The 48583-nt window shown below is 48.3% G+C and carries 46 protein-coding genes and 5 pseudogenes (1 of these 51 only partly in view); 23 read left to right on the top strand and 28 right to left on the bottom strand.

Annotated features, from left to right (window positions below; genetic code table 11):
• A partial coding sequence (locus DWZ82_RS03340; RefSeq protein ID WP_199667365.1) for a helix-turn-helix domain-containing protein occupies nt 1–236 on the bottom strand: 236 nt, incomplete at its 3' end.
• 176 nt (nt 237–412) lie between these two features.
• Between DWZ82_RS03340 and DWZ82_RS03335 the strand changes: the two genes are divergently transcribed.
• The 4 genes and pseudogenes from DWZ82_RS03335 to DWZ82_RS03315 all read left to right on the top strand — a co-directional run bounded on the left by DWZ82_RS03335 (nt 413) and on the right by DWZ82_RS03315 (nt 3721).
• Nucleotides 413–673 carry a helix-turn-helix domain-containing protein gene (locus tag DWZ82_RS03335; protein WP_118478712.1) on the top strand — a complete coding sequence of 87 codons (261 nt, stop codon included), beginning with the start codon at nt 413–415 and terminating at the stop codon, nt 671–673.
• Between the two features lie 4 nt (nt 674–677).
• Nucleotides 678–1349 carry a DUF6291 domain-containing protein gene (locus DWZ82_RS03330; protein ID WP_118478710.1) on the top strand — a complete coding sequence of 224 codons (672 nt, stop codon included), beginning with the start codon at nt 678–680 and terminating at the stop codon, nt 1347–1349.
• Entirely contained in the window at nt 1342–2625 is a 1284-nt protein-coding gene (locus tag DWZ82_RS03325) for a DnaB-like helicase C-terminal domain-containing protein (RefSeq protein ID WP_118478708.1), read from the top strand. Before DWZ82_RS03330 ends, DWZ82_RS03325 begins: the two co-directional genes overlap by 8 nt.
• Before the next feature lie 655 nt (nt 2626–3280).
• Nucleotides 3281–3721 (top strand): annotated as a pseudogene (locus tag DWZ82_RS03315) (TnpV protein).
• Nucleotides 3722–3866: 145 nt separating this feature from the next.
• On the opposite strand, the gene DWZ82_RS03310 reads toward DWZ82_RS03315, so the two are convergent.
• The 8 genes and pseudogenes from DWZ82_RS03310 to DWZ82_RS03275 all read right to left on the bottom strand — a co-directional run bounded on the left by DWZ82_RS03310 (nt 3867) and on the right by DWZ82_RS03275 (nt 11456).
• On the bottom strand, nt 3867–4358 hold the full coding sequence (locus DWZ82_RS03310) for an S-layer homology domain-containing protein (protein WP_118478704.1): 492 nt from the start codon (nt 4356–4358) through the stop codon (nt 3867–3869).
• Complete coding sequence (locus DWZ82_RS15070; protein WP_158575066.1) at nt 4342–4500, bottom strand: hypothetical protein; 159 nt, start codon at nt 4498–4500, stop codon at nt 4342–4344. The genes DWZ82_RS03310 and DWZ82_RS15070 overlap by 17 nt, the downstream gene beginning before the upstream one ends.
• A complete protein-coding gene (locus DWZ82_RS03305) occupies nt 4490–5224 on the bottom strand; it encodes a hypothetical protein (protein ID WP_118478702.1) in 735 nt (244 codons plus the stop codon). The genes DWZ82_RS15070 and DWZ82_RS03305 overlap by 11 nt, the downstream gene beginning before the upstream one ends.
• Nucleotides 5225–5545: 321 nt before the next feature.
• A pseudogene (locus DWZ82_RS03295) lies at nt 5546–6510 on the bottom strand (IS5 family transposase).
• A 122-nt stretch (nt 6511–6632) separates the two neighbouring features.
• The gene (locus DWZ82_RS03290; protein ID WP_118478698.1) at nt 6633–8369 is read right to left on the bottom strand and encodes a recombinase family protein; all 1737 of its coding nucleotides are present in this window, start codon (nt 8367–8369) and stop codon (nt 6633–6635) included.
• A 365-nt stretch (nt 8370–8734) separates the two neighbouring features.
• The gene (locus DWZ82_RS03285) at nt 8735–10519 is read right to left on the bottom strand and encodes an AAA family ATPase (protein ID WP_118478696.1); all 1785 of its coding nucleotides are present in this window, start codon (nt 10517–10519) and stop codon (nt 8735–8737) included.
• 177 nt (nt 10520–10696) lie between these two features.
• Entirely contained in the window at nt 10697–10966 is a 270-nt protein-coding gene (locus tag DWZ82_RS15965; RefSeq protein ID WP_442861212.1) for an HNH endonuclease, read from the bottom strand.
• On the bottom strand, nt 10905–11456 hold the full coding sequence (locus DWZ82_RS03275) for a helix-turn-helix domain-containing protein (RefSeq protein WP_118478692.1): 552 nt from the start codon (nt 11454–11456) through the stop codon (nt 10905–10907). The genes DWZ82_RS15965 and DWZ82_RS03275 overlap by 62 nt, the downstream gene beginning before the upstream one ends.
• A gap of 110 nt (nt 11457–11566) precedes the next feature.
• Between DWZ82_RS03275 and DWZ82_RS03270 the strand changes: the two genes are divergently transcribed.
• The 10 genes and pseudogenes from DWZ82_RS03270 to DWZ82_RS03225 all read left to right on the top strand — a co-directional run bounded on the left by DWZ82_RS03270 (nt 11567) and on the right by DWZ82_RS03225 (nt 21169).
• On the top strand, nt 11567–11803 hold the full coding sequence (locus DWZ82_RS03270) for a helix-turn-helix domain-containing protein (protein ID WP_118478690.1): 237 nt from the start codon (nt 11567–11569) through the stop codon (nt 11801–11803).
• Nucleotides 11804–12251: 448 nt separating this feature from the next.
• Nucleotides 12252–12653 carry a type II toxin-antitoxin system PemK/MazF family toxin gene (locus DWZ82_RS03265; protein WP_243022870.1) on the top strand — a complete coding sequence of 134 codons (402 nt, stop codon included), beginning with the start codon at nt 12252–12254 and terminating at the stop codon, nt 12651–12653.
• Between the two features lie 5 nt (nt 12654–12658).
• On the top strand, nt 12659–12859 hold the full coding sequence (locus DWZ82_RS03260) for a helix-turn-helix domain-containing protein (RefSeq protein ID WP_118478688.1): 201 nt from the start codon (nt 12659–12661) through the stop codon (nt 12857–12859).
• 108 nt (nt 12860–12967) lie between these two features.
• Entirely contained in the window at nt 12968–13765 is a 798-nt protein-coding gene (locus tag DWZ82_RS03255) for a helix-turn-helix domain-containing protein (protein WP_118478686.1), read from the top strand.
• A gap of 9 nt (nt 13766–13774) precedes the next feature.
• Nucleotides 13775–15163, top strand: a complete 1389-nt coding sequence (locus tag DWZ82_RS03250) for a tyrosine-type recombinase/integrase (protein ID WP_118478684.1) — start codon at nt 13775–13777, stop codon at nt 15161–15163.
• Between the two features lie 931 nt (nt 15164–16094).
• Nucleotides 16095–16298, top strand: coding sequence for a hypothetical protein (locus tag DWZ82_RS15325; RefSeq protein WP_207663668.1), 204 nt, complete (start codon nt 16095–16097; stop codon nt 16296–16298).
• Nucleotides 16299–16312: 14 nt separating this feature from the next.
• Nucleotides 16313–16714, top strand: a pseudogene (locus tag DWZ82_RS03240) (MobQ family relaxase); the annotation flags it as partial.
• 128 nt (nt 16715–16842) lie between these two features.
• On the top strand, nt 16843–19986 hold the full coding sequence (locus DWZ82_RS03235) for a DUF3427 domain-containing protein (RefSeq protein ID WP_118478682.1): 3144 nt from the start codon (nt 16843–16845) through the stop codon (nt 19984–19986).
• A 12-nt stretch (nt 19987–19998) separates the two neighbouring features.
• Complete coding sequence (locus tag DWZ82_RS03230) at nt 19999–20400, top strand: (deoxy)nucleoside triphosphate pyrophosphohydrolase (protein ID WP_110437243.1); 402 nt, start codon at nt 19999–20001, stop codon at nt 20398–20400.
• A 109-nt stretch (nt 20401–20509) separates the two neighbouring features.
• Nucleotides 20510–21169 carry a 4'-phosphopantetheinyl transferase family protein gene (locus DWZ82_RS03225; RefSeq protein ID WP_118478680.1) on the top strand — a complete coding sequence of 220 codons (660 nt, stop codon included), beginning with the start codon at nt 20510–20512 and terminating at the stop codon, nt 21167–21169.
• A 333-nt stretch (nt 21170–21502) separates the two neighbouring features.
• Here the strand turns inward: DWZ82_RS03225 and DWZ82_RS03220 are convergent, their stop codons facing one another.
• Genes DWZ82_RS03220 through DWZ82_RS03210 form a run of 3 tightly spaced genes read right to left on the bottom strand, consistent with a single transcriptional unit; the run spans nt 21503 to nt 23055 of the window.
• Nucleotides 21503–21757 carry a TIGR03905 family TSCPD domain-containing protein gene (locus DWZ82_RS03220; protein WP_118478678.1) on the bottom strand — a complete coding sequence of 85 codons (255 nt, stop codon included), beginning with the start codon at nt 21755–21757 and terminating at the stop codon, nt 21503–21505.
• Between the two features lie 25 nt (nt 21758–21782).
• A complete protein-coding gene (locus DWZ82_RS03215; protein WP_117751308.1) occupies nt 21783–22487 on the bottom strand; it encodes an HAD family hydrolase in 705 nt (234 codons plus the stop codon).
• Between the two features lie 7 nt (nt 22488–22494).
• On the bottom strand, nt 22495–23055 hold the full coding sequence (locus DWZ82_RS03210) for a TIGR01440 family protein (RefSeq protein ID WP_117491574.1): 561 nt from the start codon (nt 23053–23055) through the stop codon (nt 22495–22497).
• Between the two features lie 192 nt (nt 23056–23247).
• Here DWZ82_RS03210 and DWZ82_RS03205 point away from each other — a divergent pair, with 192 nt between their 5' ends.
• The 3 genes and pseudogenes from DWZ82_RS03205 to DWZ82_RS03195 form a co-directional block, all read left to right on the top strand.
• Complete coding sequence (locus DWZ82_RS03205) at nt 23248–23427, top strand: spore coat associated protein CotJA (protein ID WP_118360178.1); 180 nt, start codon at nt 23248–23250, stop codon at nt 23425–23427.
• A complete protein-coding gene (locus DWZ82_RS03200; RefSeq protein WP_117491587.1) occupies nt 23424–23681 on the top strand; it encodes a spore coat protein CotJB in 258 nt (85 codons plus the stop codon). The genes DWZ82_RS03205 and DWZ82_RS03200 overlap by 4 nt, the downstream gene beginning before the upstream one ends.
• Nucleotides 23681–24088 (top strand): annotated as a pseudogene (locus tag DWZ82_RS03195) (manganese catalase family protein); the annotation flags it as partial. The gene DWZ82_RS03200 and the pseudogene DWZ82_RS03195, both read left to right, overlap by 1 nt.
• Nucleotides 24089–24198: 110 nt before the next feature.
• Here the strand turns inward: DWZ82_RS03195 and DWZ82_RS03190 are convergent.
• The 14 genes from DWZ82_RS03190 to DWZ82_RS03125 form a co-directional block, all read right to left on the bottom strand.
• Entirely contained in the window at nt 24199–25755 is a 1557-nt protein-coding gene (locus tag DWZ82_RS03190; RefSeq protein WP_118360179.1) for a recombinase family protein, read from the bottom strand.
• Between the two features lie 69 nt (nt 25756–25824).
• Complete coding sequence (locus tag DWZ82_RS15320) at nt 25825–25974, bottom strand: hypothetical protein (protein WP_188885711.1); 150 nt, start codon at nt 25972–25974, stop codon at nt 25825–25827.
• Between the two features lie 94 nt (nt 25975–26068).
• Nucleotides 26069–30883: an isopeptide-forming domain-containing fimbrial protein gene (locus tag DWZ82_RS03185; protein WP_118478676.1), complete on the bottom strand. Its 4815-nt coding sequence runs from the start codon at nt 30881–30883 to the stop codon at nt 26069–26071.
• Between the two features lie 4 nt (nt 30884–30887).
• The gene (locus DWZ82_RS03180; protein WP_243022869.1) at nt 30888–31766 is read right to left on the bottom strand and encodes a phosphoadenosine phosphosulfate reductase family protein; all 879 of its coding nucleotides are present in this window, start codon (nt 31764–31766) and stop codon (nt 30888–30890) included.
• Nucleotides 31759–31959, bottom strand: a complete 201-nt coding sequence (locus tag DWZ82_RS03175; RefSeq protein ID WP_118478674.1) for a hypothetical protein — start codon at nt 31957–31959, stop codon at nt 31759–31761. Before DWZ82_RS03175 ends, DWZ82_RS03180 begins: the two co-directional genes overlap by 8 nt.
• Before the next feature lie 442 nt (nt 31960–32401).
• Nucleotides 32402–32887, bottom strand: a complete 486-nt coding sequence (locus tag DWZ82_RS03165; protein WP_118478672.1) for a sigma-70 family RNA polymerase sigma factor — start codon at nt 32885–32887, stop codon at nt 32402–32404.
• A gap of 225 nt (nt 32888–33112) precedes the next feature.
• Complete coding sequence (locus tag DWZ82_RS03160; RefSeq protein WP_118478670.1) at nt 33113–34618, bottom strand: recombinase family protein; 1506 nt, start codon at nt 34616–34618, stop codon at nt 33113–33115.
• Nucleotides 34619–34703: 85 nt separating this feature from the next.
• On the bottom strand, nt 34704–34892 hold the full coding sequence (locus DWZ82_RS03155; protein WP_021886981.1) for a hypothetical protein: 189 nt from the start codon (nt 34890–34892) through the stop codon (nt 34704–34706).
• Nucleotides 34893–35523: 631 nt separating this feature from the next.
• On the bottom strand, nt 35524–35943 hold the full coding sequence (locus DWZ82_RS03150) for an RNA polymerase sigma factor (protein WP_118478668.1): 420 nt from the start codon (nt 35941–35943) through the stop codon (nt 35524–35526).
• Nucleotides 35944–36409: 466 nt separating this feature from the next.
• Nucleotides 36410–37087 carry an ABC transporter ATP-binding protein gene (locus DWZ82_RS03145; RefSeq protein WP_117488276.1) on the bottom strand — a complete coding sequence of 226 codons (678 nt, stop codon included), beginning with the start codon at nt 37085–37087 and terminating at the stop codon, nt 36410–36412.
• Between the two features lie 11 nt (nt 37088–37098).
• Nucleotides 37099–38598: a hypothetical protein gene (locus DWZ82_RS03140; RefSeq protein WP_118478666.1), complete on the bottom strand. Its 1500-nt coding sequence runs from the start codon at nt 38596–38598 to the stop codon at nt 37099–37101.
• Nucleotides 38599–38607: 9 nt separating this feature from the next.
• On the bottom strand, nt 38608–39369 hold the full coding sequence (locus tag DWZ82_RS03135) for a hypothetical protein (RefSeq protein ID WP_243022868.1): 762 nt from the start codon (nt 39367–39369) through the stop codon (nt 38608–38610).
• Between the two features lie 129 nt (nt 39370–39498).
• Nucleotides 39499–40821, bottom strand: a complete 1323-nt coding sequence (locus tag DWZ82_RS03130; RefSeq protein WP_243022867.1) for a sensor histidine kinase — start codon at nt 40819–40821, stop codon at nt 39499–39501.
• A gap of 2 nt (nt 40822–40823) precedes the next feature.
• Nucleotides 40824–41537: a LytR/AlgR family response regulator transcription factor gene (locus DWZ82_RS03125; RefSeq protein ID WP_118478662.1), complete on the bottom strand. Its 714-nt coding sequence runs from the start codon at nt 41535–41537 to the stop codon at nt 40824–40826.
• Between the two features lie 173 nt (nt 41538–41710).
• On the opposite strand from DWZ82_RS03125, the gene DWZ82_RS03120 reads away from it, so the two are divergent.
• Nucleotides 41711–41857, top strand: coding sequence for a hypothetical protein (locus DWZ82_RS03120; protein WP_442861215.1), 147 nt, complete (start codon nt 41711–41713; stop codon nt 41855–41857).
• Between the two features lie 46 nt (nt 41858–41903).
• On the opposite strand, the pseudogene DWZ82_RS15960 reads toward DWZ82_RS03120, so the two are convergent.
• A pseudogene (locus DWZ82_RS15960) lies at nt 41904–42002 on the bottom strand (hypothetical protein); the annotation flags it as partial.
• A 551-nt stretch (nt 42003–42553) separates the two neighbouring features.
• On the opposite strand from DWZ82_RS15960, the gene DWZ82_RS03110 reads away from it, so the two are divergent.
• From DWZ82_RS03110 to DWZ82_RS03095, 5 genes are all read left to right on the top strand, one after another.
• Nucleotides 42554–43240 carry a LytR/AlgR family response regulator transcription factor gene (locus DWZ82_RS03110; RefSeq protein WP_118478658.1) on the top strand — a complete coding sequence of 229 codons (687 nt, stop codon included), beginning with the start codon at nt 42554–42556 and terminating at the stop codon, nt 43238–43240.
• On the top strand, nt 43237–44502 hold the full coding sequence (locus DWZ82_RS03105; protein ID WP_118478656.1) for a sensor histidine kinase: 1266 nt from the start codon (nt 43237–43239) through the stop codon (nt 44500–44502). The genes DWZ82_RS03110 and DWZ82_RS03105 overlap by 4 nt, the downstream gene beginning before the upstream one ends.
• Nucleotides 44503–44700: 198 nt before the next feature.
• On the top strand, nt 44701–44973 hold the full coding sequence (locus DWZ82_RS14955) for a hypothetical protein (protein ID WP_147356901.1): 273 nt from the start codon (nt 44701–44703) through the stop codon (nt 44971–44973).
• Between the two features lie 82 nt (nt 44974–45055).
• Nucleotides 45056–46681: a hypothetical protein gene (locus tag DWZ82_RS03100; protein WP_147356900.1), complete on the top strand. Its 1626-nt coding sequence runs from the start codon at nt 45056–45058 to the stop codon at nt 46679–46681.
• Nucleotides 46682–47297: 616 nt separating this feature from the next.
• Nucleotides 47298–48446: a hypothetical protein gene (locus DWZ82_RS03095; RefSeq protein ID WP_118478652.1), complete on the top strand. Its 1149-nt coding sequence runs from the start codon at nt 47298–47300 to the stop codon at nt 48444–48446.
• A gap of 135 nt (nt 48447–48581) precedes the next feature.
• On the opposite strand, the gene DWZ82_RS03090 is transcribed toward DWZ82_RS03095, so the two are convergent.
• Nucleotides 48582–48583: a 2-nt sliver of a conjugal transfer protein gene (locus DWZ82_RS03090; protein WP_118478650.1), read on the bottom strand. Its footprint extends 904 nt past the window's final position; a 2-nt sliver of its 906-nt coding sequence is all that appears in the window; its start codon lies beyond the right edge, outside the window; only part of the stop codon is in view: it crosses the right edge, with 2 bases visible at nt 48582–48583.

Raw genomic sequence — 48583 nt, 5'->3', positions numbered from 1 at the left:
GTACCTTTAGCGTCCGATAATCCGATCAGATAGTCGGCAGAAACACCACATTTCTCGGCTATTTGTTTGAGGTGATCTGCCTTGGGTAAGCGCGTCCCTGCCAAATATCCGCCCATTGTAGCACGTGCAACACCAACTTTGCGTGCAAAACGATCAATGGTTAAGTCACCTTTTACCGCATTGAGCCTTTCCTGAAAAATGGGGAGCTCTTTCTTTTTATCTTCGTTTTTAGTCATTTCGTTACTCCTAACAATTATTTGTAATACGTTGAATAAACTATCATTTATGTGCTGTACTTTGCTTATATCTGCTGCTATAATGCTACTACAAGCTGCAAGTGATGTCAAATATTATTACGCAGTTCCATCCGTTTGTTCATAATTGTAGATAAATACAGAAAGAGGTAATACTAATGAAAACAGCAAGAATGCGCTACATTTCCCAGGCAGTATCCGAGATCCACCAGCTCGACCCAAACAGCCCCGTCAGCGCACGGCTGATCAAGCGCCTTGTCAATCAGGGAATCATCCCGTCCGTCCCCGTAGGCAACGGTAACCGCCGCCTCATCAACTTCGACGCATTGCTCGAGTATCTCGAGAACCCACAGCCCCCGGCAACAGACGTAAATAACAATACCGTTCACGGCATTCGTCGTATCGAAGAAAGGAAGTGATCATATGGCACGAGCATACATCCAGCTGTACTACTCTTACACGGAGCAGCTCCAACTGTTACCCCCTGAGCAGTGTGGCAAGCTCACTATCGCTCTGCTGAATTACGCACAGACCGGCGTCATTCCTGATTTCCCCGCAGATTCCGCAGTGTTTATGCTGTTCTCTTCCATCAGGAGTCAGATTGATCGTGACTACACCCACTACGAAGCGAAGTGTAAGAAGAATAGCGATAATGCTAATCAGCGTTGGCATGGTAACGAAGCAAACGCATCCGACAATATGCGAACGGATGCGAACTATGCCAAGGAGAAAGAGAACGAAAAGAACAATAAGAAGGAGAAGAATAAGGAGAACGAGACGGAACTCGAAAACGCTTTCTCCACATTCTGGGAGGCATACCCCAAGAAGGCCTGTCGGCCTCGTGCCCGTGAAGTGTTCGCCGAGCTGAACCCTGATGCAGACACCCTGACCGCAATACTGTCTGCCCTCGAATGGCAGAAGCATACCCCAGCGTTTTCGGAAGACGGGCTAAAGTATTGCCCTTCGCCAGCGAAGTACCTCCAGGACTGCCGCTGGTTGGATGAACCCCCTGTGCAGGCCTCTAACAACAATGCGGCACCGTTCTTTTCGCTGGAGTTCGATGCAAACGGAAACGAGGTAGCTATTGATGATTAAAAACCGTTTCACAATCGAGAAAATGGTTCTTGGAACCTGTATCGAAAACCCACGTGCCTGGAAGTTTCTTTTTCAACATTTGAGCGAGGAAAACTTCACCGATGTTAAAAACCGTGCAATTATCCATGCTGCACACGCTCTGATCGATGAAGGAAAATGCCCTGAGAGACACGCTTTTCTGGCACCCGCAGTAGGTGTTGATGACAAGTACCTCGACAAATTAGTCGTATTTGCTTGCGATCACACGCAATTTGTAGAATGCATAAACATGCTAAAAAACATCCCGGAAGGGCAGCTCCAGATTGACGAAAACATCCAGCAGCGAGCAGACCAAAACCCCATTCCCCAAAAAAGCAGTTCAGCTGTCACACCAGTCAACACCCCGAGCTCAACGGAACAGTGCCAGTTAATTGAGGGAGCCACAGCAATTGATGGCTTCTTCCAACAGCTGAAAGAGCAGCCCATCCCGCCCGTTGCGACCGGCATCACCGCTCTTGACAATCTTCTCGGAGGCGGCATGATTAACGGCGGCCTTTATATTCTGGCCGCTAACACCGGCTGTGGAAAGACTGCACTTGCTTTGCAAATTGCAGATGCCGTCGCAAACGAGGACAGAAGTGTTCTTTTTATCAGTCTTGAGATGGACGAATACCAACTGACAGCTCGCCGTCTCGCCCGAGCTGCAAAAGTCTCCGCAAACCACCTGATTATGCACGATCTCTCAGAGATGGAGTATGTACATATCAAGCAGCAGCTCCCAATGTTGAAGCAAAAACGCTTAGTCTTTAATCGCCCGGGTGCATTCACCGTCAGCGACATTCAGGCTCTGGCTGGCCAGGTCCAAAACCTCCGGTTGGTTATCATCGACTATCTCGGCCTTCTGCGGTCAGAACCGTACTGCGGGAATCGGTACGAGGCAACTACAGCTATTTCAAATGCCCTAAAGGCTCTCGCTCGATTACTCGGTGTACCCATCCTATGTTTGGCCCAGCTTAACCGCGCCAATGCACAGCGTCTGAACAAGCATCCGATCTTGGCCGACTTGCGCGACTCTGGCTCAATCGAACAGGATGCAGATGGTGTTCTGCTTTTGTATCGACCTGATATGTATGCTTCTTGCCCTATCCCTACCAATAAGAAAGTAGCAGCAAGAGTAGAATGCAACCTGGCCAAGCACCGTCACGGCGCAACGGGCAAGACAACGCTTGCGTTCAAACTCCCTACTGGTGAATTTTTCACCCCACAGACAAGAGAGAAATTACATGAGCCTAACTGAAATCAAGGCCAGCATCGATCCCGCATGTACTAAGAGTCCCCGCCTCGGGGACTCTCCTCTCTATCTTTATGCAGCCATGCTCACGAGAAAATTTTCACAGTCTTATGCCAGCCGTTGCAGCTATCGCAGTATTTCCCCACCTGCGCCTGCCAGCATTATCGTGGACAGCCCCTGCCGTAATGACATTGCCTTTCATCGTTTTCCTCTCACAGATGTCTTCGAGCCCATTTCATACTCTGGGGGGAACCGTGTCTATTTTTGTATCAACAAAGGAATCAGATGAAATATTTTTCAAAAATTCCACAATTTATACTTGACATTTTCGCCAAAATAAGGTATATTATATAGAACAATTGTTCGCCTCTAGCAAATGTAATTTCCCTGTCGCGAAGAGAAATTACGGTTGGCGAGTACATCCGCCTTTCCCCACACTCGTGGGGCGTGATCCTTTTTTTGAGGATCCTATTCTTTTCCCCACACTCGTGGGGCATGTTCCTTCCTTTGAGGATCCTATTCTTTTCCCCACACTCGTGGGGGTGATCCGAAAAAGGCCGTCATAACAATGAACAGCGCTAACAACGAAGCAATGCGAAATTAACGCACAAGGGCCGCAAAGACACGAAACCCTGCCGAGAAATATTCTCAGCAGGGTTTCGTGTTTTTCGTATATTTTGATAATCTCCGCTATCATAGAATCACGATACAAAGCGGAGGTTGTTACAATAAAAAATTCATAACAGATGAACGCACAGCACTTACTTACGAGCTGCTTGAAGATTATTATCTCGTCACCGGTGATGAAGAACCAGAGCTGGAACCAATCGGTATCTATGGTCTGCGCCATCGACGCTATCTTCGTCAGAATAAACGCTACTTGTATCAGTATCTGTTCAAGGCCGGCAAGTTGGACGCGCATTAGCGTGAGATTGACCATGCCGCCAACGAGATGTTCGCTCAGCTTACCAAACAGATGGCGGCAGCCGAGGGTATCACTGAAGCGCTCAAAGCAGCCGACCAGATGGAATGGGTACGCCGTATGAAAGGTATTCAGAACCGCGCCGGAGAAATCGTTGAATCCGAACTGATTTATAACTAAACAAAACCCAGAGTACAGGCCAAAACGGCAGTTTGTACTCTGGGTTCTATTTATTCGGAAATAGTGCGGTATCGGTCTAACAAGCAACGGATTTGATGGGGCATATCCAGCTTAACAGAGAAAAATCCCTATGACCCTTATTTTATCATTTGTCTGCGTACAATCTCCAAAGGAAAGTCACGATCTGCGCTCTGGTGCAGCTGCTGTCGGGGCTGAACGCAGTTGCCGTCGTACCGGTGGTCACACTTTCCTTGACCGCCCAGAGCACTGCATCGGCATAGTAGGCGTCAGCGGAAACATCCGCAAACGGTTTCGCGCTGTCTGCCGTCGAGGACTTCTGCGAGCGCCACAGGAAGGTGACGGCCTGCGCACGGGTGCAGATACCGTCCGGTGCAAAATGGCTTGCGTCCAACACCCTTGTCAGATGCCCGTCCTCATAGCAAGAGTCAGCAGGCACATCGACAAAAGCAGAGCTGCTCTTCACTTCGCCGAACGCAGCGGAAACAGAAACCTTGCCGCTCGGCATTACGAAAGCGTACTTGCCGTTGCCCTTGTCAGTGAGAACGATCTCCTTGCCGTCCTTGTCGGTGACGGTCAGCCTGCTCAGCTCATAGCCCTGATCAGGGGTAAGTAACATTCAGGGTGACGGTCGCGCCCTTGACAGCACTAGACTTGTCAGCGGTCAGCTTGCCGTTCATCGGAGCCGTTACGGATACCGGATAACTGCTGACGGACGAGCCGCCGGAGCTGTGATGACCGGAGGACGGCTTATCCTTCACAAGGATAATATAGGGGAGAGAAGCTGCTTGCAGTCACTCCTACCACGCCGTACGCTGCGTCTTTGACCGTGCTGTTTGCAACTTCGGTCGAGCCATTGCTGTCCAGCACATGCAGCACGCGAACGTCTTTGCCAGTGAGATTCCGACCGGTGGTCAGCGTGAATACGATCGGTATGTTCGTTTTCTTGATCGGTGCACTTTCCACCCTGCCGATTTCCAAATTGGAGGCATCCTTCGCAACGGTGTTCAGCGTAACGCTCGGTTCCCACTTCTGCGGCTGCTCACTGGAGTCGAATGCCTCGCCGATAAGAGTTTTCAGTTCATCTTCGGTCGGGGTGCTCTGAAGCACTGCGGAAACGGTCAGATTGGCGTCAATATCCGATGCGCCCTTGTTCAGCAGCGCGTGCAGTTCGTTTGCCTTGCCGATGTTATCGCTGACCGATGCGTCGTTTGTTACAACGTTCTTCAGCATGTCACGAATATCATTGCCCAGTGTGTCCTTACTTGTGGCAACAGCCACATGTGCGGCAACGCCCACATTGACGGCTACGGCTACATCGACCTTTACATCAACGTCAACATCCTGCTTGCCGGGGTTCTCCGTTTCGGACGGGTCTTTGCTCCAATTCTCGACCGCCGGCCACTGGGCGGTAAGGGTCATATTGCCGGTGACATTGAATTCCTGACCGGCGTAGTAGACCAGCGCAGGGTCAGAGTTTTCCACCTTTCAGCCAGTGAACACAAACCCAGCCTTTGTGGGCGCAGCAGGTGCATTTCGCTTGCCATAATCCACAGTGGAAGTTTGCGAATCCTCGCCGTTGACAATCGTCAAGGTGTAAGTAAGCTTTTCGAATTCGGCGGTTACGGTGTGATCTTGAGAATAATCACTGGTGTCAAAAGTGACTTTATTGATTACACCTTTGCTCTCGCCATCTACCTTGACATCTGTAAGGCAACACCGCGCAATGCCATAAAAAAAACGGAGAGCAACCAACCCGTAAACAGCTGGAAACTCTCCTGAATTTGCTCGAAAGGCAAAAACAAATCAAGCCGTCAGACCGGGTCTGTCAGCGAGGATCAGATTTGCCAATGTGAGCAGGATATTCACTTTTGCAGTTTGTTTTTGCACACCCCTGTATCGTGTCTTTCGGTATCGAAACTGGAGCTTCAAAACCGCAAAGACATGTTCGACTTTGGCACGAACCGAAGATTTCTCATGCTCGCGCCGCTTGATCTGTGCCTGAGAACGGGCAGAGTTATTTTTACTCTGACTAGGACAACGATTGATTTTGTAACGTATTTTCTTTCCGGCCGTATTTTTCTTTCTGGCTTCGGGACGCTTTTCTGCTCCAAGATATCCGCTGTCACCGTAGACTTGTTCTTCCTCACCGGTGAGAAGATCGGCAGTAACACAGACATCATGCACATTGGCAGCAGTCACCTGCACTGTGTGGACAAGTCCGCTTTCAGAATCCACACCGATGTGTGCTTTATACCAAAATGCCAGACATTTCCTTTTTTCGCAGAATGTGCTTCCGAATCACGCTCTTTTTTCTGATTCTTCGTTGAAGAGGGTGCCTCAATGAATGTAGAATCCACAATTGTTCCGCGTTTCAGAATCATGCCGCACTGCGTAAGAAGTTCCACGACCTGTGCAAACAATTCCTGTTGAATGCCGTTTTTCAGAAGAATATTCCGAAATCTGCCCAGCGTATCTCCATCCGGCACCTGATTACTGGACTCTACCCCGCAGAAATCCGAAAAATCCCGGCTGTCAATTACTTCGGCGACCGTTGCCATATCCGACAGGTTGTACAGATTCTGCACCAGATAGATTCGAAGCATCCGTTCTAGATCGTAGGGCTTATTTCCGCGCTCTCCTTTGTAATAGTACGTTCGGATCAGACTGATCCATTCTCCCCACGGTACGATTCGGTCGATCTCTGCTAAACATTCTCGTTTCTTTGTCCGCACCTGTGTCAGCTCATCGCTCAGGGCCGACAGCCTCATTTGTTTGTTCATGGCTCTATTATGGCACGTTTGCCACGGATTTGCATTATGCGGTAGTGCCTTAATTTTATGGCCTGCATCGGGTGTAATGATAATATCTGTGGAATACTGTAGATCTTCTTTCAGCGGTAATCACTTCTATATGTATTGATTTCGCTATCCTCTCCTGACGGACACATAAGTTGCCCTACGGGCGGCAAATCCGCCTCTCCATCCTCCGCAAAGAGGTAAACATAGGCATTTTTGCCGTCCCAGACCACCTTTTTGACGATGGTGCGCAGCAGGCGGCGTTTTTCCTCCAGCGTAGCAGAATCCACCGCGCTGGCAAAGAATTCGATCATTTCCTGATGGAAGGCGAACTCCTGATGCAGCATCCGGCTCTGCTCGGTGAGGGCTTCCAACTCGGAAAGTCTTGCCTGCTGAGTCTCGCTCTCCCGATGCAGTTCGTCGATCTGCTCCATGACGTACTTCGCAGAGGTGTCGCTGGCAACGGACAGGGATTCCACCAGCCGTTTGATGCGCTCTTCCGTCTCGGTGTGCTTTTCCCGGAGCAGCGCCAGCTCTGCATCGTAGCCCTCCTTGCTGCCGCTGATGACCTTCTTGGTCTGCGCCAGCAGCCGGGTAAGGGTCTCCCTGTCGGCGGAAAGCTTGCGGATCTCCTTGATGATTTTAGCGTCCAGCGTGTTGCCGTTGCAGTTTTTCATAGAGCAGACTGTACCGTGGCTGCGCTCCTTGGTGGAGCACATGTAGGTGTAGATCAGCTCGCCGTCCGCATTCTTGCGGTTGGTCAGCTTCGGGCGCATATAGTCGCCGCATTCGTCGCAGCGCAGAAGCCCGGACAGCAGCGCCGCGTTGCTGCGGGGTCTGCGGTAGCTCTTGGATTTGTTGACATCCAGCATGGCCTGCACCCGCCCCCAATCGCTGCCCGCGATGATGCCGGGATGCTTGCCCACCGCCACGATCCATTCCTCCATGGGACGGATCTGGTTTGCCTTGCCGGGGCGCTGGAGGGTGCGGTTGTATGCCATGACACCGTGCTCGTCGTCGAATTCTGCGCGCTCGGCAAACAGGTCAACATTGTTTTCTTTCAGATACTGATACGCCGTCCCATCGGCGATCATGTAGACCGGATTGGTCAGAATACCCCGGATAGCAAAGCGGGTGAACTGCTTGCCGCGCTTCGTGACGCAGCGATGCTCCAGCAGGTACTGATCGGTCTTGCTGAGAGAACCGGTTTCCATGAATACGGAGAAGATCGTCTTGACCAGCTGGATTTCCTCCGGGATGGGCTTGAGCTTGCAGGCTTTCTTTACCTTGCCGTCCACCGTCACGCTGGACAGGCTTTCTGAGGCGTAGCCCGTGGGCGTTGTGCCGCCCAGCCAGCGTCCTGTCTTGGACAGCTTGTACATGTTGTCCCGGATGCGCTCGGCGATGGTCTCCCGCTCCAGCTGAGAGAACACCGACGCAATATACATCATCGCCCGGCCCATGGGGGAGGACGTGTCGAACTGCTCGCGGATGGAGATGAAGTCGATGTGCCGGTCGCCCAAGTCCTCAATGAGCTTGGCAAAGTCGCCGATGTTGCGGCTGATACGGTCGAGGCGGTAGACCACGATGGCGGCAAAGGCGATTTTCTGCGAGTCCTTCATCATTTTCTTGAACTGCGGGCGCTCCAGATTGCCGCCGGAAAAGCCCTCGTCCTCGTAGACCAGCACGTTTTCCGCCGCATCCTCACCAAAGTGCATGGCGATGTACTGGCGGCACAGCTCGATCTGGTTCTCAATGCTCTCGCCCTTGCCGGTGAATTTGGACTTGCGGGAGTAGATGACGTATTGCTTCGGCGTATCTTTCGGTTTCATGGCGGCACCTCGCGTTATTCGTTAGGTTGGTAGATATATATATCGAATTGGAATCCATTTGAAAAGCTACCCAAGGGAAGAATCTGAAAATTTCTGCGGATAGACAGAGGTTTTCGCGCGCTGATCGTGCCAGTTCGGAGGGCATCACTCATGTGAATCGAGAAAATGATTGATGGAATGAGCGATGCGTGCTATTTAGAACATTATTGTTTTCGTCATCGACTGCATTCGTACAGTCGCGCCGCACGATTTTTGCGCTTCATTACTTGTCATACGTCAAGTTTGTTTTGCGTCACAGCTTGTCATATGACAAGCTGCATCATAAAAACCGCCGCCCCGAACGAAAAATCGGGACGGCGGTTTTGTTATGCAAGGCTTCGCAGATATTCTTCCACGTTCTGATACTGAATACCGTCTATCTCTTGGCTTCCCCCGCGATAGAGGACAAACTTCTCGGTGATCGGGCCGTAGCGGTGCTCGGTCTGGGCGCATTTTTGCTTATCGATCAAATGGCGATACTGCTGCGGGACAGCTTCTTCGCTGTGCTTGATCTCGAAAATCCGGCAGGAGCCTGCCTCCGGGTCAAACACCACCATGTCAAATTCGCCCACAGGGAATTGCAGGACAAACACCTGCTTCTTGGGATTTGCCAGCTTGGTTTCCAGCAGAACGATATCCTCCAGCATCCGTCCTTTGATCTCGGTCAGGATGCGCTGCTGCACGGCGGTGCGCTCCGCAAGAGACAGCGCGCTGAACGTCTCATCCAGCAGCAGACTGCGGATCAGCGCATCCGCCTGCGCATAGCGGAGACCCGGCTGCGCGATCACCGTGCGGCTGGATTTCGTGCTGACATCCGGCAGGTGCAGCACGTCGATCTCCCGCGTTAAGTCCAACAAGTCCAGATACTCCTTGATCTCCGCCGCGTGAACATCGTCCAGCGCCACGGTCTGCTCTGCCCTGTTGCGGATCTCCAGCAGCTTCCGCAGACTGTCGGTGACAAGCGCAAGGTCGATGCGGTCGAGGATGTCCGTCGGGTTCTTCCGATCCCGGCGCAGGTTGCTGGTGGAAATGCCGAGGTCGTGGGACTTCCAATCCTGCGCCAGCACCTCCAGCGTGAAGCGGTGGTTGATGTCCTCCACCACCCGGTTGATGGCGCTGGTCAGCTCATTCTTGTCGTACAAATCCCGCAAATGACGGAAATGCCCCTCATACTGATAGCAGCGCAGAGAGTGCTGGATGTTGCGGGCAATGGCGGTGTTCACGTATTCGTCGGTACTTTCCTTGCTGGCAAACGTGGAGGTCTCGTTGTAGTGAACACCGCCGAGACTCATGGTGCCGCCGTAGCGGATATACTCGTCGATGCCGTGGATGCCGAGGACGGATTCAAACTCTCGGTAAGGGATGAATGTGGTGTGTAGCAGGATGCAGCGGTCGTAAAGCTGCTCGTCCTCTGTAAAGAGGAAGCCCAGCGAGTCCGTGCCGGAGAGCACGATCTTCATGCCGCAGGCTGCAAACACGTCAGAAAACAGCGCCGCGCCCTCGATGAAATCCTCCATCAGCGTCACTTCATCGAGAAACACATAGCGGAAGCCTTGTGCTTCCAGTGCCTTGAGGTCACGGTTCACGTCTGCCAGCGAGTCTTTTGCGGTAATCTGAATGAACGCTGACTTGGCAAGCTCCGTGTCGCTCATCTCCGCAAAAATCTGCCGGATCATGGTGGTTTTACCCGTCCGGCGCAGGCCGTAGAGAATGAACACCTTGTCCTGCGGCTCGCCGCAGACAAAGTCGTGCAGCTGCCGGAAGCATTCGCGCCTGCGATAGCCGCGAACAGATGCCGCAAAGGAACGCAGCGCCTCGCCGGTGCGGACATTGGTAGTAAACGCAGAAGGGTTCGTAGATTTCGCCTTGGGCAGCTGCTTTTTCAGCGCTTTCAGCTCCTGTTCCAGCGCCTTCCGCCGCTCGATCTGAGCACGGAAATTCTCCAATTCGTCAGCAGGAATATACTTCTCCCGCCGCTTCTTGTTCTCTGTCCAACGGTGGTAAAAGTACTCCTTACCATTGACGGTTTTCTTCGTGACAGAGCCAGCAGGCAAAGCAGAAATCTGCTGTTCCAACTCCGCCACGCGGGTTTGCATCTCAGATAAGTCCATAGCGCACCTCCTGTGAGATACTATTCTATGTAGAATTATACCCCATTATACCCTTGAAATCAAGGGTATAATGGGGCGTGACTTAATTGACACCCCCCAAGAGGTTTTGTAAGCTCAATCAAAAGACCAGTTCTCAATATTAAAGATCATTCAGCGGATGCCATTTTTATTCCGATGTCATTTCATCAGGTGAAAATCAAGCTCAATTCTTAGTTCGGAATTTTCTGAGAATACAAAGCAGCCTCTGTTATAATCAAACTTCGGATTTAATTTATGTATCAGCCGATGATGGTTGGGGCAAAGAATGATTATATTTGAAGAATCGTTATTTTGTGAATCCGAAAAATAAGCAATATGATGCGCTTCGGAAATATCTGCATTAAATTCACGAAAAGCGTTCTCCCCACACAACTGGCAGCAGCCACCATAAAGCCGCTTTATAGTCATCCAGCAAATTCTCAAGCGGTACCTCAAACAGCTCCGCCAGCTTCTCCATATGCTCCTTCGGATAAAAGTCCCGCCCTGCCTCTTCGCAATGGATGTAGGTACTGCGGTCAATACCCGCATAGTCCGCCGCGTCACGCTGGCGAAGTCCTTTTTGATAACGATACCACCGCAGCTTGTCCGCAATTTCCGTGATCTCGGATGCGTCCGAAAACCGCAGATTGAACTTCTCGGCATCCAAAAACTTATGTGGAAGGACGACCGGAAACTTGAGAATTTGAAGCGGCGCAACTTTTAACGTACCTGCAACATTCGCAGCCAATACATAGCTACGGACTTTCAGGCGGCAGAACATAGACCATTTTGCCCCAAAAGGTTCATGGTTTTCCACCTCAACCGCCGTTTGTTCTGCTGCGATAGTATAGCATTTACCATCCATCCGCACAAATAGCAGGCGAAGCAGATCTTCAGTGTTCAATTTTATATCGACCATATTTTCTACCAGCAAAGTTGCGCCAAAAATTCACTTTTCTTACCGCAAAACTGAATTGTTTAACTGAAAGGCTAAAACAGCCTTAAAATAAACAATTAGGAGTTTAACAAATGGACTATTTCGCTCAAATTGAACTCGGGCTGCGCATCAAAATGTTGCGTACGGAAAAAGGGTTAACCCAGGAAAAGCTAGCCGAAGCTTTAGGAGTCAGTCTCGAACATATTGGAAAAATTGAACGTGGGAAGCGTACACCATCTCTTGATCTGGTTATTGCCATGTCCAAGTTCTTCCATACAAGCACAGATTATATTCTTCTTGCCAATTGTAGAACAACTGAACTCGGGTAATCCGTACTCCCTGTACCTGTCGTTCTTTCTGTGATACATATAAAATTATTATGTAAGGATCATTAATCCTTACATGTTCTTTGACAAGTCAATATCAGTCAATCAAGTTCAGCATGTGATATGGAGGAACATCAGCGACAAACGCCACGATTGCCATTGGCAGGAGCGAAAATCGGCTGTAAGTTTCGGTTTGCTACTGAAATATACCTATGAAATATTGCAAAATAATGATACTTCTGCACGCAGCTCCGCGAGGACCGCGGAGGGGTGAAATTCCCATGAGATCGGTTATCGCAGCCGACCGCTTGATTGACTCCCTACAGGCTTAATGCCTGCGATCCTGAGGGGGCGTCAGAGACAAATTCTCGGGAAACATAATCTTTAGCAATAGAAATTCACCGTGGGCGGGATCTTCTCCGCCCACGTTACATAATAGGAGTGGAAATCTATGATTAACAAAAATTGGAGTTTTCGCAGAGGTGACATTTACCTTGCTGACCTCGGCGAGCATCATGGTCATATTCAAGGAGGCACCCGTCCTGTTGTTGTCGTTCAGAACGACTACGGCAACAGATTTGCACCGACCCTGATCGTCGTTCCTCTTACGACTGAAATCAAAAAAACAGACATGCCAACACACTACGTCTTGCGGCATCAACGCGGTCTGGACAAGCCATGCATGGCCCTGTCCGAGCAGATTCACACCATCAGCAAGTCCCAAATCATCCGCTATTTAGGTCATGTCCGCGCTATTCATATGGCGTGCATCAATCTCTGCCTCCGCGAGAGCATAGGCCTGCCGCCACAGCACATCATCCGCATCATACCACCTAACGAGCAAAAGGAGTAATTTTTATGCAAAATATCGATAGTATCCCTATCAGCACCGACAAGCGTTGCTATACGGTCGCTGAGTTGCAGAAAATGCTGGGCATTAGCCGTGGAAGCGTCTATCAGCTGCTGAAAACCGGTCAGTTCCACTGGTTTAAAATCGGCACCGCAATCCGCATTTCCAAATTCAGCTTTGACGAATGGCTTAATGGCCAATCCTGCTGATGTCAAGGATGTCGCTCAACTGTTCGACATCCTAACAATGTCGCTATACATCAACTAAAATATAGCCAGGTCAAATGACCTGGCTACTATTTTCGAAGGAGAATCCCCATGACAAAAAAGAAAAAGACTACAATGTCCGTCCCGGAGATGCAGCGCCTGCTCGGCTTAGGTAAAACCGATGCGTACTGGCTTGTTAAAAAGCAATGCTTCGAGACCGCTATTATCAACGGCAAGATTCGAATCATAATAGACAGTTTCGAGCATTGGTATGCCCGACAAGTCAAGCACAAAAAGGTCCATGGGCCGCCGCCCGGCAAAGTACTCCGTGCAGAATCCTATTCCCCGCAAGAGCTTGCCGAAGAGCTAGGCATAGGCTTCAGTACCATATACGATATTATTCAACGTTACAACATTAAAACTTTTAAAGTTGATAGCTGGCTTCGCATTTCCAAGCGCGATTTTTTAGATTGGTATAAAACGCAAACCAGATACCGTACCCGAGCCGACCGAGCACGAGATGCTGCTCTTGAAGCAGAAACGCTGACGATGCCCGAAATAGCACAGATTTTAGGCATCCCTCGCAAGGCTGTTTACCACATCCTCCTTTATGGCCCGGATCGAGACAAATTCGACTTCGTTTTTATCGCCGGCCGTCGGCGCGTGACCAAAGAGAGTTTCGAGCGCTGGCATGCCGATCAGAACAGGTTTTGCACCGAAATCGACAAAACAAAGTCGGTTTTTTCGATGCAGGAAGCATCTGTCCTCCTGCACATTACATATAATGATGTCCGCCAAATGATTCAAAGCGGCGAACTCGCCGCGGAGAAATGCGGCGCAAAGTATTTGATTTCGCGAGATGAAATCCAGCGGATTTTGCTCCAACAGGAAAATAAACATGAAATTTGAGGTGAAATAATGGCATCAATCGTACATAGAAACGATCGTTTTCTCGTCGTGCATTACGAGTATGATGAAGTATCCGGAAAGCGCAAGCAAAAATGGGAAACGTATCGAACCCTGGCTGATGCAAAGCGCCGTAAGGCAGAGATCGAGCATCGTCAGGAGCTCGGCGTTATGAACGTTCCCACCTGCAAAACGGTGGCCGATCTGCTTAAAGAGTATGTCTCCCTTTACGGGACAACTACATGGTCGCTATCGGTCTATTCCTCAAACACGCGTTTGATACGGAATTACATTAATCCAGTCATCGGTAAGATGAATTTGTGCGAAATATCGCCACACATTCTCGAGAAATATTATCAGAAACTCCTGAAAACCCCCGCTGTTTCCCATGTCACCCAGAAGCGCGGGGCAAAGGCTTCCAGTTTTGTTCAGCCGGCGACAGTCCGCAAAATTCACAGTTTGCTGCGGAGCGCCTTCAATCAAGCTGTCAAGTGGGAGCTTATGGAGAAAAATCCAGCTCTCCATGCCACTGTTCCTAAGGCTGTACCCCAAAAACGTGAAGTCTGGGATGCTGAGACGATTTTTCTCGCACTCGATGTGTGCGACGACGACCGTCTTAAGCTGGCCATCAACCTCGCCTTCGCGTGCAGCATGCGAATCGGCGAAATTCTCGGTCTGACATGGGACTGCGTCGATTTTTCGCCGAAAAGCATCGCAGACGGAACAGCGTCTATCATGATTAAAAAAGAGCTCCAGCGTGTCGACAAGACGGCCATGAAGTCCCTCGAGCAAAAGGACGTCCTCTTTATCTTCCCTCAGGCCTCGAAGCGCAACACGAGCATGCTCGTTCTGAAAAAGCCCAAGACCGAATCCAGCGTCCGCAAGGTTTTCATTCCGGCGACCGTTGCCCATCAGCTTGAATCATGGAAGCGCGAGCAGGAACGCACCAAGGAAGCTCTCGGGGGTGAGTACACCGACTACAACTTGGTCTTGGCCCATGGTCTGGGCAGCCCGGTGGAGCAGTCACGGATTACTGCGATGTTCCAAGCATTAATTAAGAAAAACGACCTGCCAAAAGTTGTTTTCCACTCGCTTCGCCATTCCAGCATCACTTACAAATTGCAGCTGACTGGCGGTGACATCAAATCCGTCCAAGGTGACTCCGGTCACGCGCAAGCCCAGATGGTGACAGATCAGTACGCCCATGTCATGGACGAGAACCGCAAAAATAACGCCGAGCTGTTCGAGCAAGTTTTTTACCGTGGCAAAATCCCGGATGCGCAAGAAGCATCCCCTGCTGTCAATCCTCCTTCCGGCATCGATCCGTCGCTTTTGAAAAAAATCTCCGAAAACCCCGACCTGCTCAAGATTCTGAGCGCGCTTGCCGACAATCTTGGCTAACCCTCCCCCATCTAAGAGAGCACCCGTGATCAAGTGCTCTCTTTTCATTTGCGTGGAATTATGATATATTATATAGTATCCTTTGCTTGATTTATGATGTGAAGAACAGTGCTGTATTTCATGTAAAACCGTCTAATATTGGCGCGCGAAAAAAAATACGCATCTTCCCCCGTATTAGAAATTGTCTAACAAACGTCTAATTTGCCTGTATCTTCCATGAACCACAGTGAACACAAAGCGACTCTGCATCACGGGACCGCATGCATCGACTTACTCCCACGAACTCGGGTGAACACGGGCGAAACCGGCGGGGGGCTTCTCCTAAGCGTGGGGCCGGAGGTTCAAATCCTCTCTGGGACGCCAGCTAACAACGCCGAAAGCCTTTGTTTTCAAGGGTTTTCGGCTTTTCTTATATAAAAAGCTGCGAAAAAGCTCTTTCACTGTATGAGATAAAATCCTACTCCAAACTTGATTTTTGACAACCCCTCCAGAATCGAACGGTTGTTATAAGTCAAAAACGCCAGCTAATTATTAGCAGAAAACGGGCTGTTCTTGCTAATGAAAATGCCCTTCCTGCTAATCAGACCAAAAATCGTGCTAAAAAACCTGCTAATCAAAAAAGGCGGATGTTTTAAGTACCGTGCTGTTATAGCGGATAAAATTGAATATCCTTATGTACATAGAGCGTCTATTGGCCCCGCATCGAGGATGGATAGGCGCTCTTTTTTTATGCCCAAAACCATGGGCAAATACAAGAGATTGGAGGTGTTTTATTTGAGTAAGCCTGTTTGTACCGCAGACAAGACAAGCGATTGCCATTACTGCTACTTCTGGACGAATGGCAGAAAGGGTTGCCGTCTGGGTAGAAATAATTGCTACTACTTAATCTCTTTACTACCGAAACCCAAGTCGGAATGTGATGGCTGTCCCTATGGGAGAGAGCACCCGTGTATTGGTTGGTGTACGAAGAAGGTTATGCGTGAAGTGGGGCTTCGTTGATATGGATGCGTATGAACAGGAATACCGCTTCTGCTATTTTGCCCGATGTCCTTACGAAAAGACGGATATGACTTTCCGCAGCATTTCGCTGACAATAGAAAGTTTTCCGCAGAAAGAAGGTGGTGAAGCCGTGTGAGTTTTGATTATTTTTACGGTCAGCAAGGCGTGGATTTACTTCCCACTATCCATGAAGGCGCAACCGTCCGGGCAATGGAGAAGAAAGGTATCCGCACCGAGAAAGGCGAGTTCAACCGCTGAATCAAAGCCACCAACGCCGTAATCCGGGACCTCAAGAAGAAAATCGCTCTCCTGTTCGATTGGATTGCCGAAGCAAAAGCAGAGCTTGCCAAGCCGCAGGCACCCGACCTTGTTTCTCTGCTGAACGCCTATTACACCCAGCGCAAAGCCGGGGCGTATTCCCATAAAGGTAAAATCAGCAATCTAAAGGAGATGAATGATACCTTCAATTATCTCCGGGTAAACGGCATTTATTCACTTGAAGATTTGGAACACCGTGTCAGCGAACACAGTGCTGCCACAGAGAGCTTGAAGGTTGGACGCTGATGAATGGATTGATTTTCCTTACGGTTTAGAGTACAATAAAATTGTCGAAATTACACAAAACAGTTCAAGGAATAACACCTATTACGAATTACGCTATCGCACAGGAGACTTCTTTCATGCTTAAACAAGGCCTTTACGAGCAAGTAGTGAATACCGAAATCAAAGATGAGCTGCGTCAGCTTCCGGAAGGCAGCAAGCATGTCGAGAAAATCGATGCTGCCGAGTCCTCCGCGGTCTTAACGCAGTACCTGTCCGAAGTCGTTCACAAAGGTCTTGACCGCATTGCCGGTGACGATATTTCTGCGCAGTTAAATCTGGTCAACAAAATTGTTGATCTGATTTCGCAGGAGACAGCGCAGGACGACCTGCGCGATCTTACTGTGGACGATGAGGGCGAGCAGTTATTCGCATTGCTGTCCCGCGATGATCCTATGATGCGCATCGGCCAGAAAAAAGCAAAGGACCTCCCCCGCCCCGAAACATCGATTGCTCAAAGCAGCTTATTTACCGGAGCAGTTCATGAGCCGCAGATGTTTTCCGAGCTGAAGAAAGAAATCGCCTCCGCAGACCGCATTGATATGCTGGTTTCGTTTGTCAAATGGAGCGGTCTTCGTTTAATCATCGATGATCTTCAGCATTTTGCGGAACGCGGCGGCAGGCTCCGCGTTATTACAACAACCTACATGGGCGCAACGGACGTGAAAGCGGTGGAGGCGCTTCGCAATCTCCCCAACACAGAAATCCGTGTGTCTTACGATACCGAGCGTACCAGGCTTCATGCAAAGGCGTATATGTTCTATCGTGAAACCGGCTTTACCACGGCGTATGTCGGTTCTTCCAACCTCTCCAATCCGGCTATGTCCAGCGGACTGGAATGGAATGTTAAGCTGACAACCAAGGATATGCTGCCGACCATTCAGAAGATGGAGGCAACCTTCGATAGTTATTGGAACACCGCCAGCTTTGAAGTCTATGAGGATGGGTGCAGGGAAAGACTGGAGCGTGCACTGTCAACAAACGGCAAGACCAATCCGACAAGCGAGATGCAGTTCGTTTTCGATATTCGGCCCTACCCATACCAGCAGGAGATTTTGGATCGCCTGCAGGCAGAGCGCGAGGTTCGCGGCTATTACCGCAATCTTGTCGTTGCAGCAACCGGCACCGGAAAAACCTTAATCTCTGCCTTTGATTACCGACGGTTCTGCAAAGCCTTTTCCGGCTCGAAGCCTCGTCTGCTGTTTGTCGTTCATCGAGAGGAAATTCTGAAACAGAGCCGAAGTGCCTTCCGCGCTGTATTAAAGGACCCCAATTTCGGAGAGCTTTTTGTGGGCAGCTTCAAGCCGAGCAGCCTGGAGCATCTATTTATTTCAGTGCAGACATTAGCTTCTCAGAAGCTGTATGACTTTCTCCCGGAGGACTATTACGATTTCATCATTGTGGACGAGTTCCATCATGCAGCAGCACCTACCTATCAAGGACTGCTGAACCACTTCAAGCCGAAAATCTTATTGGGTCTGACCGCAACGCCGGAACGTATGGATGGAAAAAACGTTCTGGATTACTTTAATGGCCGCATTGCATCTGAAATTCGACTGCCGGAGGCAATCGAGCGCAAGCTGCTCTGCCCGTTCCAATACTTCGGCGTTTCCGATGATGTCGACCTATCCAATATTCGCTGGACGCGCGGCGGTTATGATAAAGCTGAGCTTAACAACGTATTTTCTCTGAACCGTGCTGTCGCTGAAAAGCGCGCCGGCCATATTGTCAATTCTCTCTACCGGTATGTAACCGACATCAATAAGGTTCGCGGTCTTGGGTTTTGCGTCTCTGTCGAGCATGCTAAATTCATGGAGGAATATTTCTCATCGAAGGGTATCCCCTGCATGTCCCTTACCGGTACTTCCAGCGATAAGGAACGAAATGAAGCCAGACAGTGTCTGGTTTCCGGTGAAATCCGCTTTATCTTTGTTGTAGATTTGTATAACGAGGGCGTTGATATTCCCGAAATTGACACCATCCTCTTTCTGCGCCCTACCGAGTCACTCACGATTTTCTTACAGCAGCTTGGCCGCGGTCTGCGTCTCTCGGAAGGAAAAGAATGCCTGACCGTTTTGGATTTCATCGGTCAGGCAAACAAGAAATACAATTTTGAAGAAAAGTTTGCCGCACTGCTCTCTCACAGCAATCACAGCATGCAGTACGAGGTGAAAAAGGGCTTTGTATCACTGCCGAAGGGCTGCTATATCCAGCTGGAAAAGAAGGCTTCCGAAGTCATTCTGGCGAATATTCGCCGCTCCTTCGGTGACCGTGCCGGTCTGATTGCGCGTATCGAAACCTTCACACAGGACAGCGGCCTTCCCCTTTCCTTGAAGAATTTCATCGGCTACTATCACCTCGACCCGCGGTCTATCTACGGTAAATTCTCTTTCTCCCGTCTCTGTGCAGATGCAGGCGTCCTTGATGATTTTGCCGAGCCTGCCGAAAGCATTCTGACAAAGGCGTTCAGCAAGCTGGTTTCTGTGGATTCCCGGCGCTGGATTACGTTCCTGATGGATATTCTTCCGCGCTTCTCCTGTGAACTTGCGGCTTCACTTTTCGATTTTGAAAAACGTATGCTTCAAATGTTCTACATCACCGTATTTCAGGAGGCGGCTGACTGGAGTTCCCATACTACGAAAGCCAACATGCAGCTGCTCGCGGACAGCCCGATTATGATGCACGAACTGTATGAGCTTCTGGCGCTCAATCTGGAACGTATTGACTTTATCGATCAGCCTGTCCCGCTTGGCTTTGATTGTCCGCTGGACCTGCATTGCACCTATACCAGAGATCAAATTCTGATTGCAATGGACTATATGACGCCGAAAAATGTGCGGGAGGGTGTCAAGTGGCTGCCGGACAAGCAGGTCGATGTGTTCTTTATCACGCTCAACAAGGCGGACAAGGACTACTCCCCGACTACCATGTACAACGACTATTCGATCAACGAAAGCCTGTTCCATTGGCAAAGTCAAAGCACGACCTCCGATACGGCAAGCACCGGTCAGCGTTATATCAACCACCGGCAGCGCGGCAGCAAGGTCGTTCTCTTTGTGCGGGAGTTCAAGCAGGATGGCATTGGTGCTGCACCGTATACCTGTCTCGGAACGGCAGCCTATGTGAAGCATACCGGCAGTAAACCGATGAATATTACATGGCATCTGGACCAGCCGATTCCGGCGAAGTATCTTCGCAAGACGAACAAGCTGGTAGTCGGATAAGGAAGGCATTTTATGAAAACAATTCGAGTGGTCGCCGCAGTCATTCGTGATGGCGAAAAAATCTTTGCTACCATGCGCGGCTACGGTGACTTTAGGGGACTGTGGGAATTTCCCGGCGGAAAAATCGAGTCTGGCGAAACACCGCAGGAGGCCTTAAAAAGAGAAATCCGGGAAGAACTGGCCTCCGAGATTTCGGTTGGCGAGTTGATTGATACCGTTGAATTTGATTATCCGACCTTTCACCTTTCAATGGATTGCTTCTGGTGTCAGCTGATTCGCGGTAATCTTGAACTGTTAGAGGCCGCCGAAGCGCGATGGCTGACCAAGGAAACACTGAAAAGCGTGGATTGGCTGCCGGCTGATTCAGGGCTGATTGAAAAGATTGAGAAAGCGCTCGCTTTGCTGCCATCTTGAACTGTAATGCAAGGCGGTGCAGCCATCATCTGCGCAGTCTTTCCGAACTGATGCATTTATTCGTTAATCAGACAGCAAATCACATGAATGTTGCAAGAGGAGCATTACTTTGACCCATCTTTTCGCCCTGTCCACAGCGGCCGCCGATATTATGAATATTTCGCTTCGTTCCCGCCTGTCCACCGCGCGGCTGACGTATATCGACAGCCTGCACGGCACCTCCCGTCAGCAGAGCTTCACCGCTTCCCTGCTGCTGGATGAGGCAATCCGCCTTTGCTGTCCGTCCGTGCCGCGCCCGCTCGACATTGCCGCGAACGAGAACGGCAAGCCGTATCTGACCGCCGCGCCGGATGTTCATTTCAGCCTGTCGCATTCCGCCGCATGGGCAGTCTGTGCGGTGAGCGACCACCCGGTCGGCGTAGACATTCAGCAGTGCCGCTCCTTCAAACCCAATATTGCCGACCGCTTCTTCCACCCCGATGAGGTGCAGTATCTGTCCTCGCTCTCGCCTGCCGAGCGCGAAAACGCGTTCTACACGCTGTGGGCGCTCAAGGAAAGCTACGTCAAGGCCGACGGCCGCGGTCTGCGGCTGCTGCGGCAGTTCTGCGTAGATATCGCCTGTCAGCCGCCGGCAATCACCATCGGCGCACCCGGCTCCCTGTTTGTGCCGGATTTTCCCGATCCCGCCTACAGGCTCGGCGTATGCGTGCAGAAAAAAAACGAGAAATCGCCCGCTCTAACCGTTTTACCGCAGCTTTTCACCCCATAAAACGCAAAAAGAACCGATACCATAAGGTATCGGTTCTTTGAGGCTGTCGCGAAACTACAGTTTCGCCGACAAGCAGGAACGGACCATGGGCCGTTCCAAAGTCGTCCGAAAGTTCCTATACAGAAACTTTCTCCCTCCAGAAGTTCAAAAGGGGCGCTATCCTTGCGCGGCTTCTCGGCCGCGCTGCGCTGATACATGCTCCCCCTTTTTGAGCATTTGCAGAGCAAATGCTATTTCATGCGCGCTGCCGCGCGAAATGCTGAAAAATGCTGACTATACGACTTTTTCGACAGACAGAAAGAACCGATACCATAAGGTATCGGTTCTTTCTGTTTATTCAGACTCTTTCGCCTTGCGGACCGCTGTTGCCAACTGATCCGAGCAGCTTGTGCCGCGTCCGCTGCACGAAATGCCCTTGAAGTAGCCTTCAATCTGCTCCACGGTCATGCCCTCGACCACGCGGCTGATCGCCTGCAGGTTGCCGTTGCAGCCGCCCTTGAAGGATACGTTGTGCACGGTATCACCGTCCAGATCGAACGAAATATTCATCGAACATACGCCGTGCGGCTTGTAGTCAAAATGCTGCATGTCTTTCCTTGTCCTCCCTAACTGATCAGAGCAAAGTGCGGATATGCGCCGCTGCCTGCTCGAATGTGCTTACCTCGGTGTAGGACAGCTCACCGACCGGTTTCGGCTTGTCCGTCCAGTTGAGCCACACGCCGTCAATGCCGACGTCGAGCGCGCCCTGAATATCGTGCGTGAAGTTGTCGCCAACCATGACGGTCTCCTCCGGCAGACAGCGGCATTTGTGCATCGCCAGCCAGAAGATCGCCGAACCCGGCTTATCCACACCGGCTTCCTCACTCGTAACAAGGCAGTCCACCTTGTCGGCAATGCCGAGGTACTCCAGCTTTTCCATCTGGATATCCGCCAGCATATTGGTGCAGATGGCCACCTTAACGCCCGCCGCACGCAGCTCATCCAAAAACTCAGCCACGCCCGGGCGCAAGGTCATCTTGGCGAACACCGCATCCCAGTACACGCGGAATGCCTCGCGCGAATAGCGAACGGCGTTCAGGCCCATGCGCTCGAGTGCACCCTGTGCAAACAGCACACGGTCATGCGTAGGCGGCATGGCAGGCTGCTGCCGTGCCAGACGCTTGCGGTTGACGCGGAATGCGTCCGCGAACCCCTTGCCTTTGTCTCCAAACGTGCTGATGGCCCACTCCTCCAGCTTTTCGTAGGCGTAGGCGTCCCCGGCCTGAAAACTGGTGTATAACGTGTCATCCAGATCGAAAAAAACTGCTTTTAATCCCATAAAATCCTCACAAAAGTTTTTCGTTATAGACTGCGCGGCTGCCGCCTACAAACTTCGGACGGCGGCGTGCGCACAGCAGAACGGCTTCGCCGATCTTTTTGGTCTCAATGCGCAGCGGTACGACCACCGGCTTGATGTGCATGCCGATCAGCGTTCCGCCGATGTCCATGCCCGCAGAGGCGCTCTGCTTGAGCGACTCAACCGCCACCGGATCATCAAAGCGCTTGTACGCGGTCGTGCCGAACGAACCGCCTGCCTTGGGCTGCGGAACGACGTTGACCTCCTCCAGACCGAACTGCTCTGCCACAGCACGCTCCACGATCAGCGCACGATTGAGGTGCTCGCAGCACTGTGCCGCCAGCTCCACGCCGTGCTCATGCAGTACGCTGTGAATGCCCTCGAATACCGCTTCGGCTACCTCTACACTGGAATGCGTGCCGATCTTCTCGCCCAGGATTTCACTTGACGAGCAGCCGACCACAAACAGGTCGCCGATCTTCAGCTTGGCTGCCTCGCAAACCTGCTCTGCCGCCTTCGCACTTTGTTCTCTGATTTCAGAAAGCTCCATTTTTCATGCCTCCTTTTTATCTATATAGTATAACACAAGTTTGAGAACTTGTTAAGACCCCAGAGCATAGCATGACAATGGAGAATGCAATCATTATAGCTTTGTTATATTGCAGGGCGGGGTGCCCGGCAATATTTCGTTTCATTCATTTTCTATTCTCCATTCTCAATTTTCAATTTACAGGGTGATTTTATGAACAAAAATCCACAGACCAAGGAGAGTATTCCTGCCGGTCTGCTTTCGCTTGCGATGGCCTTTGTGCCGACGCAGGAATTTGATACGCCGTATGATCCGGTGCTCGCGTTCTCGCGCGGCACGATCTTTCCGGCACTCGACAAGCCGTTTCTCGGAGAGGAGGCCGTGCCGCAATGACCGACAAGGAGAAGCTGCTCGGGCGCGTGCGCATGTACGATTTCGCGCTCGTCGAGGTGATCGAGTACCTCGACGGCCATCCGGACAACGCTGCCGCGCTCAAATACTACAACGAAATGCGCACGGCGTTTGACAAGGCCGCCGCTGAGTACGAGGATGCATTCGGTCCGCTGACCGCCCGCGAGGTGGATACCTGCAGCGGACACTGGACGTGGATCGACGATCCGTGGCCGTGGGAAGGAGCTGAGGACTGATGTGGTCATACGATAAACGATTGCAGTTTCCGGTAAAGATCAAGAATCCGAATCCGCAGACCGCCAAAATTGTTATCTCTCAGCTTGGCGGCCCGGACGGCGAGCTGGGTGCGTCCATGCGCTACCTCAACCAGCGGTACGCCATGCCGTATAAGGAATGCAAGGGCATTTTGACGGATATCGGCACGGAAGAACTTGCCCACATGGAGATGATCTCCGCCATCGTGTACCAGCTGACGCGCAATCTCACGCCCGAGCAGATCAAGGAGGGCGGCTTTGACGCCTACTTTGTCGATCACACGACCGGCATTTACCCGCAGTCGGCCTCCGGTGTGCCGTGGAGCGCCGCAACGTTCCAGTCCAAAGGAGACCCGATCACTGATCTGTTTGAGGATATGGCAGCAGAAGCTACACCTTTACAAGAACAATCCTTTAGGCTTTTCGCACCATTTTAGCGTATATATCGCCACATTTCTGTATATTATCATACGCGGTATACTCATTGAATGATAATTGATCAAAAATTCCAATGAATCTCTATGGGAACCGTTTTCGTGCCCTTTGCGCGCCGACCGACAGTCACATAGTCAATCAGCGTATCGACCATCTCACGGTTCAGGTGCTCAATGTTCATGTACTTCTCGACCAGTGCACGGCGGTTATCTCCGATAGCGATTCGCTCCTCAAGTTCTCGCATCTGCTTTTCGCCATCCTCGATCACATGCTCCAGCCGATCACGCTCTCCGGCAAAATCTTTCGACATAGCAAGATAGTCCTGCTCTGTCAGCAGTCCCTTTACCTTGTCGAGGTACAGATTGCGAATGCCTGTTGTATATTCCTCCTGCTTCTGACGATAGGTGTTGATCTCCTTTTGCAGGCATTTCTTCTGTTTCTGCAAATCCTTGCAGAACGCTACGCTCTCGGCCGCTTCATCCTTATCGAGAAATTCCTGCGCCATCCGGTTCAGCTCTTCCAGTACAGCTTCCTCCAAATGGCTGACCGCAATAAACGCACCGGGACAGGCTTCCACAGAGATATGCCGATTCGGACATTGCAGATAGTGCCGGTCCTGCGTCTTGGAGGACCGAAGCGTATAGCCGCAATATGCGCACCGTGCTTTGCGTGCGAAAATACCAATTTTTCCATCACTGAACGGTCTGCTGCGCTCTGCTCGCCGCCGACATACCTTGTTCCACAGTTCCTGGTCAATAATCGGCTCGTGCGTACCACGCACAACATACCACTGATCTTTCGGACGCGGCTTACACTGCTTGGTTTTATACGACACACTGCCATACTTGCCCTGCACCATATTGCCGATGTAAATTTCATTTTCCAGCATATCCGCAATCGCAAAGTATTTCCACAAGGTGCTGTTTTTGCTCACCGCCTGCTTGTAGCGTAAGCCATGCTGTCGTTTGTACTCGGTGGGATTGGGAATCCCGCGTGTGTTCAAAATACGGGCGATCGAAGTTTTCCCATATCCCTGTGCAAATAGATTGAACACCTCACGGACTACTGCTGCCGCTTCTTCGTCTATCAGCAAATGCCCTTTGCGGTCAGGGTCTTTGCGGTAGCCGTACAGTGCAAACGCACCGATATGCAAACCGTTGACACGGCGATTGGTCAGTACGCTGCGAATGTTATCCGACATATCTTCCAGATACCATTCGTTTACAAGACCGTTGATCTGACGTGATTTCTTGTTGCCCTTATTGTCCGTATCCGCATTATCTACAATGCTGACAAAACGGATACCCCAGATAGGAAACAGACCGTGGATATACTTTTCCACCAGTTCCAATTCACGGGTAAAACGTGACTGTGTTTTGCAGAGGATAATATCGAACTTGTGCTGTTCTGCGTCTTTCAGCAGCCGCTTAAACTGCGGCCGCCGCCTGTCTGCACCAGTATAATCATCGTCACTGTAAATCTGATAAACTTCCCACCCCTGTTCTTCTGCATACTGCACCAGCATTGCTTTCTGATTCTGAATGCTGCCCGAATCATCGGTCGCACATAGCTTGTTTTTATCTTCCTCGGATAAACGGCAATAAATTGCTGCTTTTTTCATGTTCTATCCCTCATTCAGATAAGAACAAGCTGTTTCCTACTTTTATTGTAACGCATAACTGCACTTTTGTCATTGCCTTTTCTCCGTAATTTTCGTTTCTGTCCGTTCGATACGATTGATCATCTCTACCCATTTCTCTGTAAATCGTTTCCGGTCGCAGGTTTCCCCTCCATTCTGAAAAACGTGTGTGCAAACCGCTTTGATCTGCTGTTTTGCCATACGGCTTCACCCTTCCTTTCAGAATAGCCTATGTTGCTCTCTGCTAATGTAAAACCCGCCTGCTGCAAAACAGGCGGGTTTTCTCATTCTACTCTCAAATCCAGTATTCGTTGCGGTCGCTGTCCATAATGAAATCATGTTCGTGCGAAACCTCGGTTACAACAGACGAGGGAGCGTCCGCCCATGTGCGGAGATTGCCACTGTAACCCGAAACATCCGGCGAGGTATCACGACCGGTCAGTTGACAAATCACCTTGGCAAATGTTAATCTGGATACATCACCACTCAGACCGGCATTCGTTTTGGTCACATACGAAACCAGCGTGTTCAGCTGACCGGAGGTAGCCCAGATACGCAGATAACCGTTCTTCGAGATCGTATAGTTGATCTCGTAATCATCGCCCTCATCCATGCGAGCGGTATCAAACGCGGACGCAGGCAGAACGCCGATGGAAACGAAATACTTTGCTTCTTCCGGAATATCGTACTTGTATTTCGGAACGGTAGTCGTGCCGCGCGGCAGCCAAGTGTTGCCGCCGTTAGCAATCAGACGATATACAACCGTGCAGGCTTCCTGCAGGGATACGCGATCATTCGGCCGCCACAGGCCGTCCGCGTAACCACCGAACAACTGATAGTGAATATCCGTCAGCACCGGCGTACCGGACGAACCAGACGAAATGACTTCAATCTCCGGCGAACGGCCCGAAGCCGAACCATTGTCACCCGTAGCCGCGGCAAGATTGGTGTACGTCTTGCCGCCCGCATCGGTCTTGAACTCAACCGTGATTTTCACCACGCGCTTTTCGTTCGGCGCAATGTCACCGAGCTCCAGAGTAAACACTTTGTTCTGGAAACTCCATTTGCCGTTCAGAACACCGTCCACATAGACGTTGTTCTTCAAAACAGGCGTTACCAGTGTGGTGTCCAGTGTATCTTTGAGGATAACCCGTTTCCATGTCTGGTTAGAATTGTTGCCAATCGTGATGGTAAATGTGGCGCGCTTGCGGTCTGCCGAAACGCCGGAACCTACATTCACCACGGTTTTATCAACCTCTTTGGTTACATAAAAATTTGTGTTAACGTCCGGCTGTTCCGCCGTGTCAGGAATCGTTACGCCCTTATCCGTTGCTGTGCCGTGACCGTTATCGCCGTCAAGTGAAGCCGTATTGGTAATCGTTGTTCCAGCCGCACTTTCAAGCACCTGCACGTCAAAAGTGATTTCAGCCGATTCACCCGGTTCAAGATCACCTACGAGTACAGACAGCGCATTGCCGCTCAAATGATACAGCGCAAATTCGTTGTTGAGATACACGCCGCCTACCAGCTTAACGCCGGTCGGGAGTGTATCGGTCATTACGACATTCTTCCATGCGGCAGTTGCCTTGTTGCCGTTCTTTGCAGTGATCGTGTAGGTGAAGGTATCGCCTACATTGGCAGTGGTGACGCTTGCAGACTTCTTTACGATGGGAGCAGCGTTGCCCTCGTCAATTTGTACGCCGCCGTCCGGCATGGGCGTTTCCTTGCCGTTATCATCGAGGATAGCGGTATTGACAATGAACTTGCCCTGCGAACCATCATCTACGGTTACATCGAAGCTAAGAACGGTCTGTGCGCCTGCTGCGATAGCATCCGGCGTGAACGTAATTGTTTTCATCGTAACATTGTACGAATAATTGACCGTTGCCGAACCATTCTCCTGCACGTTTCCTGCAAAACTTACTCCGTCAGGCAAAACGTCAATCACTTTCATGTTCTCCCAGTCTGCGGTAGCTGCTGCACCGTTTTCCAGGCGGATAGAATAGGTAATCGTATCACCAACTGCTGCGGTGGTCTTGTTTGCGGTCTTATTGCCCGCATGACCGTCTGCCGTACCATCTTCAATATCCACACCGTTATCCGTACCGCTCTTGTCCGGCGTATTGCTGCCGCTGACGAGGGCGGTATTTTCAATGTGCATACCGTAAGCGTCGCTGTTGACGGTTACATCAAAGCAAATCGCCTTGGTCTGGTTCGGCGCGATCTCACCGAGCGATACGGTCAGGGTCTTGCCGGTATTGTCGTACTGATATTCTGCGGAGTAGCCGTCTACGGTTACATTGCCGCGGAAAGTCAGTCCGTCAGGAATGGTATCGGTCATAACCGCGTCACGGATATTCACATCCGCACCGGTCGCATTCGCTGCGTTTACGGTGTAGGTGATCGTATCGCCAACCTTGGCGGTGGTTTTGTCTGCGGACTTGAAAACGGTCAACAGCGCGTCACCGTCCGCGATTGCTACGCCATCGTCCTTGTCCTGCACCGGGTCTGCATTATCAGAGGTCAGTGTTGCAAGGTTCTGAATGGTGGTGTTGTATGCGGATTCATTCACCGTTGCGGTAAAGCCGATGATCTGCTTTGCGTCCGGCTCAATCGTGCCGACATTGACGGTCAGCAGACGGGTGTTTTCATCGTAGGTGTAATCGTTGGTGTTCTTGCCGTTCAGCGTGACAGAGCCGTATTCAAAGTCCAGTCCAGCCGGAAGAACATCGGTGATAACGCCGTTCTCAACCGGAACAGTTGCGGTATCGTCATTCTTTACGGTCAGCGTGTACGCGATCTTATCGCCCACGCGGGCAGAGGACTTATTCGCAGACTTGTCGATCTGCGGCTTTGCCTTGCCGTCACCAACGGTTACGCCGTTGTCCTTGCCGCTGGTGTCCGGCGTGTTGTCGGACTTCATCACAGCGGTGTTGTAGATGGTCTTTCCGTATGCAGCGGTATTCACTACCGCAACGAAAGTTACCGTCGCGCTTTTCTCGATTCCGAGATCACCAACCTTGACGGTCAGAACGCGGGACGCTTCATCATAGCTGTAATCGTTGGTCAGCTTGCCGTTCAGCGTAACCGAGCCATACTGAATATCCAGTCCGTTCGGAATGGTATCGGCCAGCACAGCGTCCTTGATCGCTACGCTTGCGAACTCGCCGTTTGCCAGCTTGATGGTGTAAGTCACCTTATCACCAACATTGGCAGCGGACTTGTCCGCAGTCTTAGTGACTTCCGGCTTGGTCTTGCCGTCACCGATCTCAACGCCCTTGTCCTTACCCTCGGTGTCCTTGATATTATCGCCGGAGAGGACAGCGGTGTTGTGTACGGTCTTGCCGTAAGCCGACTTACCCACGGTCACGGCGAAAGTGACGGTGCGGGCAGCGTTCGGTTTCAGATTACCGACCACGACCGACAGCTTGCGGCTGGCGTTGTCATAGCTGTACGGATAGGACTTGCCATCCACCTGCACGCTGCCGTCTACGAAGTCAAATTCAGCCGGAATGGTATCTGCCATTTTAGCGTTTTCGATTTCGTAAACAGCACCGTCACCGTTGCCGACCTTGACGGTGTAGGTGATCTTGTCACCGACATTCGCGGTTTCCTTATCCGCAGTCTTGGTCACATACGGCGCGGTATCGCCTTTCTTGACATATACGCCATCGTCTTTGTCCTCGTAAATGTTGGTTTTCTTGCCGTCCGCAGCAGTCACATAACCGTTCGTACCCTTGGCAACAGCGGTATTGTAGATCGTCTGATTGTACATATCGCCATTGATTTTTGCCTTGAAAGTGGCAATCACGGTCTTGCCAGCGGCAATATCACCGAGGTTTACGGTCAGCGTACCGTTCTTGACGGTATGGGTAGCAGCTACATTGTTCACATAGACGCTGCCCTCAATAAAGGTCATGCCGGACGGGATTTTATCGGTCAGAACAACGCTTTTCCATGCGGAACTTGCCTTTTTATCGTTCGACAGCTTGATCGTGTAGGTGATTTCATCGCCTACCTTTGCGTCCTTGACGCTTGCCGTCTTTTCGATGGACGGGAGCGCGTCACCAGTGCTGTACTTATAAGTGATCGTGCGGATATAGCCACGATACTCATACGCCGGAATGGACTTGGGCGCGGATTCTGCCTTGCCCGCCGTAGTGACAGACTTTGCAATCTCCTTGCCGTTGGTGTCTACGAATTTCTCGACAATGATGTTGTACTTGCCATCGTTGTACTTCGCGTCATGCCATTCTTCGGCGGTATGGGATACCGTTGCTTCCATGAGATCTGTATAGCCCCAGAACGATTCTGCAAGATCGTTGTACGGATTTCGCACATTCAGTGCCTTCAGCTTTTCGCGGGTAACAGTGCGGTTAATCATGCTGTTTACCAGCGTTACGGTTTCGGTTCGGGTGATCTCCTTGTCGGGACGGAAAGTGCCGTCCGGATAGCCCTGAATCCAGCCTACTTCGCTGGCAGCATTGATATAGCTGTACGCCCAGTGACCTTTCTCTACATCCGAGAAAACCTTGCCGCTGGTGTATTTAAGGTTCTGGAAACGCGCCGCCAGTACAGCAAACTCCGCACGACTGATGGGTGCGTTCGGTGCAAAGCTGTCCTTGGACTTGCCTTCCAGCAGCCCGATGTTGTACAGCGTTTCGACCGGCTCATAGAACCAGTTCTTTGCGTTTACATCCTTGAAAGTACCGTTTGACATACGCCGCGTAAAGCTGGGATAATCACCGTCATACAGGCGGTAGAAGATCATAGCAGCTTCGGCGCGGGTCAGATCACCGTTCGGGTGTACGCCCTTGTCGGGATAACCGATGATGTAGGTCAAGTCCTTATGCGAATACACATACTCAACGCTTTCGGTATAATCCGCGTAGGTGTAGTTTGTGATCGTCTGCGGGGACTTTTCCTCGTGCGTGACGCTGTATGTCTGCTTTTCGGCAATCTCCTTGCCGTTTTCTGCGTCAAGATATTTTGCTGTCACCGAGGACAGCGTGCTTGCAGACTTCGTGCTGACGGCAAACGAACTTGGGATAATCGTTGCCGCCATCGCCAGCGACAATCCCGCTGAGATGATTCGCTTTATAATTGACATTGTTTCACTCCGTTTCTGTTAAGTAATCTGAAATGCTCAACTGCCCCGGCAGCACGCCGTCCTGCAGCCACCAGTGCAGCACTTCTTCCCCGCCCTGCCAGACGGCAGGCAGGTTCCTGCTACGGCGTTCCTCAAGCATCCGTTCAAATGCGTGCAGGTACGCCCGCTCATAGGTTGGATACCGACCAAACTCAAACTGCCGTCCGGCACGGCCCGCCAACGGACAACCGATACAGCCGACACGATGAAAGCCGCGCTCGTACAGCGGATTGACCGGGATATGCTCGGAACGAATGTAGTCCCACACTTCTCTGTCCGTCCAGTCCACGATTGGATTGCAAATGCGCTTTGCCTGCAAGCGGCAGTTCTCGAACAGCCGCCGTGTATCGTCGTTATCGTTGCTGATCGTGATTCTGCGGCTTATGTCTGCGGATTGCTTCTCATATATACCGCGGTTCTTGCGGCGCTTGGCGCTTTCTGCCCAGCGAACGCCTGTTGTTATCATGCGTCCCTTGCCGCCCTGCTCTTTCAGCACGGAACAGCAGTATCGCACAACGCGCGTTGGCGGCATGAGTTTTTGCGGTATCAGGCTCCACATTGTCACGCGAGCACCCTTGAACATTGCCAGGTTGACGGTACACTTGATACCCTTGTTTTCCAGCCGATGGAAAGTTTCGCGCACATGGTAGACGGTTTCCGGCGCGTCAACCGAGGTATGGTTATGCTGGACTTCGTACCGGATACCGGCCGCCCGCGCCAGCGCAAGACAAACATCGCTGTCCTTGCCGCCCGAAGTGGTTATAACGAGCGGTGCATGGTAGTAGGTTTCGCTCATTTCAGCGGCCAGCCGCAGACGAGCGATTGCCTGCTGTTCTTTATTCATTGCGTCCCATCAGCTTAAAATAGGCTTTCGGGCGTTTCGGCAGTTTCGTCCAGAAAATACAGCGACCGTACAGATCGTGAACAAAACTCTCACGGCCTAAGTAAAGCTGTACGTCCATTTTGCCGTTCGGATACAGGCACAGAACCCGATGACCGCGTTCCGGCAGTATCTTATTTGCGTTTTTCCATTCCATAGATGACCTCCAAAAAGCAAAATCGGAGGAATCCATGCGATTCTTCCGGTTTGTGATTATTCTGTTGTCCGAATTTTTACACTATCATATATATCATCACCTCGCATTTCTCTGTCAGCCTATTCGTCCTCACCCCCCGGCTGCCGGGAAACATCAGGCGGCCGGCGGCGTACCGACCTCACAGGCATTGCACCTATCTCGTTGTCCGATCTCATAGCCTGCGACGCTTTTAACGCTCGGACGGTGACTGATCGGGAGTATCATTATCATCTATGCGGGTCATCGCCTTGTCGGGAGCCGCCCGACAGTTCGCGGCTTTACACCGCAGCTCTCCGCACAGAATTTGTACCTGATGTTTGATGTTCAGTTGCCAAGGAGCAGTGAGGGTTTGTTTATCCCCTCACTGTTCCCCCAAGCAAAACAGCCACTGTATCAGCCGAATTTAGAAATTTGAAAAATATTTTTTTAGCTTTCCCAAAATCCGGTCACGATCTCTTACTATCTTCATGGGCGGCACATTGATTTCACGGGCATATTCTCGCACCCCAAGTCCGCGAAAATACAGCGCGTCTATCAGCCTTTTCTCATCGTCGCTCAACTGAGCAAGCACAACCGGCAAATGTTTTGCCTGTTCTTCTCTCATTTTTGCATTTTCGTGTTCAATGCAGATTTCTTCCGCGCTCGGTTCTGCATTTTCCAGTGTTTCGATATGTATACCATCCTCAATCGTGCGTTCCAGCGATATTTCGTTCTCAGCCGGAATATCTTCTCCGATATATCTTGCGTGCCGGTCCATCTTCGAATATGCCGCAAACACTTCGGCCGAAACCTCTACATCCTGCCCAAACACGGTGATGATGTTTGCAACCACGTTGCCGTCCTTATCTTTAACCCGCTTGTAGTTGCGGTTTTTCTGCCAGTTTTTCATTTTTAAGCTCCAATCTTAAAGTTTTTGTTTAAGATTGGAACTTATGGATAGCGGGCAATATTAGCTTGCCAGCAGTCTGAAAAAGAGCGAAACCCCCTGCACTTTGGGATTTTAGGGCAAAAAAATAAAGCCTTTCGCACAGCTATTAAGCTATACAAACGGCTTTGCTTACATCGCTTGACAAGGGCACACAGTCCTTTGTCGTGTGCGATAGATAAGTAAAAGTCAAATTTTCCACTCAATCGAAACGTGTTCGTCGGTTGCGCGGATCTGTGAGATCAGGCCGTCGGCAACCTGCCGCCTGTCCTCGAAGTCAATTTCTTCCCATTGGTTGAGGTAGACCGACAACCGCTCAATCTGCTCCGGGGACATGGTTTCCGCCGACAGCGCCGCGATCTCTTTTGTCAGAGCTTGGCGGCGTGTGTACAGCTCCTCAATTTTGCTGTTGGCATAGGACAACAGCACCGCATTAGCCCCGGTCAGAGTATTCAGCAGCTTTTCAATCTCGTCCTCCACGCGGGCAAGCTCCATGTTCAGCGCGGTCAATTGGGGATTGACCGTTTCCCGCTTTGCCGTCAGCGTCTGGAACTCGGACAGCTTTTTGACCATCTCGCCGTACAGAAATCTTTCAAATTCCCGTGTGCGGAGCGTCCCGCAGCCGTCACAGCTTTTACTGTCGGCCCGCTTGGAGCAGCGGAGATACTGAACACCTGTAGGATTGCCGACGCTCATAAGCGCGTACCCACAGCGGCCACACTTGACCTTTCCGGCAAGCCATGTGTTCTTTGCCTTGCGCCCGCCTTGGAACGTCCTGTTTGCCATGAGCTTTTTCCGGCAGCGCAGCCATGTATCAGACGATACCAGCCCCTCGCTGGGAGCCAGAACAAGTATCTGATCTTTCAGGTGCTTGTTTTTTCTTTCCTGCACGTCCCGGCCCTGGTAGAGATAGCAGCCGTTTGTCCCGGCAAAATCTGTCGCTTCATTGACTACTACCGTACCCTGGCTTTTGAAGAACTCGTACATATCGAGATCAGCCTGTGCGTAAATGGGGTTTCTCAAAAGCTGGGATATAAAGCCCCGTTTCATTTCCTTACCGTAGATCAGGATGCCCTCGTCGGCAAAGTAGCGGGCGATGTCCCCGAAAGAGGTTCCGGGCTGGGAGTACATTTCAAACATCAACTTTGCAATATCTGCCGTTTCCGGGTCAGGCTTCATCATTTTTGTGCGGATGCCCTCAATGGTGGTCGGCTCCAGTTGGAAGCCATAGAGGGCCGCGCCGCTCATGTGAAAACCGTGTTGGCAGCGGGAATAGTAGGCGTCGGTCACGCGCTTCTGGATGGTTTCACGTTCAAGCTGGGCAAACACGATGCAGATATTCAGCATGGCCCGCCCCATCGGGGTGGACGTGTCAAACTTTTCCGTAGAGGATACGAACTCGACATTGTATTCCTGAAAAGTTTCCATCATGGTTGCGAATTCCAGAATGGAACGGCTAATACGATCCAGCTTGTAGACCACCACACGCTTGATCAGGCCCCGGCGAATATCGGCCATCATTTCTTGGAACTTGGGCCTGTCGGTGTTCTTGCCGGAATAGCCCTTGTCGGTGTACTTGCGGAAATTGCCTCCTCTCAATTCATACTTGCAGAACTCGATCTGGCTTTCAATGCTGATACTGTCCTTGCGGTCAACGGACTGTCTGCCATAAATGGCATCTTCACGAATAATCATTTGGTGCTCCTTTCCGTGTAGGAGCTACCAAACCTTACACCCATATTATATCTCTGGCAGCCCCGCATCTCAAGGATGTCCCGCATTAGTGCATCTGCGCCCGTCCCGGCGCATACTTCACAAAGACCTCATACAGACAGCTTTCAATCTCACGCTTGCGCTTGTCCCGTGCTCGGGGAGAGAGCATCGGGGTCAGGTTTTCCACGGTGATGGATTTGCCCTGAAAAGATGCGGTTTTGACTTCCTTGTGATAGCCGACTCTTGCCTCCGTCATCTGAAAACCTCCTATAAAAATCAGCGGTGTGAATAGATTTGATGGTTTCCCGTCGTCCGTGGGGAAACGTGAAAGGACGGCACAAAAGCGCCGTCCTTTGACCTTGCCCCACCTCTGGCCACGATGACCAGAAGCAGCGGGACAGTTGTTTTCCGTTTCAATCCACAAAAGAGGGAGCCGCCGCGCCGGAATGGTTTGGGCTGTCATAAGACAGAAAGACCCGGTTTGACGGCTCCCTGTATGATTGTTGTGTGCCGTATTTGCCACGCATCCCCGGCACGGGGAGTATTCCAGATCGCCGATGGCTTCGGCTGCATAGCCCCACAGTACCGCTGCCCGTGGAGGGCTGGCGCATACCGCAGGGACTCCCCCTCAAGTCTGTGGGAGGGCGTGAGCAAGTTTCATTATCCTCCGCGCTGTCCTCGCGCCCGGTTTGCCAGCACCGGGTCAAAGGCTGCGTTGATCGCTCGGCCAGCTTGTCCATCACCTCCTGAACTGGCTGTCGTGGCGGCGCACCTTACGTCGCTATCACGCGGATTTCGTATCGGGAATACTGTCTATTCAGTTTTCAAGGCGAGGAAGAAAACTCCTCTCACCTATCAGGAGGTTTCGAGGGCAAATGTACTCCCTCTTACAGAGATTTTTTCAAAATATTTTTCATAGCAGCCAGCCCACGCTCAACGGAGCAGCAGATGCGGCTCCGGCCAACGCCCTCGGCTGCCGCGATCTCGGCCTTGCTCATGCCGAGAAGATAGTGCTGGTACACACGCCGGGCCTGCGTAGGCGGGAGCTGGGCCAGCGCGTCATAGAGGGCAAAGGTGGTTTCCTGTGCCTCAATGTACTCGTCCGGGGTCATGGGCTGACGGAGCACGTCGGCCTCAAAGCCGGGAGCGGTGTCCAGCGAGCACTCGCCATTTCTGCGCTTCTGCCGCTTGTAGCTGTCGCACAGGCGGCCTCCCATAGAGAGGGCGGCGGCGATCTCGTCCGAAACTTCCAGCACCACATTTTCGTTCATATAGGGGTAATACCGTTTCAGGTTGATAGTCGTCATAATTGTCCTCCATTTCAAAAGGTAGTTGGTGAGTGTGGATTGAAATGGAGAACAGGTGGCCCAAGGCATTGGGGAGCCTCTGGCCACCGTGACCAGAAGCAACGACATATAGAAACGCCCGCACAGCATGACGCTATGCGGACGCAAGCAACTAAATATCCTGTTACATGATGTTTAATTTCACTTTCAAAGCCGGACTGCTCCGACGGAGGGGCTACGCTTTTTTTAGCTGGTGCAGATCATGGACGCTGCGAAAAAGAAAAATGGACACGGCGGCAATCCCCCTATGTGCCGCCGTGGAGTTACACGGTGTCGGGGCTTCGCTGGTTTAGGATAGACGAAAAGAAACGGCGGCTCTGAAATTCAAAGCCGCCGTTTCTTATAGGCGTGTTGATAGGACTGCTGGACGACGACTTTTTTTCTTTGCCGCCGTCCGGCAGCTACCTTTCTTATTGCTTTTAACGGGTTATTCCATCTCTCTATAGCGGGCAGCAATTTCCTCCGTAATCGGAATTAGTCTGCAATCTTCAATCGAGTACACCTGATCGCATAGCTGTTCAATGTCTTTGAAATGGTGTGAAGTCAGAAAAATGGTCTTGCCTTCCGCTTTCAGCATACGGATGATGGCCTTTACATCCTCATAGGTTTTGTAGTCCAATGCGTTAAAAGGCTCATCCAAAATCAGAATATCCTGCCCCTCCATAATTGCCTGTGCAATCCCCAGTTTCTGCTTCATACCAAGAGAATAGTTGTCTACTTTCGTTTTATTATCAGGGTCAAGCCCCACTTTGCTCATGGCCTGTCGGATTTCTTTTTCTCCAATTTTCCCTTGAATGTCCGCAAGAAATTTCAGATTTTGAAAACCACTGTAAATGCCAATAAAACCGGGGGAATTGATAAATACTCCCAAACTTTCGGGGAAGTCGCGGCCATTTTTACCAAGCTGTTTTCCGCGCACATAAACACTGCCCCGATCAGGCTTCTCGAAACCGCATAAAATCTTGAACAGCACCGACTTTCCGCTGCCGTTAGCGCCAACCAAACCAACAGCTGTTCCCTGTTCTATGGACAGTGAAACATCTTGAAGAATTGCCTTGCCACCAAAACTTTTTGATACATTTTTCACTTCAATATATGAACTCATATTCTGTCCTCCTAATTCAATATTTTCTTGTAGCCACACATAAGGATTCCTGCAATCATCAGCGTTGAAATGGCAGCCTCTATTCCAAAGGCGGACACAGCGGAAATTCCAATTCCCGGTTCCACAACAGAAATTCTTGTCAGGCTGGAAAGGCCAAAAGGCGAATAAGCTACCCAATTCCCCGGAAGGACACAGAGCAGATTTCCCGCCACTAACACAAGGAAACCGATTGTAACCTGTCTTGTGGCAATGTAGATGCCGAGCATAATCAGATATTGCGCCAATATATCAAGGCACTTCATCAAAACCGCATAGAGCAGGAACCTGAAAGAAACGATTGTTAATCCAGTGCTGAATAGGGATGCCCCTATAAGGCCAGCCATAAGCCAAAAGATTGCATATACCATGAGAAACTTTATGCTGACCAATAAAATGCTCTTCATCAAATGCCTGCGGCCCTTCGAGCGCACAGAAACAAATATAGATTGCCCGTTCACTGTTTGCTCCACAAAAGCGGCAAGCAGATAAAGGGGCACACCGCCGGTAATCAGCAGTTCAAGAAAAGGTAAAACTTGAAAATATCCGGTTCCATGTCCTGCAAACAGGGCATAAATCCATTCCAATCCTGATAGGGCGGTGCCATTGCCTAAGCCTTTGTAAATCGAAACTCCCAACACAACACCTAAAAGAATCAGCAGATTACGAGGGATCATGAGCGCATGGAAATAGTAGCCAGCTATACCACGGTGGGATAACTGTATATGCGACAACTGTCCCCGCCACGCAAACCGAATAGATATAGCAATTATCAAAACAATGAACAGCAAAGTAAAGGCAGTTATCTCTAAACGATGGGGCACGCCCAAATTGTGGTGTAAAATCAGCAAATGATTAAAACTCGTCAGCGGAATATTTTGAATTGCCGGAAGCTTGATCCACACAGCCGAGAGGACATAAAGAACGATTACAATTCGGATCGTCCACTTTCTCCCAGTGAAATGTCCAATCCACATACAGATTCCAAATATCAGCCAACTTCCAATAAGCTGATAGAGGGTAAAACAGACAAACGCCTGCAAGGGACTGGCAAAAAGCTGTTCCAGAGTGGAAAATAACTCGGCTTCCGTTGCACTCGCAGCAAGGTTCCATTCGTTGCCTAAAGGTAATCCTATACCAGACAGAAGAATTGCCCCAGTTTGAACTGCCGTCAGAATGACTGCAATCAAACCGACCCCAATCCATTTTTTCAGAAAATAAGAATGGTAACTTTGAAACCGTAAGATTACTGGCTCTCCGTCGTCATCAATAAAGGAAAAGCAGCTTAACAGTACAATCGGCAGCACAAAATAGGTCAGATAGTAATGGTCTGATACCGCCGACAAGATGTGCTGCTCGTATGCAATACCTCCGTTTAACCTCCCGCTGATGGAAAAAAGTATACATCCGGCAAATAGGGCAAGCGACTTTCCATATCCCCACAAGCGGAGATTTTTTCTTATAAGTGTAATCATAACGGATTCCTAAATGGTTACGACAGCATTTTTCTTAGAAAGAAGAAACGCTGTCAGGCCAATCACAATGCTTAAAACAATCGGGCCAAAGAGGAAAGAGGAGATCGATACGACCTTTGGATCGACTGTTGCGGGATCAAAAGCTACGACCAGTCGCAGCCTCTCCAAGCGGAGAATAGCCAGGACAAAATTTTCTAAAATGGAATACATAAACGGTCCGGTAAGGATTACAAAAATGTTCTTGCAGTATAAAGCGAGGACAAATCCGAAGGTCATTACAAAAAGGCTGACTATGCCCCTCCAAAGGGATAGGGCAACTGCATATAACAGCGGGGCCTTTATAAATGCGTTTTCAAATATATGGCTAAACGGATTTTCAACGAAAGGAACCACTGGCGGTTTCACATAGATGGCAAACACCGCCGATAGTATATAGGGAATCACAATAATACAAAGAGTTCCCAGCGCATATGCAATCCATTTGGCAGTCAGGTACTTCTTAATTTTCATTCGCGGCATGACATAGAGCAGGAAGTTATTTTTGCGCTCATAATACAAATTCCAGCATAGCGGCACCACAACAAACAGCGGATAAAGCAGAGAAAACAGTTCTGTTCCAACTTCCCATGCCTCTAAATCGTAGTGTAGTGTATAGTTTTGATAAATTGTGCAGGACAACACACTCATGGCGATTGCCAGAAGAACTGTTGTCAATAGCACCGGCAGAAAAACTTTTTTCCACTCATTTCTCACAAGGCCTATCATATTCATTCATCCCTTTCTTTGTTTTTTCCAGTATATCGAACTCTTTCAGGCGCTTCAATAGGCCGGAAACAAGAGAGGGTTTTAAGGGAACAAGATAAATTTCGTTCCCTTAAAACCCTCGTTCATACCCTTTTCTCATGGCATGAGTATGCCAAAGACAACATAATTTTCATTCAAAATGGATTCATTGCGGGTCAGGATTTTCCCATGATACTGTTCCGTCATGCGTAGGATGTTATACAGACCAAAGCCGTGGCCGTCACGATTCGTCTTTGTTGTTACGCCTTTTCCAAACAAGGCCATAAATTCAGTATTTGACAGCGGCGGAGCCGGATTGGAAACTGTCAACTCCAGAAAACCCTCCTGTTTCTTGCTGGATAAAAAAATTGTACTTCCTTTCGGTGAAGCCTCGATTGCATTATCCAATAAAATTCCAATGACCTCGATCCATTCTGTTTCCGGGGTGACGGTTTTCTTGAAAAGACCGTGTAAGGATAATTCTATGTGAAGATTTGCCGCTTCTGCCTGCTTTATTTTTCCAAACAGCATCCCGGCAATCATTTTGCTGTCGCATGAGAGCAGTTCCCGATCATTAAGACTGATTCCAATACTTCCTGTAAGACCTGCTACTTCTTTCCGGGCTTCTTCTAAAGTATCAGCAGAGGCAACGGCAGCTTCAATCGCCATCATCCGGTTATTAAATTCATGCTGCCTTGCCCTAACCTGTGAGATCAATTCTTCTACAATAGGCACATACTGCTCAATCATGTGGATTCGCTTTTGCTCCTGCGTCCGACGCTGATGTAGGAACAGCAATATACTGTCCAGCAGCAACACCGCAAGGATCAGAATTATAATCACCCACAGATGGGAAAGAATTCTATCCACATCAAAAGAGAGGATAGAAAGCACTGCCATGAGAAGGACAGCGATATTGGCAGATACGATCAGAACTGTGAAATCGCTTCTTTGGACGAGCTGATGGATCAAGCCGAAAAGTGGCGTGAACTCCAGTACAACTATAAGGCACAACGCCGCTATACGGCTGCCCAACAGGAGTAAAATATCCGTAGCTCCGCAGACAGCAAAAAGAACCGCGCACAGGCATTTGACGAACAGGAAAATGGAGAAGGCCGCCATTGTGCCGCAGAAAACCGTTCCGCTGGATTTGGAGCCGAAGAAAATACTGCTCAACAACAATACTGCAAAAATCAAAAACAGCAATCCAACAATATTGTCTGCTGGTAGTATTTCAAAGCCTTCACTGCGGAAAGATGCCGTCATATTTGCTCCGACAGAAAAATCCACTCTCGGTACAACACAAAGAACAAGAAGAATGGGAAAAATGAAAAAATCTTTTGCCTTTATTTCTGATTTTTGCCGGAAAACGGCTTCACAGCAGAGAGCCAGTATTCCCACATCCAATCCTAACTGTATCAGATTCATTAGAAAGTTCATGTTTACCCCCATAATTCGGCCTGATATTTATTTCCGATGGGGATTGTATCTGTAAATCCTTTCAGAAAAATCTTTCGCTCGGATTTGTCAATTTTCTCAATATGGGATTTGTTCACGACATAACTCTTATGGCACTGAACAAATGCTGGATCATCAAGCAACGCCAATAAACCAGACAAAGTGTACCCGGAAATCGTATCTTCTTTGATGCCGGACTGACGGCTACTGGTATGGATCACAAGTTTTTTTCCAAAGGCTTCGATATAGACAATATCCTGTGTAACATATTCTAAGATAAATTGCTTTTGCTCAATCTGAATGGTTTTTGCTTGTTGGCTCATCTGTTTAGACAATCCCAACGCGTCACGAAATGCCGCCGCAAATTCTTCTTCGTCAAATGGCTTTACAAGAAAACTGTAACACTTCACATCTCGATAAGCTGAAAGTTCTTCTCCTGCCAATGCCGTTTCAAAAATAATCGGCGTATATTTATATTCCGGCAATTCGCGGAGCTGCTTTGCTAAGCTGGTTCCTTTATAGTCCTCTAACTGAATATCAAGGATAAAAAGGGAAACATCGTTCGCTTTTGCATATTGCAGGGCATCGCCTGCTTCGGAAAAAGAAACCACGTCCAATTCAGCGAATATTTTATTGATATATCGGATTATCCTTTTTACTGCATCTGGATTATCCTCTACTAATAATATTTTACTCATTATGATGGTTCTCCACTATTATCTTTGAATTATACAAATCAATTATATTATAATCTTTTTCACCCAAAGGTACAAGCAGCAAAGAGAGCGAAATCAGATAGTCAGGCAAATGAAATTATACATTGTTCAAATAATAACACCCGAAATGTAAAATTACATTAGGTGGTGATGCTATGAAAATTGAACGGGACGAACGCAGATTTAACTTTCACGGGATCGGCCTTGCCATTAAGCGGGCAAGAGAAGCCAGCGGAATGACGCAGGAGCAATTAGGATACATTGTTGACCGCGATCCGCGTACCTTTCTTCATGTAGTATAACTGAACACATTACCAAAATTACAATATTTAGAACTGCAGAAACAATCAATTCCAAGCCATACGCACAGATTTCCCATTGCTCATTTGATACAATAATCCGCTTCTTTTGGAGATAGTTACAATAAGAATCGACAAATTTCTTCATAAAAATACTCTATTCTCTCTTATTTACTTTACTATACCTGATACCCACTATTATATCGACCTCTTGAAGTATTTCAATGTCCTTGCAGAGTTTAGTCATGTTTTTGCAGTAATTAGTTGAAAAGATAGTATAACTATTATAAAATAATAGTATTAGTCGCTTCTAATTGGTATCCATACTACTTAGAATAATAGTATCGCTATACCTGAGGTGATTATAAATGACAGGTCTTGGAGAAATTATTCAAGTCAAACGTAAAGAGTTAGGGTTGACGCAAGAACGTCTTGCTGAAAAAAATCGGGAAAACCGCTGGATACATCGGCCAAATTGAACGCGGGCTCAGTTATCCATCTTATCCGGTTTTATTACAGTTGATTGAAACATTAGAGCGTTGATGTACAATCTCTATTCTGCACATCAACGCTCGAAGAAAGTGAAAAACTGAAGCAAGAATACGCACAACTCTATTCCAAGCTCTCAAAGAAACAGCAACAATTAGCCCTTGGAATGTTAAAACTGATTTCAAGATGTGATTTTTAACAGGAGTATTTATGCGAATTGCAATTTGTGATGATGAAGAGCAAGAACGACTCAACATTAAAGCATTAGTCAAGCGATATGCCCCCGAATTATCTATTGTCCTTTTTCCCTCAGCAGACGAACTGCTGGCAGCAGCGAAGACGACATTTTTCCCATTGATTTTTCTGGATATTGAAATGGATGATACAAATGGCTTTGATGCTGCAGAAGAACTTATGTCGGGGAGCTCACAGCCGCTTATTGTTTTTGTAACCAAGAGCACCGAATATACGATTCGTGGTTATGACGTGGCTTTTCATTATCTTGTAAAACCTCTTAATGAGGAAAAGTTCTATGAGGTTCTCAAGCGCGCTTTGCGTCTGATCATTCCGCAGTATTTTTCATTCTCCTCGAATGGCGAACTGTATCGTATCCCTGTACAAGAAATTCTGTATTTCGAGTCCCGTAATTATATGCTTTTCATTCATACACAGCAGCAGATTTATAAAACTCGATTGAGCTTAAAAGAGGTTGAACCACAATTATCATCTGCAAATTTTCTTCGTATTCATGCCAGTTTCCTAATCAATCTGCATCATGTAGTTCGCATAACAAAAGACGATGTAGAAATGCAGAACCATCAACTGATCAAAATCAGCAGAAACCGAAAGAAAGAGGTCATTGCAGCTTTTACAAAGTTTGCGAGGGAAAACATATGACTTTGCTAATTGAAGCCCTCAGTGGTGTATTAGACACCTTTCTACTCTATCTTTTTGCATCTGGATTTTACTCAAAATATCGCAGCGCTAAATACAAAGGACATTTATACTTACTTGTGGGTATTTTTATTATCGTGATGAGCTGTATTCATATGCCGGGCATACTTCGTATCGTGCTGAGCTGGAGCATTATCAGTGTATCAACATATACGATTTTTGAATCCACTGTTCGCAAGGCACTTTTAACTTCAACAGCATTTATAACCCTCAGTGTGTTGGTTGACGTAATATGTGAATATCCTTTTTATCTCTCCGGCATTTCACGAACGGTTATCCTCGGACAGGGGTTAGCACGCTGCATATTTATCATCTTTGCAAAGCTGATAAACTTGCTGCTCATTCTTTTTATTGTCACACTGTTCGGCAAAAAAGGTTTACTTGATATTCCATTCAAAGAATTACTCCCACTCACGACCTGCCAGCTCGTCAGTGTATTTATCTGCATCGTATCATTGGAATTGGTCGGAACCGTATCGCACTTTCTTTTAATATTATTAACACTTTCTATTGCCGGAATTTTGTACATCAACATTGTATTCTTCGTATATATGCGATCTATTCGTACAAATTACGAAAACGAGCAGCAGCGGCGTTTGGCTGAACAGCAACTCGAAACTCAGCTGTCTTATTACGAACAGATGAAATCTGCTAACGAGCAAACGCGAAGCCTGTGGCATGATATAAAAAAGCAATTAACTGCTGTTACTGCATTAGTCAAGGACAGTGATGTATCACAAGCAGAGTTATATCTCGAAACCATTACCAAATCATTTAATTCGCTTAGCAAAATCGTTGATGTAGACCATCCGGTTATTAACGCAATTTTGAATGATGCACTGGGAAAATCCTCGCTTGCCGGTATTACTTTAAAAATCGACGTTTTTGTTTCCCCTCAGCTTGCCCTGTCCCCGCTGGTTTTAAGTGTTATTCTCGGAAATACATTGGATAACGCAATTCGCGCGTGCAGCGGTGTATCTGCCGATACGCCTAAAATCGTAAGTTTAACTTTAAGACAAAAGGACAGTATTCTGTATTACCGCATTTCCAATCCCTATGACCCAGAATTTTCTTCTAAGAAACGCGAGGGTATTCATGGTTATGGGCTGAAAAACGTCAGTTCCACAGTAGAACAAATCGGCGGCACAATGCAAATCAATCAAGAGAATAATCAATATACTGTAGAGATTATTTTGAATTTGTAAAATCATGGATGACAGTTTTAAAAGCTGTCGTCCTTTCTTTGTGCATTTTACTGCACCAGACCTACCAAACTCTGCAATCTTATTGTGTATTTTACCGTATGTTGTATAATACTAATACACCAAATGAAGGGAATGAACCCGATGCAGTAAGTCCAGCTAGATGCTATCGCTGGCGTTGATGGAATTGGCACGCAACAAATGAACGATGCGGGTACCGTTATATTAGATACACGATGGTTGGTTATCGGAAATTACGGTATCATTTATGATTTGAAGCTATCCGGTTGTAATGGTCGAAAAATTCAATTTTCTAAGGCTACAAACAACGCTGGCACCATTATGACACGAGTAAACAACGGAACATGGTATGCTAAAGCACTGCCATTTACATACGATGCGTCTACCACTTCTTTATTACAAATTATTTTAATCGGCGGAAATTCCGGTGATTTATCAATGAAAATTCTATAATTTTACAAGAAACGATACTGAATCAGGTATCGTTTCTTGTGCTATCTATAGTTCTTGTTTACTATCAATAAATCAATAGGATGTGATAAATATTATTATCAAGAAATTATTATGTATTCCACTCATAGCTGTATTGTTGAACACTGCATTTGCTATTAAACCTACATGGGATGAAATACCTGAAAATCAACATCTGTTCGGACTAGGCGAATATGTTGCACAGCTGGATGAAAAGGCACAAGAACTCCACCTATACACTAATAATCAAGGAATTTTAACAGAATTTAAGATTATTGAACACATTGCAGAATTGCCTGATTACACGACGCTCAATCATACTTCATATTTTATTCTTCCGAAAGATGGTAAATACTCCATCTTCAGCCAAGATTTCTCACAACTTACTCCTTACAAATATAACAGTGTGCAATTTTATGGAGATTTTGCCATTGGTGTCTTTGCTCCTGATGATGCTTCTCCTGTTGACCTGTCAGCTCAGACTTCCGAATTGATTGATTTAAAAAGACAACAAGTCATTACCTCTGTAAAAGGACATACCATTAATGTGTCCGAAGATGATCATTACTTTTTCGCTGAGAATACAATTTATGATGCTACCGGTAATTCGATATTTCAAACCGATATTGCTGAAATTATATCTGCTACAACGAATCAAGCACAAGATAATATACTGTGGATTGGATGCAATAACACTCAATATGCCATATACCATAATAGTACTTGTGTAAGCAAACAGTATGATGACATTGAACCGTATTACATAGGGAAAACGCAGTTATTCACTGCACAAGCTAACGGCACAGCTACACTTCTTGATACAAGCGGTCGTGAAATCACGCAAGGTGCGGATTCTATCACACTTCTATCTTCCGACCTTGCAGCCGTCCAAAAGAATAATAGCATTTCCTATTGGAATCATAGTGGACATATAAGAACTTTTGATCAATATAGCTCTATAATTTCATTGGCAGGAAGCCATGCAGATTTATTTGATCGTGTCCTTGTACAAACAAAAAACGGCAAATGGGGCATAATGAAGCAAGATGGAATATTATTAGTCCCACCCACATTCGATAGCATTAAAAATGCTGTACAAAGTAATTCTATTTTTCAACTTTCAAAAGAAAATACAATTCAAATAAGGAATCTAGATACCAATACACTAATACCTATTCCTTCCAACGAGGAGTTATATGTAGCAAACGCATTTAACAATAATCTCCAAGATGAAATTGCTTGTGTGTCAAATCTTCAAAACGGTTTACGCATTGCAACTTTATATAACCAATCCGGTACATTATTCAAAAATAACATTCGCACAGCATTTATAGTAAACGGCGAAATACGGTATATACAGGTTTCAGACACATCAATCAATGCATATACAGAATCACTCATCGATGGTAATGGAACAATTTTGTTTACGGCTCCAACTGGACAGATGATTACTCAAGTTACACCAGCCATCATTTGCACTACAACTGCCGGTGTTGAAACGACCAATATCGAACATTCTTTCCTCTGTACCGATTTCACTTCTGCAACGCCAAATTTTTCTTCCAGGGAATTTCATCTGGCAAATATCATTAATACGCCTATTACTATTTATGCGTCTGTTCTTCTAATAATATCCGTAATTATCGGATATGTAATAATAAAATACTTTATATCCAACAAACATCATTGACCTAGCAAAATATTGATGAATCAAACGGGAAAACAGAGGGTGTTTTACTACCCTCCGTTTTCTTGTTTTTGTATTGAAACGCTTACCCGCCAATCTTCTAATTCACATCCACCAGTTTCAGCGCAAGTTCAAACTGCGAAATTTGCGTCATTTTCATAACATTATCCAGTATTCTACTGTCACAGTTACCATTACAGTATCGCTATGCCTGTTCAACACTATGCTTTTAAGCTGGCTGACTATATATGTAAGCATGGAATCATTGCTAACATAGTAAGATAGTCCTTTAGGTTGCCGTCGGCTATAATATGAAAAAGATAATCAAGAAATCCATAACACGCAACGAATAATAATCAATATACCGTAGCGATTATTTTAAAAATGTAAAACAACAGACAACAGCTTTCCAAAACGCCATTCGTCATCTGTGCATTTTACTGCAAAAATCATACTGAACTCTGCATTTTCAGTACAAATTCCACTTTTAATGGTATAATGCAAATATGAAATAAACAATTTATATACTCGATTATCTTTCACAATAACTGTAAAGCATTTTATAGTCTTACCCTCTATATTTGTGATAAATTATAATAGCTATTGCAGGAGAAAAGTAATGAAAAAGAACCTTTCCATTTCATGTATTCTATTAGCTGTAGTAACTATATTCAGTCTGTATTTTTATCAAGAGCGCGAAACCAAAAGTTTACCTGCTTCCATTGAACCATACACCGAAACCGCAGTAATCTTATCAGATTATATCGATTTTGAAAAAAGCATTTATATCGGTCACAAATCCGACCATGAGATATTATATAAAAATTACACTGATAACTATATCAGGTCGGTTGACTTAAATACCCAAGAGCAACAGGAACTTATTAAATTGGACACGCAAACAAACGGCACCATGACAACCTTTGATTATAAGGATAATTGGTTTGTCTGGTCCGAGAGCCAAGACGCCGAACTGCGTGTAGGAAGTTCTATTGGTGAAAATTGGGCTGTATACGCGGCTGACCTGCGTACAGGAGAAATCATATTCGTAGACGGCGAAAACGATTTCTTCCCTAAAACACGGAATTTTGACCCGCACCCGTGGTCGCTTTCGGTAAATGGCAGCTTTGTTGTTTACGCCAGCTATACAGCTAATGAAGATGGTATTTACCCTGCAATAAAAATTTATGATTTGAACAATCATAAATTGGAAATTGCAGATACAGCAGATTCCATGCAAACCACTTTTGGTTCACCGTCTGTGAATGACAAAAATGTTGTTTATCTAAAATATGATTCTAATGGCAGTTCCCTTTGGACATATGACATAGAAAAACATAAACGTATGTGTATCGAGCCGCCCGAACCGTTGCAGGAAATATGCATCACAAACTCTTTTATCGTAGGCGTTTCGGAGTGGCAGCCGCAAAAATCAGAATCGTTATACTGTTATGACTTCGCTCATAAGAAATGGTCAAAACAGATAGACGCCACCACGAAATTATATCCAAACAATATTGACAGCACCTTAGAATTTGCTGAACTGCAATCTTCAAACGATTTTATAACATGGCGTCCGATTACTGGAAATGCACTTTATGTGTGGGATATAACAACCAATAAAGTATTGGATTTGTCCGAAAATGTTTCTGGGTTAATTGATTATGTATTATATCCTTTTGATGAAGATTATCTGGTTTGGTGTGAAACAAATACACAAACGCAAGAAACTAAGTATCCATGTATAAAAATATCAAGTGAATCATAAAATTTTTGCGCTCGCCACCGCGAGAATAGAAGGCTCGTCTCAGAATCGAAACATTCTGCGACGAGCCTTTTTCCTCTTCGGTATTCGATTTTCACACTTCGTTACTTGCTACTTTTCCCCGTACAAACGCATACATC

Source organism: Butyricicoccus sp. AF35-5AC (genome assembly GCF_003477715.1).
GTDB classification, from domain to species: domain Bacteria; phylum Bacillota; class Clostridia; order Oscillospirales; family Butyricicoccaceae; genus Agathobaculum; species Agathobaculum butyriciproducens.
This window is presented reverse-complemented; position numbering and strand designations above follow the sequence as displayed.

Bases quoted from the DNA above. Each gene is read 5' to 3' on its own strand.
- DWZ82_RS03120 (WP_442861215.1), top strand. From the start codon at position 41,711: ATGAAAATTGAACGGGACGAACGCAGATTTAACTTTCACGGGATCGGC.
- DWZ82_RS03165 (WP_118478672.1), bottom strand. From the start codon at position 32,887: ATGAAAAACTGGCAGAAAAACCGCAACTACAAGCGGGTTAAAGATAAG.
- DWZ82_RS03180 (WP_243022869.1), bottom strand. From the start codon at position 31,766: ATGAATAAAGAACAGCAGGCAATCGCTCGTCTGCGGCTGGCCGCTGAA.
- DWZ82_RS03125 (WP_118478662.1), bottom strand. From the start codon at position 41,537: ATGAGTAAAATATTATTAGTAGAGGATAATCCAGATGCAGTAAAAAGG.
- DWZ82_RS03200 (WP_117491587.1), top strand. From the start codon at position 23,424: ATGACCGACAAGGAGAAGCTGCTCGGGCGCGTGCGCATGTACGATTTC.
- DWZ82_RS03175 (WP_118478674.1), bottom strand. From the start codon at position 31,959: ATGGAATGGAAAAACGCAAATAAGATACTGCCGGAACGCGGTCATCGG.
- DWZ82_RS03260 (WP_118478688.1), top strand. From the start codon at position 12,659: ATGCAAAATATCGATAGTATCCCTATCAGCACCGACAAGCGTTGCTAT.
- DWZ82_RS03310 (WP_118478704.1), bottom strand. From the start codon at position 4,358: ATGTTACTTACCCCTGATCAGGGCTATGAGCTGAGCAGGCTGACCGTC.
- DWZ82_RS03265 (WP_243022870.1), top strand. From the start codon at position 12,252: ATGATTAACAAAAATTGGAGTTTTCGCAGAGGTGACATTTACCTTGCT.
- DWZ82_RS03215 (WP_117751308.1), bottom strand. From the start codon at position 22,487: ATGGGATTAAAAGCAGTTTTTTTCGATCTGGATGACACGTTATACACC.
- DWZ82_RS03155 (WP_021886981.1), bottom strand. From the start codon at position 34,892: ATGACGGAGGCAAGAGTCGGCTATCACAAGGAAGTCAAAACCGCATCT.
- DWZ82_RS03285 (WP_118478696.1), bottom strand. From the start codon at position 10,519: ATGGACTTATCTGAGATGCAAACCCGCGTGGCGGAGTTGGAACAGCAG.
- DWZ82_RS03255 (WP_118478686.1), top strand. From the start codon at position 12,968: ATGACAAAAAAGAAAAAGACTACAATGTCCGTCCCGGAGATGCAGCGC.
- DWZ82_RS14955 (WP_147356901.1), top strand. From the start codon at position 44,701: ATGAACGATGCGGGTACCGTTATATTAGATACACGATGGTTGGTTATC.
- DWZ82_RS03210 (WP_117491574.1), bottom strand. From the start codon at position 23,055: ATGGAGCTTTCTGAAATCAGAGAACAAAGTGCGAAGGCGGCAGAGCAG.
- DWZ82_RS15965 (WP_442861212.1), bottom strand. From the start codon at position 10,966: ATGACTATAAAGCGGCTTTATGGTGGCTGCTGCCAGTTGTGTGGGGAG.
- DWZ82_RS03190 (WP_118360179.1), bottom strand. From the start codon at position 25,755: ATGAAAAAAGCAGCAATTTATTGCCGTTTATCCGAGGAAGATAAAAAC.
- DWZ82_RS03130 (WP_243022867.1), bottom strand. From the start codon at position 40,821: ATGAACTTTCTAATGAATCTGATACAGTTAGGATTGGATGTGGGAATA.
- DWZ82_RS03185 (WP_118478676.1), bottom strand. From the start codon at position 30,883: ATGTCAATTATAAAGCGAATCATCTCAGCGGGATTGTCGCTGGCGATG.
- DWZ82_RS03235 (WP_118478682.1), top strand. From the start codon at position 16,843: ATGCTTAAACAAGGCCTTTACGAGCAAGTAGTGAATACCGAAATCAAA.
- DWZ82_RS03250 (WP_118478684.1), top strand. From the start codon at position 13,775: ATGGCATCAATCGTACATAGAAACGATCGTTTTCTCGTCGTGCATTAC.
- DWZ82_RS03135 (WP_243022868.1), bottom strand. From the start codon at position 39,369: ATGAATATGATAGGCCTTGTGAGAAATGAGTGGAAAAAAGTTTTTCTG.
- DWZ82_RS03325 (WP_118478708.1), top strand. From the start codon at position 1,342: ATGATTAAAAACCGTTTCACAATCGAGAAAATGGTTCTTGGAACCTGT.
- DWZ82_RS03270 (WP_118478690.1), top strand. From the start codon at position 11,567: ATGGACTATTTCGCTCAAATTGAACTCGGGCTGCGCATCAAAATGTTG.
- DWZ82_RS03335 (WP_118478712.1), top strand. From the start codon at position 413: ATGAAAACAGCAAGAATGCGCTACATTTCCCAGGCAGTATCCGAGATC.
- DWZ82_RS03105 (WP_118478656.1), top strand. From the start codon at position 43,237: ATGACTTTGCTAATTGAAGCCCTCAGTGGTGTATTAGACACCTTTCTA.
- DWZ82_RS03140 (WP_118478666.1), bottom strand. From the start codon at position 38,598: ATGATTACACTTATAAGAAAAAATCTCCGCTTGTGGGGATATGGAAAG.
- DWZ82_RS03220 (WP_118478678.1), bottom strand. From the start codon at position 21,757: ATGCAGCATTTTGACTACAAGCCGCACGGCGTATGTTCGATGAATATT.
- DWZ82_RS03205 (WP_118360178.1), top strand. From the start codon at position 23,248: ATGAACAAAAATCCACAGACCAAGGAGAGTATTCCTGCCGGTCTGCTT.
- DWZ82_RS03290 (WP_118478698.1), bottom strand. From the start codon at position 8,369: ATGAAACCGAAAGATACGCCGAAGCAATACGTCATCTACTCCCGCAAG.
- DWZ82_RS03275 (WP_118478692.1), bottom strand. From the start codon at position 11,456: ATGGTCGATATAAAATTGAACACTGAAGATCTGCTTCGCCTGCTATTT.
- DWZ82_RS03150 (WP_118478668.1), bottom strand. From the start codon at position 35,943: ATGACGACTATCAACCTGAAACGGTATTACCCCTATATGAACGAAAAT.
- DWZ82_RS03160 (WP_118478670.1), bottom strand. From the start codon at position 34,618: ATGATTATTCGTGAAGATGCCATTTATGGCAGACAGTCCGTTGACCGC.
- DWZ82_RS03230 (WP_110437243.1), top strand. From the start codon at position 19,999: ATGAAAACAATTCGAGTGGTCGCCGCAGTCATTCGTGATGGCGAAAAA.
- DWZ82_RS15320 (WP_188885711.1), bottom strand. From the start codon at position 25,974: ATGGCAAAACAGCAGATCAAAGCGGTTTGCACACACGTTTTTCAGAAT.
- DWZ82_RS15325 (WP_207663668.1), top strand. From the start codon at position 16,095: ATGGGAGAGAGCACCCGTGTATTGGTTGGTGTACGAAGAAGGTTATGC.
- DWZ82_RS03145 (WP_117488276.1), bottom strand. From the start codon at position 37,087: ATGAGTTCATATATTGAAGTGAAAAATGTATCAAAAAGTTTTGGTGGC.
- DWZ82_RS03330 (WP_118478710.1), top strand. From the start codon at position 678: ATGGCACGAGCATACATCCAGCTGTACTACTCTTACACGGAGCAGCTC.
- DWZ82_RS03110 (WP_118478658.1), top strand. From the start codon at position 42,554: ATGCGAATTGCAATTTGTGATGATGAAGAGCAAGAACGACTCAACATT.
- DWZ82_RS03095 (WP_118478652.1), top strand. From the start codon at position 47,298: ATGAAAAAGAACCTTTCCATTTCATGTATTCTATTAGCTGTAGTAACT.